This window comes from Streptomyces sp. NPDC034099, assembly GCF_055575415.1.
Genome location: NZ_JBVISR010000001.1, coordinates 170,841 through 227,419 on the forward strand (window position 1 = coordinate 170,841; position 56,579 = coordinate 227,419).

A 56,579-nucleotide genomic window follows, 5' to 3' on the forward strand; every position below is an offset into this window, starting at 1 on the left:
GTTGGTGAACAGCATCCGGTACGCCGTCAGCCAGGCGGTGGGCAGACAGGCGGCCTCCTCGAAGGAGAGCTCCTTGGGCTTGGGGAGGACGTTCCAGGTCGGCACGGCGACCTGCTCGGCGAACGTCCCCGGGTAGCGCTCGGTGAGGATGGAGCGGGGCTCCTTGGGGCCGACCCCGTGGCCGGTCTGGCCGATCACGGAGTGCAGGACGACCTCGTTGCCGTCGGCGTCGATCCCGGCCGCGTCGCAGCCGAGGATCATCGGCAGCCGGTCCTCGGGGAGGCCGACGCCGCGCAGGGACCACAGGTCGTGGTGGTTGAGGGAGGCGGCCCTGACATCGACGACACTCCAGCCGGGCCGGGCCTCGGGAGCCGGAAGCTCTCCCAACTCCAGGCCGGCCAGCGGCTGGTCGCGGTCGATTCGGGCGGCGTAGACAGCGAACATGACCTTGACGATAGGTTCCCCACCGCCCAACCGGAACCACAGCCCCATGTGACACACCCCCTCTTGCGCACCCCCGTAGCTGCGGGCAGTCGTGCCCCGTAGCTGCGGGCAGTCGTGCCGCTGGGGCGATGGGGGTCCCCCCGCTCGTGCGAAGCCGAGAGTGGGGGAGGGTGGGCGCAGCGGCACCCGGCCGGCGCCGGCCCGCGCCCCCACCCCCGCCCAGCACGAGCGCACCCGCACCCGCACCCGCACCCGCACCCGCACCCGCACCCAAGGACAAGCGGCCCCGTCCACCAAGGACGAGGCCGCTCACCACACGCCACACACAGGGCTCACACCGTCACCGGCGCGCGACCCCCTCCGCCCGGGCCGCCGCCGCCACCGCCGCCGTGACGGCCGGCGCGACCCGCTCGTCGAACGGCGACGGAATGACGTAGTCCGCGGCGAGGTCGTCCCCCACCACGGAGGCCAGCGCCTCGGCCGCCGCGAGCTTCATGCCCTCGGTGATCCGCGACGCCCGCACCTGCAGCGCGCCCGCGAAGATGCCCGGGAACGCCAGCACGTTGTTGATCTGGTTCGGGAAGTCCGAGCGCCCCGTCGCGACGACCGCCGCGTACTTGTGGGCGACCTCCGGATGCACCTCGGGGTTCGGGTTGGCCATCGCGAAGACGAAGGCGCCCTCGGCCATCGAGGCCACCGCCGGCTCCGGCACCGTACCGCCGGAGACGCCGATGAAGACGTCGGCACCCGCGAGGGCCGCCTCCAGCGGGCCGGACAGCCCGGCCTTGTTGGTGAAGGAGGCCAGCTCCTGCTTGACCGGGGTCAGGTCGTCCCGGTCGGCCGAGACCACGCCCTTGCGGTCGGCGACCGCGACGTCCCCGATACCGGCCTCCACCAGCATCTTGGCGATGGCGACCCCGGCCGCGCCCGCACCCGAGATCACCGCCCGCAGCTCACCCAGCGTCCGCTTGCTCAGCCGCGCCGCGTTCCGCAGGGCGGCCAGCGTCACGACGGCCGTGCCGTGCTGGTCGTCGTGGAAGACCGGGATGTCCAGGCGCTCCTGGAGCTTGCGCTCGATCTCGAAGCACCGCGGCGCCGAGATGTCCTCCAGGTTGACGCCGCCGAACGAGGGTGCGAGCCGGACCACGGTCTCGACGATCTCGTCGGCGTCCGTGCAGTCCAGGGCGATCGGGACCGCGTCCACTCCGCCGAACTGCTTGAAGAGGATGGCCTTCCCCTCCATCACGGGAAGGGACGCCTCGGGCCCGATGTCGCCGAGTCCCAGCACCGCCGTGCCGTCCGTCACGACCGCGACGACCGACGACTTCCAGGTGTAGTCGTGGACGAGGTCGGGCTGCTCGGCGATCGCGCTGCACACTTTCGCGACGCCGGGCGTGTACGCCAGGGACAGGTCGTCCTTGTCGCGGACCGGCACGGTGGCCTGCACGGCCATCTTGCCGCCGCGGTGCAGCGCGAACGCGGGGTCGAAGGAGTCGAGCGGCTCGGCGCCCTCCCCCTGGTCCGCACCGGCTTCGCTGTCGCTGCGAGGATTGACGATCTCCGCTGCCACTTTGTCTTACCCCTTAAGAGTTCATGGTTTGAGGGTTTGTCCACTCCTGGTGAGGAATGGGCGGGCACCGCACAGGGAGATGGCTGTCTGGGCCACGCGGGCCCCTGCGCGACGGGCGCGCCGCACACGCGCCCTGAGCCCCTGATGAGGGGTGTAAAGAACCTTCTTACCCGACGGACGCCTCCCGCGACGAGTCCGATAAGCGCAAGCTCACATGCCGGACCCCGAACGCCGCATGTCGGTGACATGGCTCATAGCCGAGGTTCCGGACAACCTCCCGGCGCCTCTTGACAGAGCCGCGGACGCCACCCTCGACGACCCCGCCCACCCGCGATCCATGCTCGGATAACGAGAAATTCCGCAGATCTTCCGGCCGGAGGGGCAGATTCCCGTAAAGGTTCGGTCGTGATGTACCGACCTGGTGCGGTTCGGGGGCCGACCCGTTATCCGATTTTGACATGACGGCCCCCCTGAACGGCCGAGTCCGAATGGCAAGATGCCGTAATCGCACGAGGTCGCGGCACTCGAAGGTGTGTGCTCTCGTCGACCCACGGCACCGGCCGGTCCCCGGCCGGCGTCCCGTCCCATCGGCAACTCCCTCATCCGCCGGAGGAACCACCATGACCGCACGCTCCACCCGTCGTACGACCGCCGCGCACTCCCGGCTAGCAGCGGTCGGTGCGATCGCGGTCGCAGGCGCTCTGCTGCTCACCGGATGCGGCGACCAGACCGAGAACAGCGACTCCGGCGGCAGCGACAACCAGTCCGCGAGCGGTGCTCCGCTGGCCGACAAGCTGCCGCAGTCGATCCGCGACAAGGGCACCATCAAGGTCGGCTCCGACATCGCGTACGCCCCGGTCGAGTTCAAGGACGACTCCGGCAAGACCGCCGGTATCGACCCGGACCTCGCGGACGCCCTGGGCAAGCAGCTCGGGGTGAAGTTCGAGTTCGAGAACGGCACCTTCGACACCCTGATCACCGGTCTGCGCTCCAAGCGGTACGACATCGCGATGTCCGCGATGACCGACACCAAGGACCGCCAGGAGGGCATCGACTCCGACACCGGCAAGAAGGTCGGCCAGGGCGTCGACTTCGTCGACTACTTCACCGCCGGTGTCTCGATCTACACCAAGAAGGGCGACGACCAGGGCATCAAGACCTGGTCCGACCTGTGCGGCAAGAAGCTCGTGCTCCAGCGCGGCACGGTCTCCGAGGACCTCGCCAAGGCCGAGAACGAGAAGTGCCCGGCCGGCAAGAAGATCTCCATGGAGGCCTTCGACAACGACCAGCAGGCCCAGACCCGCCTGCGCGCGGGCGGCGCGGACGCCGGCTCCTCCGACTTCCCGGTGGCGGCGTACGCGGTGAAGACCTCGGGCGGCGGCAAGGACTTCGAGCTCGTCGGCGAGCAGGTCGAGGCCGCGCCGTACGGCATCGCGGTCGCCAAGGACAACGCGCGGCTGCGTGACGCCCTGAAGGCGGCGCTGGACGCGGTGATCGCCAACGGCGAGTACAAGAAGATCATGGACAAGTGGGGCGTGGCGGAAGGCGCCGTCACCCAGGCCACCGTCAACGGCGGCAAGTGACCGCGCGGCGGGCACTGAAAGGCAACATCCGTGACTGTTGACATCGACAAGACGCCGGGCGGCCCGTCCGGCACCCCGCCGACCCCGCCGGAGGCCATCAAGGCCATCCCGGTCCGGCACTACGGGCGGTACGTCTCCGCGGTCGTCGCGATCGCGCTGCTGGCCGCGGTCGTCTACGCGTTCTCCCAGGGCAAGATCAACTGGGCTGCGATCCCGGACTACTTCTTCGACGACCGCGTCCTGACCGGCATGGGCAAGACGCTGCTGATCACCGTCCTCGCGATGCTGATCGGCATCGTCGGCGGCATCCTGCTCGCCGTGATGCGGCTCTCGAAGAACCCGGTGACCTCGTCCATCTCGTGGTTCTACATCTGGTTCTTCCGCGGCACGCCGGTCCTGGTGCAGCTCGTCGTCTGGTTCAACCTCGGCCTGGTCTTCGAGTACATCAACCTCGGCCCGTTCTACCGCGACGAGTGGTCGGACTTCATGACGCCGTTCCTGACGGCGCTGCTCGGTCTCGGACTCAACGAGGCCGCGTACATGGCGGAGATCTGCCGGGCCGGTCTGCTCGCGGTCGACGAGGGCCAGACCGAGGCGGCGCACGCGCTCGGCATGAGCCACGCCAAGACGCTGCGCCGGATCGTGGTCCCGCAGGCGATGCGCGTGATCGTGCCGCCGACGGGCAACGAGGTCATCAACATGCTGAAGACGACCTCCCTGGTGTCGGTCGTCCAGTACGCCGAGTTGTTCCGGGTCGCCCAGGACATCGGCCAGACCTCGGGCGCCCCGGCCGAGATGCTGTTCCTGGCGGCGGCCTGGTACCTGCTGCTGACCTCGGTCTTCAGTGTCGGCCAGTACTACCTGGAGCGCTACTACGCCCGCGGCTCCAGCCGCAGTCTGCCGCCCACCCCGCTGCAGAAGATCAGGGCGAACCTGTTCTCCCTGTCGAACCGCTCCAGCACGACGGGAGGTGCGGCATGACCGCCATGGTCAAGGCCGAGGGCGTGCACAAGTCCTTCGGCGCCGTCGAGGTCCTCAAGGGCATCGACCTGGAGGTGAAGCAGGGCGAGGTGTTCTGCCTCATCGGCCCCTCCGGCTCCGGCAAGTCCACCTTCCTCAGGTGTATCAACCACCTCGAGAAGATCAACGCCGGGCGTCTGTACGTCGACGGCGAGCTGGTCGGCTACCGCCAGAAGGGTGACAAGCTCTACGAGCTGAAGGACAGCGAGGTCGCCCTCAAGCGCCGGGACATCGGCATGGTCTTCCAGCGCTTCAACCTGTTCCCGCACATGACGGCCGTGGAGAACGTCATGGAGGCGCCGGTCCAGGTCAAGGGCATGAGCCGGGGCCAGGCCAGGGACCGCGCACGGGCCCTCCTGGAGCGCGTGGGCCTGGCCGACAAGGCCGGCAACTACCCCTCGCAGCTCTCCGGCGGCCAGCAGCAGCGCGTCGCCATCGCACGGGCCCTGGCCATGGACCCGAAGCTGATGCTGTTCGACGAGCCGACCTCGGCGCTCGACCCCGAGCTGGTCGGCGACGTCCTCGACGTCATGCGCGACCTCGCGGAGTCCGGCATGACGATGGTCGTCGTCACCCATGAGATGGGCTTCGCCCGCGAGGTCGGCGACAGCCTGGTCTTCATGGACAACGGCGTGGTGGTCGAGTCGGGCAACCCGCGCGACGTCCTGACCGACCCGCAGCACGAGAGGACGAAGGCGTTCCTGTCCAAGGTCCTCTGAGACCGGGCGAGAGGCCAGGGGCGGTACGGATCTCCGTACCGCCCCTTCGGCGTGTGGTCCTACTTGACCGCCAGCAGCAGGGTGTCCGACGGCGAGCACCACACCGGCCGCGCCTCGCCGAAGCCCTTCTCGCGCAGCACGCGCGCGTGCCAGGCCGCCGAGGGCATCTCGCCGTCGGCGTGCTCGCCGTAGATCTCGAAGCGGCGGGCGGTGGGTTCGGCGAGCGCCGGGTCCTTGGCGGCGAGCTGCCACCACTCGGACCAGTCCAGCGCGCCCTCGCCCTTGGCGGCGTCCATCCGCGTGTGCCGCTGGGCGCGCTCGGCCGCGTTGATCCTGGGCGTCGTGTCGTCGATCATGTGGTCCGCGTTCATGAAGACGCCACCGTCGCGGACCAGCTCCGCGACCCGCCCGTAGAGATCCGCGAGGGGTTCGGCGTGGAACCAGTGCAGGGCCGTCGCGGTCAGCACGGCGTCGTACGAGTCGTACGGCAGCTTCGACGGCCAGTCGGGGTCCTTGAGGTCGGCGGTGACGAAGGAGACCCGCTCGTCGCCCGCGAAGGTGCCCTCGGCGATGGCGAGGAGCGCGGGGTCGAGGTCCACGCCGGTGCTCGTGGCCTGCGGGAACCGGTCGAGCAGCCGGGCCGTGATGGTGCCGGTGCCGCAGGCCAGGTCCAGCACGCGGGGCGTGGGCCCGACGAGCGCCTCGACCATGTCGAGCATGATCCGGAACCGTTCCTCCCGGTCCGGCATGTACCACTCCTGCTGCCGGTCCCAGCTCTGCTGCCAGGCCTGCCAGTCGGCACCCGCCGCGGTGGTCGTGGTGGTCGTGGTCGCCGTGGTGGTGTCCGCGTTCGTCATCGAGCCCCTCCGTGCTGCGTCGCGTAATACCCTGGAAGCACGATCAGCTGTTACCTGACCGCAGGCACGACCCTAGAGCCCCTTCGTAAGGACTACAAGTGGAACTGGCCTATTACTCGGATTACGCCGTACGTCTCGTCAACACCGAGGAACCGTCGCGGGGCCAGGACTCCCTGACCTCGGTGGAGGCCGTCCGTGAGCTCTTCGGCACCAACCAGTCGGCGGCCCGCCGCGCGTCCGACGCCGACGTGACCCGGTTCCGCTCGGTCCGGGGACGGCTGCGCGCGGTCTTCGAGGCGGCCGACGGCGGCGACGAGACCCTCGCCGTGGACCTGCTGAACTCACTGCTCCTGGAGTTCCCGGTGAGCCCGCAGATCTCCGGCCACGACCACCGCGCGGAGGACGGCTCCCCGCTGTGGCACATGCACCTGGCGGACCACCCCTCCAACGCGACCGCCGGTTTCGCCGCCATCGCGGCGATGGGCCTGGCCTTCCACCTCACCGAGTACGGGGTGGACCGGCTGGGCCTGTGCGAGGCGGCCCCCTGCCGCAACGCCTACCTGGACACCTCCACCAACCGCTCCCGGCGCTACTGCTCCGACCGCTGCGCCACCCGCGCCAACGTGGCGGCCTACCGCGCCCGCAAGCGCCTGGAGGCGGACCGGTCGGCCAGCACCGGCCTGACCGCCGACAGTGCCCAGCGGACCACGGCGAGCGGCGAACGCTGACCCGGCCGCGGCGGCCGGTACCGGAACCGGACCCTGCCCAGCACCAGGTCCTGCGGGACCACCCCGTAGTCGGTGCTGTCCCCGCCCGCGAACGCGTTGTCCCCGAGCACCCACCAGCCGGCCCCGCGCCGTTCGGCCGCCCGCTTGACCACGAGCAGGTCCTGCTGGAAGGGGTGCCGCAGTACGACCACGTCACCCGGCCGGACCCGCGCTCCCCAGTGCACGAGCAGCACGTCACCGTGGTGCAGCGTGGGCACCATCGACGGCCCGGTCACCTCGGCCGGCCCGAAGGGCAACGCCCCTCTGGCACGCTCGGTCTCCTGCGACAGTTGCTCCGGCATCACCCGGCACCTCCCCGGTCTTTCCTCCACCAGTCTCAGTCTCACCCCGGACTTTTGTCCTAAGCCCACGGGGGCACTCGCGAAATCGGGCTTCCCAGGGAGTAATGTCCCCCCTGAGAAGACGATCACGAGGAAGGAACGCTTCATGCTTTCCCGCCTGTTTGCCCCCAAGGTCACGGTCAGCGCCCACTGCGACCTGCCCTGCGGCGTGTACGACCCGGCCCAGGCCCGCATCGAGGCGGAGTCGGTGAAGGCCGTCCAGGAGAAGATGGCCGGCAACGACGACCCGCACTTCCAGACGCGAGCCACGGTCATCAAGGAGCAGCGCGCCGAGCTGGCGAAGCACCACGTCTCCGTGCTGTGGAGCGACTACTTCAAGCCCCCGCACTTCGAGAAGTACCCGGAGCTGCACCAGCTGGTCAACGACACCCTGAAGGCCCTGTCGGCCGCCAAGGGTTCGAAGGACCCGGCGACCGGTCAGAAGGCCCTGGACTACATCGCCCAGATCGACAAGATCTTCTGGGAGACCAAGAAGGCCTGACGAACGTCAGCATCCCGGGGCCGGCGATCGGTGCACCATCGCAGGCCGCAGGACAGCCCGAAGGGGCCCGGCCGCCACCATGGCCGGGCCCCTTCGGCGTTGGTCGGGGAGGGCGGCGGCTCAGCGCTTCCGCTGGTACGTCCGCACCACGACGCCGTTGCCGAAGGTCCGCACCGAGTCCGGCACGAACTCGGTGACCTCGAAGCCGGAGGCGAACATGGGCATGCCGGTGCCGAGCACCACCGGGTAGGTCTTGATGACCAGTTCGTCGACCTCGTCGACCAGCTCGCCGGCGACGGCCGAGCCGCCGCACAGGTAGATGTCGAAGGCGCTGTCCTCCGCCTTCAACTCCCTGACCCTGCCGACCAGGTTCGCCGAGATGATCTCGACGTTCGGGTCGGGCGACCCGGTGAGCGTGCGCGAGGCGACGTATTCGCGCAGATGTGCGTACGGGCTGGTGACGCCCTCCTTGAGGGCCAGGTCGTAGCTGGCCCTCCCCTGGACGACCGTGTCGAACCGTTTGTTCGGCAGGTCGTCGATGCCGAGCGGCCGACGGCCGTGGGTCGGCAGTGTCTCCGGGTACTCCGACTTCAGGAACTCGAAGAACTCCTCGTCGACGAACGGGACCATGAACGACGCGTCGCCGTCCGGGCCGCCGATGAAGCCGTCGATCGAGCAGGCGACGAAGTACGTGAGTTTGCGCAAACCGGTCTCCCCTTCACATTGACCACTACGTTCACAGTACTCCAGGCGTAGTAGTGTGGGAAGTGGATTATCGGATTACAGGGTCTGCGGCTCTCGCCACATCGGCCACATACGGGGTCCGTCCGGCAGGTCCAGGGCCCGGCCGGTGAACTCGAAGCCGAGACGCTCGTACAGCACCTTGCCGCGGGCACTGCTCGCCTCGAGGTAGGCGGGCAGCCCCTCGCGGTCGCAGCGGTCGAGGACGCTCTCGATCAGCGCGGTGCCCAGCCCCTCGCCCTGCCGCCCGGGGAGCACGCCGATCATCCACAGGTACTCGTGGGCCCGGCCGGCGGGGTGGATGCCACCCGTCAGCCGGGCTATCAGCTCCACGCGCTCGTTCTCCGGGTCGACGGTCTGGCGGAGCTGTGCGGGACCGCCCTCGGCGTCCTCGGGCTCGTCCGCCGGAACGGGCAGCCACAGCGCGCAGGCGGCACCGTCCTCGGTGAGGTCTATGCGCCCGTCGGCGAAGACCGCGTCGGCGAACGCGGCCATGAGCCGGTGGTGCGTCCGGCGCCGGTACTCCTCTCCGGGGAAGACCCAGCCGCTCACCGGATCGTCCTGGAAAGCCTCGTCCAGCAACCGGACGACCAGATCCCGGTCGTCCTCCCCCGCCGTCCGGATCACCACACCCATGCCTCGCCCCTCCGACTCAACACCGCTTGCCCGTACGGCGGTTGAGCCTAACGGCTGGGCCCGCCCCCCCCAGTGGGAGAGACAGAGAGGCGGGCCCCGCACACCGTGGGGAAGTGCGGGACCCGCCGGACCGGAGCCGTCGGCGGTGCGGCCGTACGTCGGTCAGGTGCCGTACGGCCCTGCACGGGCTCCGGGGCCTTGCGTGGCGAGGCTCAGGTGCTGCGCCGGGTCACGAACTCGGCCAGCGCGAGCAGGCCGCCGGCCGCCTCTGGCTCGGGCACGGCACGGGCCAGCTCCTGCATGGCCCTCGCCATCCGGTCGGCCGCCTGGGCCTGCGCCCAGTCCCGGCCGCCGGCCCGCTCCACGGCCAGGGCGGTGTGCTCCAGGTCCTCCTTGCCCTCGTCGTACGGCGCCGCGTACAGCTCGGCCAGTTCGGCGGCGGCCGGGGTGCCGGAGGTCAGGGCGGCGACGACCGGCAGTGACTTCTTGCGGGTGGCCAGGTCCGCACCGGCCGGCTTGCCGGTGCGGCTCGGGTCGCCCCATATGCCGATGACGTCGTCGATGAGCTGGAAGGCCAGTCCGGCCTCACGGCCGAAGGCGTCCAGCGCCTCTACGTCCTCCGTGGCCGCACCCGCGTACAGCGCGCCGAGGGCGCAGGCGCAGCCCAGCAGGGCCCCCGTCTTGGCCTCGGCCATGGCGAGCGTCTCGTCGAGCGTGACCTCGCCCGGCGGGCGCCGTTCCATGGCCGTGTCCGCGTGCTGGCCCTCGCACAGCTCCATGACGCAGTCGGCGAGCCGGGTGGCCGCCGCCGCGGCCGCCGGGTGCGGGTCCGCGGCGAGCAGCCGCAGGGCGAGCGCCTGGAGGGCGTCCCCGGCGAGGATCGCGTCGGCGTCGCCGAACACGGTCCACGCGGTCGGCCGGTGCCGCCGGGTGGCATCCCGGTCCATCACGTCGTCGTGCAGCAGGGTGAAGTTGTGGACCAGTTCCACCGCCGCGGCGGCCCGGCCGGCCGCCGCGCGGGCCGCCGGCCCGCCGAGCGCGGTCGCCGCGGTGAGGACGAGCGCGGGGCGGATCGCCTTGCCCGCGTTGCCCGCCGCCGGTGTGCCGTCCGCGTGCTGCCAGCCGAAGTGGTAGAGCGCGATCCGGCGCATCGACTCGGGCAGCGATGCGATGGCGGACCGCAGTTCGGGATCGACCGACGCCCGTGACTCGCTCAGGAGTACGGCTGCCTCGTGCCCTTCGGCCACCTCCTGTCCCTGCCCGTCGGACGGCTCCCTCGGCTCCTTCTCGCGCTGCGTGCCGATGGGCGTGTGCCTTTCCGGCGTTTCGCTGGGACGGCGCGTCGCGGTGGCGCCGCGCGAGGTCTCCGTCATGGACTCACCTTCCCCCTGGGCCCGTCCGTACCCCGGGGGTGTACCCGCCCGGGAGGGCGGGGACACGGCGTTCGGGACAGTGGCGTCACCGCCAGCGGCCGATCTCGACGTTCTCCAGGACGCCGAGCGCGTCCGGTACCAGGACGGCGGCCGAGTAGTAGGCCGTGACCAGGTATTTGATGACGGCCTGCTCGTTGATGCCCATGAAACGGACCGACAGACTCGGCTCGATCTCGTCCGGGATGCCGGTGGCCCGCAGACCGATGACACCCTGGTCCTGCTCGCCGGTACGCATCGCGATGATCGACGACGTACGGGCCTCGGTGACCGGAATCTTGTTGCACGGGTAGATGGGCACACCGCGCCAGGTCGGGATGCGGTTCCCGGCGACGTCGATCGTCTCGGGGACGAGACCGCGCTTGTTGAGCTCGCGGCCGATGGCGGCGATGGCACGCGGGTGGGCGAGGAGCAGCTTGGTGCCGCGCCGGCGGCTCAGCAGTTCGTCGAGGTCGTCCGGACCGGGCACGCCGTCGTGCGGCTGGATGCGCTGGTCGTACTCGCAGTTGTGCAGCAGGCCGAACTCACGGTTGTTGATGAGTTCGTGCTCCTGGCGCTCCTTCAGCGCCTCGACCGTCAGCCGGATCTGCTGCTCGGTCTGGTTCATCGGCTGGTTGTACAGGTCGGCCACGCGCGAGTGGATGCGCAGCACGGTCTGGGCGACGCTCAGCTCGTACTCACGGGGCCGGGCCTCGTAGTCGACGAAGGTGTGCGGGATGTCCGGCTCGCCGGTGTGGCCGGCTGCGAGGTCGATCTCCTTCTCGCCGTGCTTGTTGGTGCGCTGCTCCGGGATCGAGCGCCGCTGCTCCAGGTGCTCGCGCAGCGAGTCCGACCGCTCCGCGACCTGCTCCACCTCCTGGCGGGGCAGCACCAGCACCGTGCAGGCGGTGACCGTGCGGGCGGTGAACTCCCAGATGGCGTCCCCGTCGAGGAGCGCCTGGTCGCCGAAGTAGGCGCCGTCGGCGAGGACGCCGAGCACCGCGTCGTCGCCGTAGGGACCGGTGCCGATCTTCTCGATCTTGCCGTGCGCCAGCAGGTAGACCTCGTCGGCCCGGCCGCCGAACGAGGCGATGACCTCGCCGGGACCGAACTCCCGCTGCTCACAGCGCTGCGCGAGTGCCGACAGGACCTCGTCGTCCTCGTACGACCGCAGGGCCGGCAGCTCGCCCAGCTCCGCGGGGACGACCTCGACGCGGTCGCCCGTCTTCACGAACGTCACGCGACCGTCGCCGACGGCGAAGGTCAGACGCCGGTTGACCCGGTACGTGCCGCCCTGGATGTCCACCCAGGGGAGCGAGCGCAGCAGCCAGCGCGAGCTGATCTCCTGCATCTGGGGAACGGACTTGGTGGTGGTGGCCAGGTTCCGCGCGGCCGCCGTGCCGAGGCTCTGCTGCGGCCTGGTCTGCTCGGTGCGGACCTCTTCGCCTACCGACATAAGGAATTGCCCTCCCGGTCATGCCGGACGGCTACGCCCGGCATCGATGTGCATGGACCAGCCTTCCTCACGGAGCGTGCCGGTGCTATTACACGAAAGAGGGGGAATGGATCACGTGCGGCCGGGGCAGATATGGGGGCTTGTCCGGCGTCTCGGCGTGTTGTCCGGCTCCGTCCGGCCCCTGTTGGGCACCCCTGGCCGGGATGAGATTGGCCGAAACGATTCGCACACGGACCGAGCAAGTAATAGGAGGTGCTCCGTTTCGGTACAAGCTCCGTACGAGGCGGCGGCATCGGGCGGCCGTCACGCAGCGTGAAGGAGCCGAGCGTGGCCTCACCCATGTCCGCGAGCAATTTCCTCAAGGCACTGAAGGCGGAGGGCCTCACCGTCGTCGAGGTCGGCGACTGGCGGGACCACAACCGCAACCACAAGGGCCCTTGGGGCCCCGTGCACGGTGTGATGATCCACCACACGGTCACCAGGGGCAGCGGGCGGACGGTGGACATCTGCCGCACGGGCCACGAGAGCCTGCCCGGCCCCCTGTGTCACGGCGTCGTCACCAAGGACGGCAAGGTCCACCTGGTCGGGTACGGCAGGGCCAATCACGCCGGTCTCGGCGACGACGACGTCCTGCGCGCGGTGATCGCGGAAAAGGCGCTGCCGCGGGACAACGAGGCGAACACCGACGGCAACCGGCACTTCTACGGCTTCGAGTGCGAGAACCTGGGCGACGGCGACGACCCCTGGCCGGCGGCGCAGCTGGAGGCCATCGAGCGGGCCGCCGCGGCGGTGTGCCGCCACCACGGCTGGAACGAGCGGTCCGTCATCGGTCACCTGGAGTGGCAGCCGGGGAAGGTGGACCCGCGCGGGTTCACCATGGCGGCGATGCGGGAGCGGATCCGGGACCGGCTGAAATGATCCGGGACCGGCCCGAGCAACCGGAGGTCGATCCGAGCGGCCAGGGCCCGGACGACGTGAGGTGTCCGCCGCGCGGCGGCGCGACAATGACGGGGTGACCGGCACCGACACCCCCGACCTCACCGCCCTGCGGCCCCGTCTGCCCTCGCCCCTGCACGAGGTGGCCGACGGACGGTTCGAGCGGCACGGTGTCCGGTTGCTGCTCAAGCGGGACGATCTGATCCACCCCGAGCTGGTCGGCAACAAATGGCGCAAACTGGCGCCGACTCTCGCCACGGCGGGCGGCCGTGCCGTCGTCACGTTCGGCGGCGCCTACTCCAACCACCTGCGGGCCGCGGCGGCCGCGGGCCGGCTGCTCGGGCTGCCCACGGTGGGCGTGGTCCGCGGTCACGAGCTGGCCGGCCGCCCGCTCAACCCCTCGCTGACCCGGTGCGCCGCCGACGGGATGCGGTTGCACTTCATCGACCGCGCGACGTACCGGCGCAAGTCCGAACCGGAGACCCTGGCGGCCCTCCTGCGCGCGGTGGACGCCGAGGACGCCGTGGTCGTCCCCGAGGGCGGCAGCAACGCGCAGGCCGTACGCGGCTGCCGCGCCCTGGGCGAGGAACTGGGCGACCACGCCGACGTGGCCGCCGTCGCCTGCGGCACCGGCGGCACCCTCGCCGGGCTGGCCGCCGGACTTCCCCGGGGGCGGCGAGCCCTCGGCATACCCGTGCTCAGGGGCGACTTCCTGGCGGGCGACATACGGCGGCTCCAGGAACACGCTTTCGGCGGGCCGCGCGGCGCCTGGAGCCTGGACGACCGCTTCCACCACGGCGGCTACGCCCGCACGACGCCCGGGCTGGACGACTTCGCCGAGGACTTCGAACGCCGCCACGGCCTGCCCGTGGAGCGCGTCTACGTGGCGAAGCTGCTGTACGCCCTGCTCGCCCTCACCGAGGAGGGCGCCTTCCCGCGCGGGACGACCCTGGCCGCGGTCGTCACCGGCCGCCCGTTCCCCTGAGCGGGCCGCCGGCCGCCGCGCCGGGTGGGCACGCTCAGGTGGTCTCCCGGTAGGCCGCCGCCTCCTCCAGGTCCAGCCGGCGCAGCAGTGTCCGGAGCATCTCGTCGTCGATGTAGCGGCCGTCCCGCAGCCGGACGAAGACCTCGCGCTCGGCGCTGATCATCTCCCTGGAGAGCCGCCGGTAGGTGTCGTCGACGGTCTCGCCGGTGACGGGATTGACCTGGCCGAGCCGTTCCCAGACGGCGTTGCGGCGGCGCTCCAGGACCGTGCGCAGGCGGTCGGCGAGCGGGGTCGGCAGGGCGTTGCGCTCGTCGGCCAGGAGCTCGTCCAGGCGCCGCTCCGCGGCCCGCGAGGCCTGCGCCTGGGCGTTGGCCTCCGCCAGCGTCTCGGCCTGCACGTCGTGCGCCGGGAACCTCAGCAGCCGGATCAGCGGCGGCAGGCTGACGCCCTGGACGACCAGCGTGCCGATGACGGTCGTGAAGGTGAGGAACAGGACGAGGTTGCGCTCGGGGAAGGGCTCGCCGCCGTGCACGGTGAGCGGGATGGAGAAGGCGATGGCCAGGGAGACCACACCCCGCATCCCGGCCCAGCCGATCACGAACGGCCCCTTCCAGGAGAGGTCGCCCTCGCGCGCGCGTACCCGTGCCGACAGCCGGGGCAGGTAGGTCGCCGGGTACACCCACACGAACCTCGCCACGGCGACCACCAGGAACACGGCGAGGGCGTACCAGGCGGCGTCGATCCCCTCGTACTCGCCCAAGCCCTTGAGGACGACGGGCAGCTGGAGTCCGATGAGGGCGAACACGGCCGACTCCAGGACGAATGCGACCATCTTCCACACCGCCTCCTCCTGGAGCCGGGTGGCGAAATCGACCTCCCACGCGCGGTGCCCGAGGTAGAGCGCGACGACGACCACCGCGAGCACCCCCGAGGCGTGCACCTGCTCGGCCACCGCGTAGGCGACGAACGGGATCAGCAGGGAGAGCGCGTTCTGCAGCAGCGCCTCCTTCAGGTGGGTGCGCAGCCAGTGCAGCGGCACCATCAGGACCAGTCCGACGCCGACGCCGCCCACCGCCGCGATCAGGAACTCGCCGATCCCGCCGGCCCAGGTCGCGCCCTCGCCGACGGCCGCCGCGAGCGCCACCTTGAAGGCGGTGATGGCGGTGGCGTCGTTCACCAGGGACTCGCCCTGGAGGATCGTGGTGATCCGGGAGGGCAGCCCCACGCGGCGGGCGACCGCCGTGGCCGCGACCGCGTCCGGGGGCGCCACCACCGCGCCGAGCACCAGGGCCGCGGTCAGCGGCAGGCCCGGCACGATGACGTAGGCGGCGCAGCCGACGACGAAGGTGGCGAACAGCACGTAGCCGACGGACAGCAGGGCCACGGGCCGGGCCTGCGCCCGCAGGTCCAGGTACGAACTGTCGGTGGCCGCCGTGTGGAGCAGCGGGGGCAGCAGCAGGGGCAGGACGATGTGCGGGTCGAGGGTGTAGTCGGGCACGCCGGGCAGGTAGCTCACCGCCAGGCCCGCCGCGACCAGCAGCAGCGGCGCCGGCACCGGCACGCGCCGTCCCGCCGCGGCGATCACTGTGCTGCCCGCCACCAGCAACAGCAGCGGCATCACGTCCATGGTCCTCGCCCGCCCTCGTTCTCCGCGCGGTCATCCGCACGCCCGTCGTAACCTGGCAATCATGAAACAGTGCACGCACGCCGACGCGCTGCCGCACCCGGAACCCGAGCCGTGCGGCGAGACCTGTCCGGAGTGCCTGGCCGAGGGCACGGACCCGGTACAGCTGAGGCTGTGTCTCATCTGCGGCCATGTCGGCTGCTGCGACTCCTCGCCCAGGCAGCACGCGACGGCGCATTACAAGGAGACCGGTCACCCGGTGATGCGGACCTTCGAGCCCGGGGAGAGCTGGCGCTGGTGCTTCGTCGATCACGTCCTCGTGTGACCTCTGCCCGGGACGGTTCGACCGTCTGACGTCTGGGTACGTCAACCCGGCGCGCGCTCTTCCGATTTGAGCCCGCCCACCCCCTAGCCACTGTGCGTGTTCGCGTGTTTACTATGAGTGACAGCATGGGGTTGGGGTCTCGGGGACAGGAAACTTCGGAGCGCGATAACGTCACCGCTGAACCACGTATCGCGTTATCCCGAGGGGCGTCCCTCGGCCCTGTAACGCTTGTACCACCTTGGAGGTGAGGGTGTCCCAGATCGCAGGCGAGCCCGCGACCCAGGACTTCGTCGAAGTCCGGCTGCCGGCCGCGGGTGCCTACCTGTCGGTGCTGCGTACGGCGACGGCCGGCCTCGCAGCTCGTTTGGACTTCACCCTCGACGAGATCGAGGACCTGCGCATCGCAGTCGACGAGGCCTGCGCGATCCTGCTTCAGCAGGCCGTGCCCGGCTCGGTGCTCAGTTGTGTCTTCCGCCTCGTCGACGACTCACTCGAAGTCACCGTCTCGGCGCCGACCACGGACGGCCACGCCCCCTCGCGGGACACCTTCGCCTGGACGGTGCTCTCCGCCCTCGCGGGCAAGGTCTCCTCCGCCGTGGACGAGGACAAAACCGTTTCGATCAGCCTCTACAAACAGCGCGGCGCGGGACCCGGGCCGACGTGAGGGACGGGGACGGGCCGGTGCGGGACGAAGAGCGCGGTACACGGGAGCTGCCGGCCGAGGGCACACGTTCTCCGAACGAGGCGCGACGCACGGCGGACGGCATCGACGGCATCCCCGAGCAGGCCCGGCCGCATCCGGAGGACGAGACCTCGCCCGAGGCCGTCGTTCCGGGCGACGGGCAGCGGACCGGGGAGACCCCGGTCCGGCCCGTCCGAGCGGAGGCGAGGGCTCGGGAAAGGGCGACGGGCGGGACGATGAGCGAGCACGAGCGACACTCCGAGGGCCACGCGCCGGGCGCACGGGGCGCACAGGGCACCCGGCACGACTCGCAGGACCGCAGCGGTGCGCGCCTCCTGTTCGCCGAGCTGCGCACGCTGACGAAGGACAGCGCGGAGTACGCGGAGCTGCGCAATCGGCTGGTCCGCATGCATCTGCCGCTGGTCGAGCACCTCGCGCGCCGCTTCCGCAACCGCGGTGAGCCCCTGGACGACCTCACCCAGGTCGCCACCATCGGGCTGATCAAGTCGGTGGACCGCTTCGACCCGGACCGCGGGGTGGAGTTCTCCACCTACGCGACCCCGACGGTCGTCGGCGAGATCAAGCGGCACTTCCGGGACAAGGGCTGGGCGGTGCGCGTCCCGCGCCGCCTCCAGGAGCTGCGGCTGGCCCTGACGACGGCCACGGCTGAGCTCTCCCAGCTGCACGGCCGCTCCCCCACGGTCCACGAGCTGGCCGAGAAGCTGTCGATCTCGGAGGAGGAGGTCCTGGAGGGCCTGGAGTCGGCCAACGCGTACTCCACGCTGTCCCTGGACGTCCCGGACACCGACGACGAGTCCCCGGCGGTCGCCGACACCCTCGGCGCCGAGGACGAGGCCCTCGAAGGGGTCGAGTACCGGGAGTCGCTCAAACCGCTCCTCGAAGACCTGCCCCCGCGCGAGAAGCGCATCCTGCTCCTGCGCTTCTTCGGCAACATGACCCAGTCCCAGATCGCGCAAGAGGTCGGGATCTCGCAGATGCACGTCTCCCGGCTGCTGGCCCGCACGCTGGCACAGCTGCGGGAGAAGCTGCTGGTCGAGGAGTAGCCGCCGGGCCGGGTACCGCCCGGGCGCCGTCGTCGGGCGCCCGGAGCTACTTCCCGGCGCCGCCCGGTCCCCGGATGCCCAGGGCCTGGGTGGTGGTGGGGTTGACGAGCAGCACCAGCCCGGCGACGGCCACCACTCCGAGCACGATGCCCGCCGGGACGGCCAGGCTGTCGGCCCGCACCATGTTGTAGGCGACGGGCAGCGCCATGATCTGCGTGATCACGGCGGGCCCCCGGCTCCAGCCCTTCCGGCCGATCAGTCCACGGGCGGCTAGCAGCGGCAGCAGGGCAAGGACGATCAGGGTGACGCCGCCGGTGACGGCCGCGGTCCGGTCGTCGGGGTGCCCGGTGAGGCCCTCCACGAGCATCCAGGCGCCGCCGACGACGAGCGCCAGCCCCTCCAGCGCGGCGACGGCGGCCGCGGCGGTCAGCCGGCCGGGGCGGGGGCCGGCCTCTTCGGCGGCCGCGGAGGTGGGGGCGGGGGTCTGCTCACTGCTCACCCCTGAAGGGTAGCCCTCGGCCTGTGCGCGCCCGCCCGGGTGTCGGGCGTATCACGCGCACGGGGTGCGGTGGGGATCTTCACCTCGGTCTGGGCCGAGTACCACCCAGTAGGTACCCTGCACACCATGCGTGCACTTCTCGTGGTCAATCCGGCGGCAACCACCACGAGTGCGCGCACGCGCGACGTGCTGATCCACGCGCTGGCGAGCGAGATGAAACTGGAAGCGGTCACCACCGAGTACCGCGGCCACGCCCGCGACCTCGGCCGGCAGGCGGCACAGAGCGACGACGTCGACCTGGTGGTGGCCCTCGGCGGCGACGGCACGGTGAACGAGGTCGTCAACGGCCTGCTGCACGCGGGACCCGACCCCGAGCACCTGCCCGGCCTCGCGGTGGTCCCCGGCGGTTCCACCAACGTCTTCGCCCGCGCCCTCGGCCTGCCCAACCACGCGGTGGAGGCCACCGGGGCGCTGCTGGACGCCCTGCGCCAAGGCAGCGAGCGCACCGTCGGTCTGGGCCTGGCGTCGGGTACGCCGGGCTCGGAGGACGAGGCGGTCCCGGCCCGCTGGTTCACCTTCAACGCCGGTCTGGGGTTCGACGCCGGCGTGGTCGGCCGCGTCGAGCAGCACCGCGAGCGCGGCAAGAAGTCGACGCACGCCCTCTACGTCCGCCAGGTGGTGCGCCAGCTCATCGGCGAGCCGCACCGCCGCAGCGGGACGATCACCCTGGAGCGGGCGGGCGAGGACCCGGTCACCGATCTGGTGCTCTCCATAGTTTCGAACACCTGCCCGTGGACGTTCCTCGGCAACCGCCCGATCTACGCCTCCCCCGAGGCGTCGTTCGACACCGCGCTCGACGTCTTCGGCCTCAGCCGGCTGTCGACGGCCTCGGTTGCCCGGTATGGCACCCAGTTGCTCACTTCGTCCCCCGAGCGCGGGCCGCGCGGTCGGCACGCGGTCGCCCTGCACGATCTGACCGACTTCACCTTGCATTCGAAGGTGCCCCTGCCCCTCCAGATGGACGGTGACCACCTGGGGTTGCGAACCAGCGTGACGTTCACAGGCGTACGCCGTGCACTGCGTGTGATTGTGTGAGCAGAAGGGGCGAAAGTCCTTTCACTCGAACGTTTAGACCAGGGTCCACCCCATGGAAGTACGGCTGTGACCTAGTCGACACCGAAGAATCAAAAAAAACTTTCCGGAAGGGGTTGTATCCGCCGCCGAGGTTTGCGAGTCTCTTCTTGGCGATCGGGACAGCCCGCAGGACCGGCATCCACAGATCACCGGAACCCCTCTTCAAACCACAGGACCACGCCAGGGAACCTGGCGCTAGGCCCTTCCCTTGTTGAGGGATTCGTGAAAGCGTTCACATTCACAAGCATCCCAGCATGTAATACCAAGGAGAGGTAGCAGCCATGGACTGGCGTCACCGCGCCGTTTGCCGCGAGGAAGACCCCGAGCTCTTCTTCCCCATCGGCAACACCGGTCCCGCGCTGCTGCAGATCGAGGAAGCCAAGGCCGTCTGCCGTCGCTGCCCCGTCATGGAGCAGTGCCTGCAGTGGGCGCTCGAGTCCGGCCAGGACTCCGGCGTCTGGGGTGGTCTCAGCGAGGACGAGCGCCGCGCAATGAAGCGCCGTGCCGCCCGCAACCGGGCTCGTCAGGCCTCCGCCTGACAACCCACCCCTACTGACAGCCTCAGCTTGGCGGCGCGTACAGCGAGTACGCATCCCCCGCTCCCGAGCCGCAGCGCGCAGTACCCCCGATGCGCATCGGACGATGTATCGCACGAGCACTGGCCTCGGACCTTCACCGGTCCGGGGCTTTTTGCTGTGCCCGCGCCCCTACGCCCCGTGCTGCTTCCGCGGCCTACTTCTCCGCGGGCACCGGGATGTCGAGGATCACCCGGGTGCCGCGCTCCGAGGCGGGGACCATGTCGAAGGTGCCGCCCAGCTCGCCCTCCACCAGGGTGCGGACGATCTGCAGGCCCAGATTGCCGGAGCGGTGCGGGTCGAAGTCCTCGGGCAGGCCGACGCCGTCGTCCTGGACGGTGACCAGCAGCCGGGCCTCCTTCGTCGTACCGCCGCGCACCGCGGAGACCTCGACCGTGCCGGTGTCGCCGTCCCGGAAGCCGTGTTCCAGGGCGTTCTGCAGCACCTCGGTCAGGACCATGGACAGCGGGGTGGCGACCTCGGCGTCGAGGATGCCGAAGCGTCCGGTGCGCCGGCCGGTGACCTTGCCCGGTGAGATCTCCGCCACCATCGCGAGCACGCGGTCGGCGATCTCGTCGAACTCCACGCGCTCGTCCAGGTTCTGGGAGAGCGTCTCGTGCACGATCGCGATCGAGCCCACCCGGCGGACGGCCTCCTCCAGCGCCTCGCGGCCCCGGTCGGACTCGATGCGCCGGGCCTGGAGGCGCAACAGGGCCGCCACGGTCTGGAGGTTGTTCTTCACCCGGTGGTGGATCTCCCGGATGGTGGCGTCCTTGGTGATCAACTCGCGTTCACGTCGGCGCAGTTCCGTCACGTCCCGCAGGAGCACCAGCGAACCGATGCGGGTGCCCTGGGGCTTGAGCGGGATGGCGCGGAACTGGATCACCCCGTCGTGCGCCTCGATCTCGAACTCGCGCGGCGCCCAGCCGCTGGCGACCTTGGCGAGCGCCTCGTCCACCGGGCCGCGGGAGGGGGCGAGTTCGGCGGTGGTGCGGCCCAGGTGCTGGCCCACCAGGTCGGCGGCCAGGCCCATGCGGTGGTAGGCCGACAGGGCGTTCGGCGAGGCGTACTGGACGATGCCGTCGCCGTCGACCCGGACCAGGCCGTCGCCGACGCGGGGCGAGGCGTCCATGTCGACCTGCTGGTTCTCGAACGGGAAGGCGCCGGCCGCGATCATCTGGGCGAGGTCCGAGGCGCTCTGCAGGTAGGTCAGCTCCAGGCGGCTCGGGGTGCGCACGGTGAGCAGGTTGGTGTTGCGGGCGATGACCCCGAGAACGCGGCCCTGGCGGCGTACCGGGATGGACTCGACGCGGACCGGGACCTCCTCGCGCCATTCGGGGTCGCCCTCGCGCACGATGCGGCCCTCGTCCAGGGCGGCGTCCAGCATGGGGCGCCGACCGCGCGGGACGAGGTGGCCGACCATGTCGTCCTGGTAGGAGGTGGGACCCGTGTTGGGCCGCATCTGGGCGACGGAGACGTAGCGCGTGCCGTCCCGGGTGGGGACCCACAGGACCAGGTCGGCGAAGGAGAGGTCGGAGAGAAGCTGCCACTCCGAGACCAGCAGATGGAGCCACTCGAGGTCGCTGTCGTCGAGCGCGGTGTGCTGGCGTACGAGTTCGTTCATGGAGGGCACGGGCTGAGCGTACCTGGCGGTACGGACAGTGATCGAAACCAGCCACTCCGCACGGCTCCCCGCCCCCCGGACGCGGCCCGGCAGACTCCCGGAAACACCCGCGGGCCGCGGCGCCTGAGAGGGACCCTCAACCCTCCCGGCACCGCAGCCCGGAGCAACATCGGCCGTGGGGTGTGCGGTCCCGGTCGGCCGAAGGATGAGGAGCCGGGGCAGTCAGGGCAGAGAGCTCCGGTTCCTCGGTCCGTCCTCCTGTGCGGGGAGGACGGAAGCCTGACGATCACCTTGCGCGAGTGACACGGTCGGTGCCTCGCTGTCCATTGTGGACTAGACCACTAACCGTGTCCATGCGGTGGACGTTGTTTGTTGTTGGTGACTTCCGCCGCCCGCACCACCGTCCGGGCAGCCGCCAGAAGCCTAACCCTGATGGCTCAACCTCGGGGCCAGACCGCCAGGGCAATTTCCGCGAGTGCCTCCAGCTCCGCCCGGCTCGCGCCGTCGCGCGCCTGCTGGGACATGCCCTGGATCATCGCGCCGGTGTACCGGGCGAGGGCGGCGGCGTCGGTGTCCGGCGGCAGTACGCCCTCGTCCACGTCGGCGTCGATCCGGCGCTCGATGGCGGCGATGTTGGCGTTGCGCCGCTCCCGCAGGGACTCCTCGACCTCGGCGGTCGAGCAGTTGGCGGCCGCGTGGATGACGAGGCAGCCGTGCGGCCGGCCGGGGGCCGTGTACTCGGCGGCGGCCTCGCGCAGCATCCTCTCTATACCCGCGCGCGCGGTCGGCTCCTCGGCGAGGGCACGGTCGCCGAAGGAGCCGTACCGCAGGCCGTACTCCTGGACGACCTCCTCGAAGAGCGAGCGCTTGTCGCCGAAGGCGGCGTAGAGACTCGGGGCGCCGATGTCCATGACCCGTGTCAGGTCGGAGACGGACGTGGCCTCGTAGCCGTGCTCCCAGAACGCCAGCAGCGCGGCCTCCAGCGCCGTCGCCCGGTCGAAGGAGCGCGGCCGGCCGCGGGTCCTGGCCGCACCGCTCCGAGCAGGCGACCCGGACCGTTCACTCTTCTCACCGCTCACCATGGGGTGCATTTTATAGCGCTCACTAGAAAAAGTCCGCCCGGCACCTGTACGGTCATTTCTGTAGCGACCACTAGTAAATGCGAAGGGGGCGACGGAATGGGCGTGCTGACGGGCAGGACGGCACTCGTCACAGGGGCGAGCAGGGGCATCGGGCGGGGCATCGCGGAGCGGCTGGGCCGCGACGGCGCGCGGGTCGGGGTGCACTACGGGCGGAGCGAGGCGGCGGCGAGGGAGACGGTCGCCGCGATCGAGGCCGCGGGCGGCTCGGCGTTCACGGTCAGGGCCGACCTGGCCGCTCCGGGTGCAGCCGAGGCGCTGTGGGAGCAGTTCGACAGACACGCCGACGGCCTGGACGTCCTGGTGAACAACGCGGGGATCGGCAACACGCGCCCCATCGGGGAGATAGGGGAGGCGGAGTACGACGCGGTCTTCACCGTCAACGTGAAGGCGCCGTTCTTCATCCTCAAGCACGGCATGCACCGGCTGCGCGACGGCGGCCGGGTCGTCAACATCTCGTCGGGCCTGGCGCGTACGGCCGTGATGCCCGACAACATGGCGTACGCGATGACCAAGGGCGCGCTGGACGTGTTCTCGCGCGACCTCTCCAAGGTGCTCGGCGCCCGCGGCATCACGGTGAACTCGGTGGCGCCCGGCATCATCGACACGGACAACACGGCCGAGCTGCTGCACGGGAGCCCGGACGGCTGGGGGCGGGCCGCCGCGCTCTCCGCACTCGGCGGGGTGGGGTCGACCGCCGAGGTGGCCGACGTCGTCGCGTTCCTCGCCTCGCACGGGGGCCGATGGGTCACGGGGAGCTGGGTGGACGCCACGGGAGGTTCACTGACCTGACACCCCCGCCGGCGCACACGCCGTCACACCACCACTCGCCTGACCGTTTCAGCGAGACCGCGCGGGCCTGCTCTGTTAGATTGGTCTAAACCACATAGCCAGTCCCGGGCCCCGGGTGAGTCCTCTCTTCGAAACGGCAGGCCAGCGTGGAAGTTGTCATCGTTCCCGATGCCAAGGCGGGCGGCGAACTCATAGCCGAAGCCATGGCACAGCTGCTCCGGCGCAAGCCCGACGCCCTGCTCGGGGTGGCCACCGGCTCGACGCCGCTGCCCGTGTACGAGGCGCTGGCGGCCAAGGTGCGCTCGGGTGCCGTGGACACCGCGCGGGCGCGGATCGCCCAGCTCGACGAGTACGTGGGGCTGGCCGCGGAGCACCCGGAGTCGTACCGCTCGGTGCTGCGGCGCGAGGTGCTCGAACCGCTGGGCATCGGCATGGACGCGTTCATGGGCCCCGACGGGACGGCCGCGGACGTGCAGGCGGCGTGCGAGGCCTACGACCGGGCGCTCGGCGGCGCCGGCGGGGTCGACCTCCAGCTGCTGGGCATCGGCACCGACGGGCACATCGGTTTCAACGAGCCGTGCTCCTCGCTCGCCTCGCGGACGCGGATCAAGACCCTGACCGAGCAGACCCGGGTCGACAACGCGCGCTTCTTCGACGGCGACATCGAGCAGGTGCCGCACCACGTGATCACCCAGGGCATCGGCACCATCCTGGAGGCCCGGCACGTGGTACTGCTCGCCACCGGTGAGGGCAAGGCCGACGCGGTCGCCGCGAGCGTCGAGGGCCCGGTCGCGGCCGTGTGCCCGGCCTCCGCGCTGCAGTTGCACCCGCACGCCACGGTCGTCGTCGACGAGGCCGCCGCGTCCAAGCTGAAGCTCGCCGACTACTTCCGGCACACCTACGCCCACAAGCCGGACTGGCAGGGCATCTGACGTTTCCCCCCGGCTCTCCCCGTCCCGCGCGCGGAGCCTCACGGGACGGTCACTCACGTGCGAAGGCGCCGGTTCCCCACGGGGACCCGGCGCCTTCGTGTGTCAGGGCCGGGCCCGCCGCGCCCATGCCCGTGCCCGTGCCGTGCCGCCGCGCCGACACTCACACCGAAGGCGCCGGTCCCGTCACGGGTCCGGCGCCTTCGGTGTGAGGGCGGGGGTTGGTCAGACGCCCGCGAGGGCCTCCGCCGCCGCTCGGCCGCAGACGCGGGCCGCGCCGTGGGTGGCGAGGTGGACGGCGCCGCGGGGCTCCGCACGCGGGACGCCCATCTCGACGACGACCGTGTCGGGGCGGGCCGCCAGCAGGACGTCGAGGGCCGCCGCCATCCACGGGTGGCGGTGCTCGTCCCGGACGACGGCGACGATGCGGCGGGGGCCCGCCGCGGCCAGCGCCTCGCGGCCGGCGTCGGCCCCGTTGAAGCTGCCGGTCTCGGTGCCCGGCAGCAGGCGGCACAGCTCGGCGGCCACGCCCCAGGGCGTCTCGTCGCCGACCGCGATGTTCGCCACCGGGGTGAGCGCGGCGACGTACGGCGGCTCGGTGAGGGGGGCGAAGTCCCCGGTGACGCGCAGCGCGCGGCGGGCCGCGCGCAGGCCCACGTCGCCGTCGGCGGCGTCCGAAGCCCCGTCGGCCGGACGGTTCGCCGCGGCCCAGCGGGACAGGGACCGGACGCGTTCCGCCGCGTCGGCCAGCCGCTCCTCGGGCAGTTCACCCGCGCGGACGGCCTCGGCCAGCGCGTCGCTCAGCCGCCGTACGGTGCCCTCGTCGTGCAGGCCGCCGCCCACGCAGATCGCGTCGGCACCGGCGGCGACGGCCAGGACGGTGCCGCGCTCGATGCCGTACGTGCCCGCGATGGCCTTCATCTCGATGCCGTCGGTGACGATGAGCCCGTCGTAGCCCAGTTCGCCCCGGAGCAGGTCGGTCAGGATGCGCCGGGACAACGTTGCCGGAAGCTCCGGGTCCAGGGCCGGGACCAGGATGTGGGCGCTCATCACCGCGCGGCTGCCGGCCGCGATGGCGGCGCGGAAGGGGACCAGGTCGCGTTCGGCCAGCACGTCGGCGCCCACGTCGATGCGCGGCATGGCGTGGTGGGAGTCGATGCCCGTGTCGCCGTGGCCCGGGAAGTGCTTGGCGGAGGTGGCCACGCCCGCGGACTGCATCCCGGTGATGTAGGCGGCGGTGTGCCGGGCGACCAGATCGGTGTCGGAGCCGAAGGCCCGCACGCCGATCACCGGGTTGTCCGGGTTGGAGTTCACGTCGGCGGACGGCGCCCAGTTGAAGTTGACGCCCGCGGCGGCGAGCCGGCGGCCCAGTTCCGCGGCCACCGCGCGGGTGAGCCCGACGTCGTCCACCGCGCCGAGGGCGTGGTTGCCGGGGAAGGAGGAGCCGGTGCGCACCTCGAGCCGGGTGACGTCGCCGCCCTCCTCGTCGATCGCGACCAGCAGGTCCTCGCGCTCGGCGCGCAGCTGCGCGGTCAGGGCCGCCACCTGCTCCGGCGAGGTGACGTTGCGCCCGAACAGGGCGACGGACGCCAGCCCTTCGCCGATGCGGCGCAGCAGCCAGTCGGGGGCGGTGGTGCCGGCGAAGCCGGGCTGGAGGACGGTGAGCGCGTCGCGCGTGAGGGTGTCGGTGGCCCTCGCGAGGGTCGTCATCGGTGGTGCTATCCCTTCACGGCGCCGGCGGTCAGGCCGCTGACGGCCTTGCGCTGGAGGTAGACGAAGAGGATCAGGATCGGGATGGCGAACAGGGAGGAGGCGGCCATGGTCGCACCCCAGTTGTCGCCGAAGACGGTCTGGAAGCTGGTCAGCCACAGCGGCAGGGTCTGGGACTCCGCCTCCTTGTTGACGACCAGGACGAGGGGGAGCTCGTTCCAGGCGGTGATGAAGCCGAACATCGAGGTGGACATCAGGCCCGGGGCGAGCAGCGGCAGGATGACGCGGCGGAAGGCCTGGACCCGGGTGCAGCCGTCGACCATCGCGGACTCCTCCAGCTCCTTCGGCACGGCGGCGACGAAGCCGCGCAGCGTCAGGATGGTGAAGGGCAGGATCATCATCATGTAGAAGAGCGTGAGCGGCACCAGGCTGTTCAGCATCGAGGCGTCGCGCACGATCATGTAGATCGCGATGACCATGACTTCCCAGGGCGCCATCTGGGCGAGCATGAAGCCGACGATGAAGCCGCGCCGCCCCTTGAACCGCATCCGCGCCAGGGCGAAGGACCCGGCCAGCGCGATGATCAGCGAGAAGACGACCGCGCAGACGGTGACGATGAGCGAGTTGCTGACGTACGTCCAGAAGTGGTCGGCTTCCGTCGCGGTCTTGAAGTGCTCGAAGGTGACGTCGGTCGGGAACCAGACCGGGTCCTCCGAGATGATGTCCGCGGTCGGCTTGAAGGCCGTGGCGAACATCCAGTAGACGGGGAAGACGAGGCCGATGAACAGGACGACGGCCGTGACGTTGGGCCACACGCGGCCGAAGAGCGAGCGCTTCACAGCTCGTCCTCCTCTTGCTTGAGCACGATCCTGAGGTAGTACGCGGTCAGGCCGAGCAGGATCAGGATGGTCAGCACCGCGATCGCCGCACCCATGCCGTAGTGCTGGTTGCCGACGCCCTCGATGTAGGCGTAGACGGGCAGGATCTCGGTGAGACGGTCCGGTCCGCCGCCGTTGAACGTGTAGACCTGCACGAACGCCTTGAAGATCCAGATGACCTCCAGGAACGTCGTCGCGTAGAGGAACGGGCGCAGGAACGGCAGGGTGACCGAGGTGAAGCTGCGCCACGCGCCGGCCCCGTCGAGGGCGGCCGCCTCGTACAGCTCGTCGGAGATGGTGGTGGTCGCCGCGTAGAGGTTGATCGCGACGAACGGGACGGACATCCACACGATCAGCACGGTGACGACGAAGAAGGTCGAGAACTGGCTGCCGGTCCAGCTGAAGTCGGCCATGGAGTGCCAGCCGAGCTTGTCGAGCACCCAGTTGACGACGCCGAAGCGCTGGGCAAAGAGCCACTGGTAGACGGTGGTCGCGGCGACCACCGGCATGGCCCACGCCAGTACCAGGCCGATCATCAGCACGAACCGCATCGCCCTGCCGAGGCGGGCGAGCAGCAGGCCGATCAGACCGCCCACCACCATGGTGAGGACGACGTTGACCGCCGTGAAGATGATCGAGCGGAGGGTGACGCGCCAGAAGTCCTCGCCGGTGAGGACCTCCTTGTAGTTGTCGAAGCCGGTCCACTCGGTGACGTGCTGGATCAGCTGCGCCATGTTGAGGTTCTGGAAGGACAGCAGGCCGTCCTTCAGCAGCGGCCAGCCGAGCAGCAGCACGGTGGCCGCGGCGGCGGGCAGCAGCAGCAGATACGGGGCCAGCGCGCCGACCCGCGACGCGGCTCTCGCTCTCGGCCCGCCGCTTCCCCCACCGTCCGCCTTGCGGACGTCCGACGGGCCTGAGGGCGGCCGTTCGGTCTGCACGGTCATGCTCGGGGTCTCTCTCTTCTCGACCTGTTCACCTCGACGCCGGGGCGGGGGCCGTCGTGTGCCGGCCCCCGCCCCGGCTCACCCGGTGCTACTGCTGCTGCGCCAGGCGCTTGTTGAACTCGCCCTCGACCTGCTTGGCGGCCTCGGCCGGGGACTTCCCCTTCATGACGGCCGTCAGGTACGTCTTGATCGGGTTCGGGTCGTTCTCGACCGCGGCCCACTCCGGGATCAGCGGGGTGGTGTCACCGGTCCCGGCGGCGGGTGCGGCGGCCTCGGCGGCGGCGTTGCCCTTCAGGTTGCTCTGCAGCGCCTCCTTGTTCGGGATGACGCCGTTGGCCTTGGCCAGCCCGCCCTCGAACTTGTCGGAGAGCGCGAGCTTCAGGAACTCCTTGGCGAGGTCCTGCTTCTTGCTGCCCGCGGCGACGGCCAGGTTGGAGCCGCCGAGGAAGACACCCTCGGGCTTGTCCGCCGTGGGGCCCGGGATGGTGAAGTAGCCGAGGTCCTTCTCGATCGCCGGGTTGGTGGCGATCGCCGTGGCGCCCTCCCAGCCCATGCCGATGAAGGCGCCGGTCTTGCCCTTGGCGAAGATCTCACCCTGCTGCGGGGTGGCCTCGTCCTTGTCCTTGGGTGCCTTGGACAGGGCCTGGAACTTCTTGTAGGTCTCGGTGGCTGCGGCGACCTTCGGGTCGGAGAGGTTGGAGACGTACTTGTCGCCGTCCTTCTTGACCAGTTCGCCGCCCTCGCCGATGACCAGGCCCACGAAGTGGTACCAGTTCTGGCCGGGCAGGTAGATCGGCTCGGCGTCGGTCTTCTCGCCGATGGTCTTGAGGTCGTTGTAGAAGTCGTCGCGGGTCTTGGGCAGTTCCTTGATGCCCGCGTCCGCCCAGATCTTCTTGTTGTAGACGACGACGCGGTTGACCACGAACCACGGGGCCGCGTACTGCTTGCCGTCGAAGACGGCGGACTTGTTGAGGGACTCGGACCAGTCGGTGCCGATCTCGCCCTTGAGGTCGCTCAGGTCGGCGAGGCCGCCGGTCTTGGCGTAGGCCGGGGTCTGGGTGTTGCCGATCTCGAAGACGTCGGGGGGGTTCTCCTCGGAGAGGGCGGTGGTCAGCTTCTGCTGGATGCCGTTCCACTTCTGGATCTCGAACTTGACCTTGGCCTTGGTCTTCGCCTCGAACTCCTTGGCGAGGTCCGCCTGCCAGTCGTCCGGGGAGGAGCCGTCCATCACCCAGACGGTGAGCGTCTCGCCGGCGTAACCGTCGGCCCCGGCCTTCTTGCCGTCGTCGTCGCTGTCGCCCCCGCATGCGGCGATGGAGACCATCATGCCCGCGATACCGATCGCGGCTATAAGCTTGCGCTTCACGCCAACCCTCCTCAGGGATGCCACACAACCCCCCTGCCTCCCCGCGGTTGCTCGTCGACGCGGACCGCCCATGGGGCCGGGACCTGGACCAATGGTGTAGACCAGTACGGGGAGCTTGGCCCAGACCAATAGGACTGTCAAGGGTGTTCAAACTCCGTCCCGTCGTCCGTGATGGGACCGAGATATGCAGGGACCTTTCATTGCGCAAGCGACAGATCGGGCGGACCGGGACCGGGTGTACCACCCCCCACCGAATGAGGTGCGGAGACGACTCCGAACGCGCGTACCAGCGACGTCCGACTCGCCTGTGGACTAGACCAAGGGTGTTCCCGCGGGTATACAGAAGGGATCACGGAGCGTGCGGGGGCCATCCCGGCACGAAGCCGTGCCACGATGTGAGCCGTGGCCGACAGGGATAGCGGTCGCTTCGGCACCCGGAGCCGGGAAGGCAGAGCATGAGCACCGACGTCAGCAGTGCGGAGAACGAGGGTGGGGCGACCGTCCGTACCGCGCGCGTGCCCAAGTACTACCGTCTGAAGAAGCATCTGCTCGACATGACCCGGACCCAGACACCGGGCACACCGGTCCCGCCGGAGCGCACCCTCGCCGCCGAGTTCGACACCTCGCGCACCACGGTGCGCCAGGCCCTGCAGGAGCTGGTCGTCGAGGGCCGCCTGGAGCGCATCCAGGGCAAGGGCACCTTCGTGGCCAAGCCCAAGGTGTCGCAGGCGCTGCAACTCACCTCGTACACCGAGGACATGCGGGCCCAGGGGCTCGAACCCACCTCGCAGCTGCTGGACATCGGCTACATCACCGCCGACGACCGGCTCGCCGGACTGCTGGACATCACGGCCGGCGGCCGGGTGCTGCGCATCGAGCGGCTGCGCATGGCCAACGGCGAGCCGATGGCGATCGAGACCACCCACCTCAGCGCCAAGCGCTTCCCCGCCCTGCGCCGCTCCCTGGTGAAGTACACGTCCCTCTACACCGCGCTCGCCGAGGTGTACGACGTCCATCTCGCCGAGGCCGAGGAGACCATCGAGACCTCCCTGGCCACCCCGCGCGAGGCCAGCCTGCTCGGCACCGACGTGGGCCTGCCCATGCTGATGCTCTCCCGGCACTCGCAGGACCGCACCGGTCAGCCGGTGGAGTGGGTGCGTTCGGTGTACCGGGGCGACCGCTACAAGTTCGTGGCCCGCCTCAAGCGGCCCCAGGACTAGGACATACCCGGCATACCCCCTCGCGCGCGGGCGCGAAGTTGCGGTTGAGGACCGATATACGGACGAGGTCTTCCGCTGTCTTGACACCGTCACCTACATTTCGTGCGCACTGCACGAGGTGATCAGCGAGGGGACGGAGCCGCGCATGCCAGAAGACACAGAGGCGAGCAGAGAGCCGGTGGTGACGCCGGTGCGCGTGGTCATCGGGCTCTGTCTCGTCGCACCGTTCGTCGCCATGCTGTGGGTCGGTTCGTACGCGAAGACGGATCCGACCTTCATCGGCATCCCGTTCTTCTACTGGTACCAGATGGCCTGGGTGCTGATCTCCACCCTGCTGACGGTGACCGCGTACAAGCTGTGGCAGCGCGACCAGCGCGGACGCGCCACCCACTCCCCCGCCGCCTCCGCCCCCTCCACCCCGAAGGGTGGTGAGTCGCGATGAACGACGGCGTGAACGGCGTCGCACTCGCCGTCTTCATCTTCTTCTTCGTCCTCGTCACCGCCATGGGCTTCCTGGCCGCCCGCTGGCGCCGGGCCGAGAACGAGCACAGCCTCGACGAGTGGGGCCTCGGCGGCCGCTCGTTCGGCACCTGGGTCACCTGGTTCCTGCTGGGCGGCGACCTGTACACGGCGTACACCTTCGTGGCCGTCCCGGCGGCGATCTACGCGGCGGGCGCGTCCGGCTTCTTCGCGGTGCCGTACACGATCCTGGTCTACCCGCTGATCTTCACCTTCCTGCCCCGCCTGTGGTCGGTCTCGCACAAGCACGGCTACGTGACGACCTCGGACTTCGTGCGCGGCCGGTTCGGCTCCAAGGGCCTGTCGCTGGCGGTGGCCGTCACCGGCATCCTGGCGACCATGCCGTACATCGCGCTCCAGCTGGTCGGCATCCAGGCCGTCCTCGACGTGATGGGCGTCGGCGGCGGCGAGGACACCAACTGGTTCGTCAAGGACCTGCCGCTGCTGATCGCCTTCGGCGTGCTGGCGGCGTACACCTACTCGTCGGGACTGCGCGCGCCCGCGCTGATCGCGTTCGTGAAGGACACGCTGATCTACATCGTCATCGCGGTGGCGATCATCTACATCCCGATCAAGCTGGGCGGGTTCGACGACATCTTCGCGTCGGCGAGCGACAAGTTCACCGAGACGGGGGCGGGCGGAGTGGTACCGAACGCGGGGGGCCAGTGGACGTACGCGACCCTGGCGCTCGGTTCGGCGCTCGCGCTGTTCATGTACCCGCACTCGATCACCGCCACGCTGTCCTCGCGCAGCCGTGAGGTGATCCGCCGCAACACCACGATCCTGCCGCTGTACTCGCTGATGCTGGGCCTGCTCGCGCTCCTCGGCTTCATGGCGATCGCGGCCGGGGTCAAGGTGAAGAACGGCCAGCTGGCGATCCCGCAGCTGTTCGAGAACATGTTCCCGGACTGGTTCGCGGGCGTGGCCTTCGCGGCGATCGGCATCGGCGCCCTGGTTCCGGCGGCGATCATGTCGATCGCGGCCGCGAATCTCTTCACCCGCAACATCTACAAGGACTTCATCAAGCCCGACGCCACCCCGGCACAGGAGACGAAGGTCTCCAAGCTGGTGTCGCTGCTGGTGAAGGTGGGCGCGCTGATCTTCGTCCTGGGCATGGACAAGACCGTCGCGATCAACTTCCAGCTGCTGGGCGGCATCTGGATCCTGCAGACCTTCCCGGCCCTGGTCGGCGGCCTGTTCACCCGCTGGTTCCACCGCTGGGCGCTGCTCGGCGGCTGGGCGGTCGGCATGGTCTACGGCACGGTCGCCGCCTACGGTGTGGCCTCGCCGACGCAGAAGCACTTCGGCGGCTCCTCCGACGAGATCCCCGGCATCGGCGAGATCGGCTACATCGGTCTCACCGCCTTCGTGCTGAACGTCCTGGTCACCGTGGTCCTGACCTTCGTCCTGAGGGCGGTCAAGGCGCCCGACGGCGTCGACGAGACCAAGCCGAGCGACTACACGGCGGACGCCGGCGACCCCGGCCTCCAGGTGGAACTGCCGCCGGCCACGGCGGGCAGCTCGCACTAGCGGCAGACTTCAGCGGGCCGTCGGAGAAATCCGGCGGCCCGTTGTCGTACCCGTCGGGCACACTCGGCGTCATGGACTTCGTGATCCGACGGGCGACGGCCGAGGAGTACGACACCCTCGGCGAAATCACCGCGCAGGCCTACCTGCGCGACGGCCTCCTCGACTTCGGGGAGAGCGACTCCTACCTGGACGAGCTGCGCGACGTGGCCAAGCGGGCGGCGGCCGCCGAGGTGCTGGTCGCCGCGGCGGAGGGGCGGGTGCTCGGCGGCGTCACCTTCGTGCCGTCCGGCGGCCCCATGGCGGACATCGCGCGTCCCGGCGAGGCCGAGATACGCATGCTCGCCGTCGCCCGCGAGGCACGCGGCCGCGGGGCCGGCGAGGCCCTCGTGCGGGCCTGCGTCGACCGCGCCCGGTCCGTGGCGGGCTGCACGGGTGTCGTGCTGTCGACCCAGCGCGCCATGCACACCGCCCACCGCCTCTACGAACGGCTGGGCTTCGTCCGCACCCCCGCCCGCGACTGGAACCCCTTGCCGGAGCTGGACGGCATCATGCTGCTCACCTACGAACTGACGCTCTGACGCTCTGACGCTCTGACGCTCTGACGCCGACCCTAGACGCCCCCTGACACTCCATCCGGACACAACATCTGGGGGTACTGGCGGAGCCCGGCACAAGATGTATGCTCGTGCTCGCTGTCGCCGCAGGGGAATCCGGTGCGAATCCGGAACTGTCCCGCAACGGTGTACTTGCGTGCATCCGTACGTCTTCGCACGTGCGCGCACGCCTGTCCAGTCCGAGGACCTGCCGACAGTGCGCCCGGCCGTCCCGGTCCGGGTGCCATGACGTCCGGGCCTCGTGGAGTGGGCCGGTGGACGCGACGCCGTGCGCGCTCGTGAGCCCCCCTGCCCTCCGCCAGGCCCCGTGCCGAGCGAGGGAGTGCTCCACGTGACCATCGCGCCAGCCGATCCGGCTTCAGCGAACCCGGTGACGGCGACCGGGGAACCCGACGGACCCGGTGCCGCCCTGCTGCGGACCCTGACCGGGCTGACCGCCGACCTCCCCGGAGCCGACCCCGGCCGGGTGGCCGCCGCCGCGCTGCGGGGCCGGTCCGCCCATGCCGACGAGGCCGAGCTGCGCGAGCTGGCCACGGAGGCGGCCGCCGGTCTGATCTCCGAGGACCCGGTCTACTCCCGGCTGGCCGCCCGGCTGCTGACCATCGGCATCCGCGCCGAGGCCGCCTCCCAGGGCGTCGTCACCTTCACCGACTCGGTCGCCACCGGCCACCGCGAGGGCCTGATCGCCGACCGCACCGCCGCGTTCGTCCGGCTGCACGCGGCCCGCCTCGACGCGCTGGTCGATCCGGACGCCGACGACCGCTTCGGCTACTTCGGGCTGCGCACCCTGTACAGCCGCTACCTGCTCCGCCACCCGATCACCCGCAAGGCCGTCGAGACGCCCCAGCACTTCCTGCTGCGGGTCGCCTCCGGACTCGCCGAGGACGACACCACGCGGGCCGTGGACGAGGTCGCTGCCCTGTACGGCCTGATGAGCCGCCTGGACTACCTGCCCTCCTCCCCCACCCTCTTCAACTCCGGCACCCGGCACGCCCAGATGTCGTCCTGCTACCTCCTGGACTCCCCCAGGGACGAGCTGGACTCCCTCTACGACCGCCTCCACCAGGTCGCCCGCCTCTCCAAGCACGCCGGGGGCATCGGCATCGCCTACTCCCGCGTCCGCGCCCGGGGTTCGCTGATCCGCGGCACCAACGGGCACTCCAACGGCATCGTCCCGTTCCTGAAGACGCTGGACGCCTCGGTCGCCGCCGTGAACCAGGGCGGCCGCCGCAAGGGTGCCGCGGCGGTCTACCTGGAGACCTGGCACGCGGACGTCGAGGAGTTCCTGGAGCTGCGGGACAACACCGGCGAGGACGCCCGCCGCACGCACAACCTGAACCTCGCGCACTGGGTGCCGGACGAGTTCATGCGCCGGGTGGCCGCCGACGGGACCTGGTCGCTGTTCTCCCCCGCCGACGTGCCGGAGCTGACCGACCTGTGGGGGGAGGAGTTCGACGCGGCCTACCGCAGGGCGGAGCAGGCGGGGCTCGCCCGCAAGTCGCTGCCCGCGCGTGAGCTGTACGGCCGCATGATGCGCACCCTCGCGCAGACCGGCAACGGCTGGATGACCTTCAAAGACACCGCCAACCGCACCGCGAACCAGACCGCGACTCCCGGCCACGTCGTCCACTCCTCCAACCTGTGCACGGAGATCCTGGAGGTCACCGACGACGGGGAGACGGCGGTCTGCAACCTGGGCTCGGTCAACCTCGGCGCGTTCGCCGACCCCGCGAGCGGCGAGATGGACTGGGAGCGCCTCGACGCCACCGTCCGCACCGCCGTCACCTTCCTGGACCGGGTCGTCGACATCAACTTCTACCCGACCGAGCAGGCGGCCCGCTCCAACGCCCGCTGGCGCCCGGTCGGTCTCGGCGCGATGGGCCTCCAGGACGTCTTCTTCCAGCTCCGCCTGCCCTTCGACTCCCCCGAGGCGAAGGCCCTGTCCACCCGCATCGCCGAGCGGATCATGCTCGCCGCGTACGAGGCCTCCGCCGACCTCGCCGAGCGGAGCGGCCCCGCCCCGGCCTGGGAGAAGACCCGTACGGCCCAGGGGGTGCTGCACCCGGACCACTACGACGTGGCGCCCGCCTGGCCGGAGCGCTGGGCCGCGCTGCGGGAGCGCATGGCGACCACCGGTCTGCGCAACTCCCTGCTCCTGGCCATCGCGCCGACCGCGACCATCGCCTCCATCGCCGGTGTCTACGAGTGCATCGAGCCGCAGGTGTCCAACCTCTTCAAGCGCGAGACGCTGTCCGGTGAGTTCCTCCAGGTCAACTCCTACCTGGTGGACGACCTCAAGCGGCTCGGCGTGTGGGACGCCCGCACCCGTGAGGCGCTGCGCGAGGCGAACGGGTCGGTGCAGGGCTTCTCCTGGGTCCCCGAGGACGTGCGCGCGCTGTACCGCACCGCCTGGGAGATCCCGCAACGCGCCCTGATCGACATGGCCGCCGCCCGTACCCCGTACCTCGACCAGGCCCAGTCGCTGAACCTGTTCCTGGAGACGCCGACCATCGGGAAGCTCTCCTCGATGTACGCCTACGCCTGGAGGCAGGGCCTGAAGACCACGTACTACCTGCGCTCGCGCCCGGCGACCCGGATCGCCCGCGCCGCGGCCCGAGCCGCCGCCGTCCCCGTGCAGGCGGCCCCGGACCCCGAAGCGGTCGCCTGCTCCCTGGAGAACCCCGAGTCCTGCGAGGCATGCCAGTAATGAACGAGAACACCAAGAACCTGCTCGACCCGGGCTTCGAGCTGACCCTGCGCCCCATGCGGTACCCGGACTTCTACGAGCGCTACCGGGACGCCATCAAGAACACCTGGCACGTCGAGGAGGTCGACCTCCACTCGGACGTGGCCGACCTCGCGAAGCTCAGCCCCATGGAGCAGCACCTGATCGGCCGGCTGGTGGCCTTCTTCGCCACCGGTGACTCGATCGTCGCGAACAACCTGGTGCTGACCCTCTACAAGCACATCAACTCCCCCGAGGCGCGGCTGTACCTGTCCCGCCAGCTCTTCGAGGAGGCCGTCCACGTCCAGTTCTACCTGACGCTCCTCGACACCTATCTGCCCGACCCGGAGGACCGCGCCGCCGCCTTCGCGGCCGTGGAGAACATCCCGTCCATCCGGGAGAAGGCCGAGTTCTGCTTCCGGTGGATGGACTCGGTCGAGTCGATCGACCGCCTGGAGACCAAGGCCGACCGCCGCCGTTTCCTGCTCAACCTGATCTGCTTCGCGGCGTGCATCGAGGGCCTGTTCTTCTACGGCGCCTTCGCCTACGTCTACTGGTTCCGCAGCCGGGGCCTGCTGCACGGCCTCGCCACCGGCACCAACTGGGTGTTCCGGGACGAGACGATGCACATGTCCTTCGCGTTCGACGTCGTCGACACCGTGCGCAAGGAGGAGCCGGAGCTGTTCGACGACGAGCTCCGGCAGCAGGTCACCGACATGCTGCGGGAGGCCGTCGAGGCCGAGCTGCAGTTCGCGCGCGACCTGTGCGGTGACGGCCTCCCGGGCATGAACACCGACTCGATGCGGCAGTACCTGGAGTGCGTGGCCGACCAGCGCCTGACGCGCCTCGGCTTCGCCCCGGTGTACGGCTCCGAGAACCCCTTCTCCTTCATGGAGCTGCAGGGTGTTCAGGAGTTGACCAACTTCTTCGAGCGGCGTCCCTCGGCGTACCAGGTGGCGGTGGAGGGCACCGTCGACCTGTCCGAGGACTTCTGAGTCGTCCGAGGCGTCTGCCGAGTCTCCTCTTCCCGGGCCCGGCCCTCCTGGGCCTCCCTGATCTGGCGGTCGATGCGCCGGTCGCGCACGATGCCGATCACCGAGGGGAGGATCATGAGGACGAGGAGTCCGAAGGTCGCGAGCATTCCGACGAGGCCTTCTATCTGGTTTCCGGTCATGACACCACTGTCGCGCCGGAGACTCCTTACCGTCAGTGGCAGGACTGCCGTAAGGCCTCGATTTCCTGCCACTGACGAGGCACACTGGCGGCATGTTGCGGAACGTGGCCGCCGTCCTGCTGGACGGTGCGCATCCCTTCGAACTCGGCGTGATCTGCGAGGTCTTCGGCATCGACCGGAGCGACGAGGGTCTGCCGGGGTACGACTTCGCGGTGGTCTCGGCGGAGGGCCCCACGCTGGGCACCCACGTCGGCGGGCTGACCGTCTCGACGCCGTTCGGTCTGGAGCGGCTGGAGGAGGCCGACCTGATCGCGGTGCCTGCGGGCAGCGACTTCGTCCGCCGGGAGTATCCGCCCGAACTGCTGGACGCCCTGCGCAGGGCGACGGACCGGGGCACACGCGTACTGAGCGTGTGCTCCGGCGTCTTCGTCCTGGGCGCCGCCGGCCTGCTGGACGGGCGGCGGTGCGCGGTGCACTGGCACCACGCGGCCGAGCTGTCCCGGCAGTACCCGCGGGCCGAGGTCGCGCCGGACGTGCTCTACGTCGACGAGGACCCGGTGATCACCTCCGCCGGGACCGCCGCCGGCATCGACGCCTGCCTGCACATCGTGCGCAAGGAGCAGGGGCCGGAGGTCGCCAACCGGATCGCCCGGCGCATGGTGGTGCCGCCGCACCGGGACGGCGGGCAGGCGCAGTACATCGAACGGCCGCTGCCCCGCTCCTCCTGCGACACCGTCGGCGAGGTGCTGGCCTGGATGGAACAGCACCTCGACGAGGAGGTCACCGTCGAGCAGCTGGCGGCCCGGGCGCACATGTCCCCGCGCACCTTCGCCCGCCGCTTCCAGCAGGAGACGGGGACGACCCCCTACCGCTGGATCCTGCGCCAGCGCGTGCTGCTGGCGCAGCGTCTCCTCGAGGCGACGGACGAGACGATGGACACGATCGCCTGGCGCGCCGGTTTCGGCACGGCGGCGGCCCTGAGGCACCAGTTCACCAGGGCCCTGGGCACCACCCCGCACGCCTACCGGCGCACGTTCCGGGGCCCGGAGGCCGCCGCCTGATCCGTCCCGGACGGGTCACCGGGCCACGGGCCTGACCAGCAGGTCGTGCGGGCGCAGCGTGATGCCGACCCGGACCGCGTCGTTGGAGCCCGCCACCTGTTCGAAGCGGTACTTGGTGGCGAGCGCGGCCGTGATCAGCGTGAGCTGCGCCATCGAGAAGTGGTCACTGGGGCACTTCCGCTTGCCCGCACTGAACGGCTTCATGGCGTATTTCGGCACATTCTTCGCGCGTTCCGGGAGCCACCGGTCGGGGTCGAACTCCAGGTTGTCCTCGTACGACTTCGGATCGCGTTGGATTGCGTACGGACTGTAGATGATGTCCGCACCGGCCGGAATGCGATAGCCACCGAGTTCGCTCTCGGCCACCGCGCGCCGCGTCAATACCCATACGGCGGGGCGCAAACGCATGGCCTCCACGATGACATTGCCGGTGTGCGTGAGACTGCGGACGTCCTCGAATGCCACGGGCCGCCCGCCGGTGACCGCTTCGACTTCGTCGCGTATGCGGTCGGCATGTTCCGGATGGTCGGCAAGTGCCTGGAGCAACCACATGATCGTGGACGCGATGGTTTCACTGCCGGGAGTGAGTATCGCGACCACCTGGTCGTGGATCTCCTGTTCCCCGATCGGGTCGCCATTGTCGTCCTTCGCCTCCAGCAATGCCGTGAGCAAATCGTCCGGCTTTTGACCGGATGCGCGGCGCTCGGCGATGATCTCGTCGACCAGGAGGTGCAGATCGGCCAACGCGGAGTTGAATTGACGGTTGGCCGGAAGCGGCAGCCGGTACAGCGGTCCGAGCGGGACCACCATGCGCCGGTACATGCCCCGGAAGACGGTGGCGAGCGCGACGCACAGCCGCTCGGCCCGCTCGTCCATGTACTGCCCGCGCAGCAGGCAGCGGGCCGCGACGCGCACGGCGACCCGGAAGGACTCCGAGGTGGCGTCCACGGTCCGGCCCGGCTGCCAGCGCTCGGTGAGCGCGTGCGCCTCCTCCTCCATGATCGGCCCGTAGGCGGGGATGGCGTCGAGCCGGAACGCCGGCTGGATGGTGCGCCGCTGGCGCCGGTGGAGCGGGCCGTTGGCGGTCGCCACGCCCTCCTTGCCGAGCAGGCCCTCCAGCGACTCCCACAGCGGACCGGCTATGTGGTAGTCGGGATTCAGGGCGAGGGCGCCGGTCAGCTCCGGGTTCGTGACCGCGTAGACGGTCTTCGGGCCGAGCTTGATGCGCACGATGTCGCCGTGGTCGCGCAGCTGGGACATGAAGGCCAGCGGGTCGCGGGCCAGCCGCCAGCCGTGGCCGAGCAGCGGTACGCCGCCGCCCGCGACGGGCGGCTCGCGCAGCTCCGGTGCCCCCGGTGCGCGAGTTTCGGGGTGGACGGACTCGACGGTCATTTCTCACCTGCCGCTTCGTTGTTGACGTACGGGGGCGTGGACCGGTCGTCCCAGCTGTCGACCATGTACCGGCCGGACTCGTGGTGGAACCAGTAGACGGAACTGAACCAGTTCCGCATATTGCCGACGTTGGCCCGCACGGCTCCGCTCAGTTCCTTTCCGCGTACGGTTCCGTCGGCGAGTTCGTCGGCGAACCGTAAGGCGTCCTGCTCCACGTCGAGGAATTCGGTGATGCATTCCTCGACACGTCGCCGGACTTCTTCGATGGCTTCTTCCAGCGTGAGTGAATGGTGGGTGATGAGACTGATTCCGAGATTGTGGACCTCGTCGCCCGCTATTTCCTTGGGCAGCGAGCAGAGGTCGTTGTACCAGGCGGCGAATTCCTGACTCAGCAGTGCCGCCCGGCGATATGCCGGGTGTTTCCGTACCGCGTCGGGGAGTTCGCAGCCCGAACTCGGCTCCAGCAGGTCGGTCCAGATCCAGTGCGCGAAGGTGAGCCGGCGCAGTTCGAGGTACTCCTGCACGCCGGGCACGATTCCGCGCGTGCGGTTGTGGAATTCCCGGTCGTACGCCTCGATCACCGCGTGGAAGTGCCGGGCGAACCGGGCGTTCCAGGTGGCCGGCAGGAAGGCGTAGAGCCTCCGCACACTGTCGGCGAACCCGGCCACCAGCGTGTCCTCGTGGTGCAGGTGGTCCCCGGGTGAGTCGAGTGCCGTGTGCAGCCGGCCGCGCAGTCGCCGCCAGGCGCCGGGACGGCCGTGGACGATGTCACGGTCGTGCCGGTCGTCCCAGACGAAGAACCACGCGCTGTAGTCCGCTATCGCCTGCATGACCTCGTCGGGGGCGCCCAGGTAGTAGCCCGCCATGAGGTCCGTGTAGCACAGGCCGTCGGCATATTCCTCGACCTTGTCCGCGGGCATGAGCCGCTTTTCGAGCAGCCAGGTGCGGGTGGTCTCCTGGAGCCTGGGCCAATACGGGTGCAGTTGCCGGGGAAATGCCGCCTCGATCACCGGGAGACGGAGCGATGGCGGTACTGCGATCGCGGTCGGTGTCGCTGTGGTGCCGTGTGGGAAAGCATGCACGAACAAACCCCTCTCAGCCGCCGGTGGCGCACCCCTCTCGCTGAGCGGGGCGTGCGCCGTTGCGTATCCCCGCGGTTCCCATTCAGCACCACAACTGACCGTTCTGGGAACGGATTTGCTTCATTCACTACGCCTCGATGCCGGGATTCTCCTGTTGTGTGGCGGCTTTCCACTGACGCACACAGACGAACGGCGCCCGCTCGGGGGAAGACCCGAACAGGCGCCGTGCGCGAGGGAGATGTGTGACCCGTGAGGCGGTGTCAGTCGTTCGCGACCACGGGGTAGCGCGGCTCGTTCTCGGCCATCTGCCGCAGCGCGTCCTTGCGCTCGCGCTTGGAGAGCCGGTCGATGTACAGGTACCCGTACAGGTGGTCCGTCTCGTGCTGCAAACACCGGGCGAAGTACCCGGTGCCGCGCACCTTGACGGGGTTGCCCTTCTCGTCCTGCCCGGTCACCTCGGCGTAGTCGGGGCGGGCGAGCGGCGCGTAGGCGGTCGGCACGGACAGGCAGCCCTCGTTGCTGTCGTCCAGGCGGCGGCGGTCGGCCGGCAGCTCGACCAGCTCGGGGTTGCAGACCACGCCGACGTGGCGGACGCCCTCGTCGTCGGGGCAGTCGTAGACGAAGACCTTCTTGGAGACGCCGATCTGGTTGGCGGCAAGGCCCACGCCCTCGGCGGTGCGCTGGCTGGCGAACATGTCCGCCACCAGCTGCTGGAACTCCTCGCCGAAGTCGGTGACGTCCTCGCACTCCCTGTGCAGCACCGGGTTGCCGACCACCGTGATCGGGCGCGAGGTGCCGCGCCCGCGCCAGTCCGCCTCACGCTCCTCGCAGTCCTGGGTGTCGACGACGAAACCCTCGTCGTCCACGGGAAGCACGCCCGGGTGCTGCTGATCGGTGTCCTGCTGGGCCATGACCGCCGTATGCCTTCCTCGTACAACCAAAGGTGATGCTGACGCTGCTGGAGTGTCCTGGCAAAGACTACGGGGCCGCTCAGCAGACCTCTTCCAGGTCCCGCCAGTCACGGGAGTCCGGGCTGTCCGCGACCCACCCGTCCAGCAACCCCTTCACCAGCCCCGCCGGCGCCGCCACCCCGCACTCGCGCTCCGGCACCCACAGCTGCCCGTCGGTGCGGTGCCCCAGCGGCCCGGGGTGCCCGGGTTCGCTGTGGTCGTGCGGGTCCAGGTGCTCACCCTCGCCCTCGTCGGACGGCATCCGGGACTCCGAGCACATCCGGCACAGCAGCCGCACGGAGGACGACCAGTCCTCGGCGGCGAACCCGGCGTCGGCGGCCAGCTGCTCCAGGGCGTCGCGGTCGGCCTCGGTGGCCGCCTCCAGGAGGACCACCCAGGTGGGCACGGGCGAGGGCGCCCACAGCTCGATCTCGTCGAAGACGGGGTAGGAGTGCCCGGCGCTGGTCGTCCGCTCCCCGTGCGGCACGCCGTCGTGCAGGACGACCTCGCCCCAGCGCCGGCCCGAGGACGGCAGCGGGATGGACAGCACCTCGACGCGGGCGGGGTCGAGCCGCCGCCCCCACACCACCTCGGCCTCGCCCTCCGGGGAGAGCCGTACGGCCGCGCTGCCGAGGTCCATGCCGAGCGGCTCACCGGCGTCCGTGGCGTCCCCCGGGGTGCGCAGCCCGTACGCCTGCCAGGCCCGCCGGGCCAGCGGCCAGTCCTGCAGGGCGGTCGCGGCGATGCCGACGTTCCACCAGTCGGGGGCGCCGGTGTCCCGGTCGAGCAGCGCTACGGCGCGCAGGCCGGCCGCCCTGGCCTGCTCCCAGTCGTGCCGGAACTTGTGCAGCAGCGCCAGGTTGAACCAGGACTCCGACAGCCAGGGCTCCAGGTCGGCCGCCCGGGTCAGCAGCGCCCCCGCGTCCTCGTAGCGACCGTCGCCGATCAGCGTGAACGCGCGGTCGGTGGCCTGCCGCCAAGAGGCGGAGGGCCGGTGCCGTGCCTTGCCGAAGATCCTCACGATTCCCGCCTGCCAGTTCCGTTCAGTGGGCTGGCTGTGCCTTTCGCGCCCCCGGACACCCTCTCCCGGGCATCAAACCACGTACGGCTGTAGAGGCGCTCATTACCCATGGGTTACCCAGCCGCGGGCTCGGTAAGGCTGCTCCGGGCAAGGACCCGGGCCAGTGCTTCCACCACCTCGGGAGCGTAGTCGCCGGCGGTGGCCAGGCGCAGCTCCTCCAGCACCGTCAGGACGCCGCCCGGGCCCGCGTCCCGCGCCTTCTCCTCGTAGGCGTTCACGACCCGCACGATCCGCGCGGCGACCGGCTGCTCGTGGCAGGGGTCGGCCTGCCGCTCCACCACCACGGCGACCGCCGCGTCGACGCCGGTCTGGCGGACGACGGCCCCGCCGAGCAGCGCGATCCGCCGCTGTTCGGTGACGGGCAGGTCGGCGGTGGCTCCGGCCGGGACCGGGTCGACCAGGCTCAGCTGTCCGATGTCGTGCATCAGGGCCGCGTACTCCAGCACGGTCAGCTCGGCCCCGGACAGCCCCAGGTCCCGCCCGACGGCCACGCCCAGTCCGGCGACGCGGCGGGCGTGCCCGGCCGGGGTGTACCCGGCGATCTCGGTGGCGCGGGCCAGGGAGGCGATGGTCTGCCGATAGGTGGCCCGGACGGCCGCGTACCGGCGGTAGGAGAGCTGGGCGAGCAGCAGGGGCACGCAGAAGACGGGGAGCGCCCACAGACCCGCGACGCTCACCGCGAGCGCCATCACCGCGCCGGTCGCGCACACCGCGGACGTGATCCCGACCATGCCGCGCAGTTCCTCGCGCAGCAGCGGTCCGAAGGGCCACCCGGTGCGCGCGTGCACGGGTGCCGCGGCGAGCACGGCGTCGCACAGCGTGGTCAGGGCGAGCAGCGCGAGCAGCAGCAGCGCGTCGGCGGGACCGCTCCAGTCGTCGAAGGCGCCCTGGTGGGACAGCGGGCGGAAGCAGACGGCGGCGAAGCCGACGGTGAGCCCCCGCCGCGCCAGATGGTCGAGGACGGGCCCGCGGCCGCGGGCGACGTAGGGGACGCTGCCGAGCAGCGAGGCGGCGAGCACGACGGTGACGGTCTGGGCCACACCGTGCTGCGCGGGCTGCCCGGCGACGTCTCCCAGCAGCGCGTACGCCAGCGCGCCCGCGGCCCCGAGCGGGGCGGCCTCCCGGGCCTCGGTCCCGGTCCGCCGGGTCAGCTCACCGAGGACGACGAGCCCGCCGAAGGCCAGCGCGACGGGCCGCTGCACGGGTCCCGACCCCAGCACCGAGGCGAGACAGCCGAGCGCGAGGAGCCCGGCACAGCCGGGTACGAGGAGAACGGCTGCCGGCGGCGGGTACTGGGCCGGCGGCTGCAACGGCGTCACGGTGCTCCCCTGCCGACGCTGTCCCGCGCGCCCTCGCCCCGGCCCGGTGCCGGTCCGGCGGGGAGGCCGGACGGGCCGTCCGCCGTCACCGACGGGCGCCAGCCGTGGCGGCCGAGGGCGCGGACCAGCGCCCGTACCATCCGCGGGTCGAACTGTCCGCCGGCACACCGCTGGAGCTCCTCCAGGGCCGCCGCGACCGGGCGGGCCCTGCTGTAGGAGCGCGTGGAGGTCATCGCGTCGAAGGCGTCGGCGACGGCCACCACGCGGGCCGACTCGGGGATCCGGTCGCCGGCCAGTCCGTAGGGGTAGCCGCTGCCGTCCAGCCGTTCGTGGTGGTGGAGGACCGCGGCGCGGGCCTCTCCCAGGAAACGGATGCCGCGCACCATCTCGTGCCCGTACTCGGGGTGCAGTTCGATCACCCGGCGCTCCTCGGGCGTCAGCGGCCCGTCCTTGCGCAGCAGCCGGGTGGGCACGCCGAGCTTGCCCACGTCGTGCAGGATCCCGGCGAAGCGCAGGGTCTCGACGCGCTCGTCGTCCATGCCCAGCTCGCGGGCGATCATCATGGAGGCCTGGCCGACGCGTTCACTGTGGCCGCGCGTGTAGCCGTCCTTGATGTCGACGGCCTGCACCAGGGCGCGGATGGTCGCCTGGTGCGCGGCCCGCTCGCGGTGGTACTGGGCGAAGGCCCACCACGCCACGCACATCGGCAGCAGGACGAGCAGTGCGGCGACCGGACCGTACGGGCTGCGCCACAGGACGGCCATCATCAGCCCGGCGAGCCCGTGCGCGGCGATCGGCGCGAGCGACCGGGAGAGCAGCCCCCGCCACGCCCGGCTCGGCGGCACGTGGTCGGCGAGGGTGAGGATGCCGCCGTCCAGCACCGCGAGCACCAGGCAGAAGGCGAGTACGGCGGCCCCGGCCGGCACCAGGGCGTACGGGAAGGCGGGCTCGACGACCGCGTCCCGGCCGCCGAGCCGCCAGTGGACGCAGGCGGCGGCCCACACGGCGAGAGTCAGCTGGGCGGCCCGCCAGACGCGCCGCAGGCCGAACGGCCGCCGGGGCACCGGGGACAGCAGGGCCCCGGGCAGTGCCACGAGTGCCGCGGCGGGCGGCGGCAGCAGGAAGGCACCGGCGAGCAGGACGGGATAGCAGGTCCCGACGAAGCGGGACCGCGCGACGAGTTCGGAGCCCGCGTACAGTCCGGCGAGCAGCAGCACCGCCCACCAGGGCGCCTGCACCGATGGAAGCGGGCGCAGGCACAGCAGGGCGGCGAGGGCGACGACGGTCACGTAGACACGTGCCCGCGCCGGTACCGCGTCCATGAGCCCCTCCCCTGGCCACGTCTGTCAGGCTCCGGAGCCTAGGACGGCGGCGGGAGGCCGCGGGCAGATAACCCGCGGATTAGCACGTACGAGTGACTCGGGCCGGCTCAGGACTCCTGTGGGGCCGACGACGGCGCGGCCGTGACGTCGTGCTCGGGCACGGACTGCCCGGACCGGATCAGGTCCAGTCGGCCCATGACCTTGGCGCGCAGGTCACCCGGCACGTCGTCCTGTCCGCAGCACCGCTTGACCAGCTTCTTCACCGCCTGCTCCAGCCCGTACTTCTCCAGGCAGGGCGAGCACTCCTCGAAGTGGTGCTCGAACTTCACGCAGTCCGAGTCCGGCATCTCTTTGTCGAGAAACTCGTAGAGATGATCGAGGATTTCGCTGCACTCCGTCTCGTGCGGCTCTCCGCAGCTCATGACCCCGAGCCTTTCGCTTCGTTCGACTCTCCGGCGCCGGCGGGGACCAGGCCGCGGTCGCGGGCGTAGTCCTCCAGCATGCCGCGCAGCTGACGGCGTCCACGGTGCAGCCGGGACATCACCGTACCGATGGGTGTCCCCATGATGTCTGCGATCTCCTTGTAGGCAAAGCCCTCGACGTCCGCCAGATACACGGCGATACGGAATTCCTCGGGGATCGCCTGGAGCGCCTGCTTCACGTCCGAGTCGGGCAGGTGGTCGAGCGCCTGCGACTCCGCGGAGCGCAGACCCGTCGACATGTGCGACTCGGCACGCGCGAGCTGCCAGTCCTCGATCTCCTCGGCCGCGCTGCGCTGGGGTTCGCGCTGCTTCTTGCGGTACGAGTTGATGAAGGTGTTGGTGAGGATGCGGTACAGCCACGCCTTGAGGTTGGTGCCCTCGCGGAACTGGTGGAAGGACGCGTACGCCTTGGCGTAGGTCTCCTGCACCAGGTCCTCGGCGTCGGCCGGGTTACGTGTCATGCGCAGCGCGGCCGAGTACATCTGGTCGAGGAACTCCAGCGCGTCCCGCTCGAAGCGCGCGCTGCGCTCCGCGGTCGACTCCGCGCTCGTACCCCGGCCCTCGGGCTGCTCCGCCTGGCCGTGTTCGGTCCCTGCGTCGGTCCCAGTGACCGGACCCACCTCCTCCAGCGATGTCGTGAAACCGAGACCGGTCTCACTCGAATCGGAGGATAGACGACGATCCGGTCCGCCCGCCGCCCGAATAGGGGCGGTCTTCGCCGCGTGCAGCACAGTCCAGTCGAGGTCGGACCGGCTGCTCCGGCTCGGGCAGAAGGCTGAACCCATGCGGCGGACTTCCTCTCCTACGGCGTCGGTGCTGATTCTCAGCAACGTACGCACGGCACAACAGTGGCCGCCCGCCGGTCATTCCCGGGCGTTTCAGCCGAGTGAGCCGGTCCACTTCAGGACGCCGTCGGTGATCAGCTCCAGCGCCTCCTCCTGGCCGATCTCCGCCCGTTTGGGCACGGCGAAGCCGTGGTCGCCGTACGGCACCTCGATCAGGTCGTAGGTCCCCGCGGGCATCTCGGGGAACTCCCGCGGCCTGCCGAAGGGGTCGTTGCCGCCCTGGACGACGAGGGTGGGCACCCCGGCCACGAGGAGCTCGTCGGCGCGGGACTTCTCCGGCCGGCCCGGCGGGTGCAGCGGGAAGCTGAGGGCGAGGACCGCGCGGGCGCCCAGTTCGCCGGCGGTGCGGCAGGCGACGCGGGCACCGGCGCTGCGGCCGCCCGAGATCACCGGCAGGCCCGGCGCGGCGAGCGCGGGCCACACGCCACGCCAGCCGGTGTCCAGGGTCTTCGGCGCGGGCGCCAGCTTCTTGCCGGCCACCCGCCAGGGCTGCTCGACGAGGGCGACGCTCACCCCGTGGGCGGGCAGTGCGGCCGCCAGCGCCTTCAGGTCGCGCGCCTCGATGCCGCCGCCGGCGCCGTGGCTCACGGCGAGGACGAGCCGGGGCCGCTTCGCCCGGTGCCAGGTGATGCGGGCGGGGCCCGCCTCGGTGTCGACGGTCTCGGTGGGTTCGCTGGTTCCACTGGTGTCGCTGGTCACGTCAGAAGAGTGTGCCCTCTTCCGGCGCCTCCAGCTCCTTGAGCAGCTCCGGCCCGTTGTTGCGGACGTTGCTCACGGCCGTGGAGACGGGGAAGGCCCGCATCAGCCCGGCGGGCGGCGGCGCCAGCAGGGAGGTCAGCTCGTCGGGGTCGGTGCGCGCCGGGTCCAGCCAGTCGTCCCAGCGGTCCGGCGTCAGCATCAGCGGCATCCGGGGGTGGATGTCGGCCAGGGCGCGCGGGCCGTCGGCCGGGGCGACCGCGAGCGGCGTGGTCTCGGCCTCGGTGGTGATCACCGAGCACGTCACCCACCAGGCCCGCGGGTGGTCGTCGGGGAGCGTCTTGTCCCGCCAGAACTCGTAGAGCCCTGCCATGGCGAACACGGAGCCGTCGGCGGGGGTCACGAAGTACGGCTGCTTGCGGGGCCGCTTCCTGCGCCCCTCGACCTCCAGGTCGCGCTCCTGCGTGCCGGTGACCCACTCGTAGTAGCCGTCGGCGGGCAGGATGCAGCGCCGGGTGCTGAAGGCGCGGCGGTAGGAGGGCTTCTCGTGGACGGTCTCCGCGCGGGCGTTGATCATCCGGGCGCCGCCCTCGGGCGTCTTGGACCAGGAGGGGACGAGGCCCCACTTCAGCTTCCGCAGCTGGCGAACCGGCTTCGGGTCCTCGACGTCTTTCAGGGGACGGTCCAGGACGGCGTAGACCTCCTTGGTGGGGGCCACGTTGTAGTCGGGTTCCAAGCCCTCCTTGGGCTCCCACTTCTCGATCTCGAAGATTCCCGCGAGATCCTCGGGTCGACGACTCGCCGCATACCGTCCGCACATATGGAGAACCCCTTTGACCTGCGGAAATATCTGTTCAGTCAGCACCAAGTCAGCACGGTGCCGGCCAGCGTCACATCCATCCCCTTGACCGCCCGGCCAGTGGCGTCCGGCGAAAGGTGCCGTGTCCGCCCCCTGATGCTCTTGTGCCCCGGCCACCGGGACATGTGCAAGAGTGACAGACCGCTACCGAGCGCGGGCGAGGCGAACCAAGTCGCAGGTAGTGTCCGCGACCGGTCATAACCCAGGGTCTTCATAACCTTACGGAACACAGACGAGTAGTCCGAGGGGGTGACCAGGGTTCCAGCGATCGTCTGAAGGAGGGGCACCGCCCGGACCGGTGCCACAGCGGACCACGTGCTCGCCCACGGCCTCGGCCGGGTCCGTCGCCAACGGAATGTCCCGCCTGTGCCCCTTCGGCGCGCCCTTCACTCAGCCATGGAGAGACCATCCGCCTCCCGCCCCATCCGAGGGGCGACGGGTGGCACAGCGCCGCCGGCCGAACGGGATCTTCGGAGCGAGCGCTCGCTTCTCGCAGGCAGATCTTCGATCCGGAAGCAGGCTGAGAAACTGAATGGAGGAGGGGCGTGAGAGGGGCGCCGAGCACCTAGGTTGCCTGCACCCGGCCCTTGCCCGGATTACATGATTCGGGCATCACCGGCAGACAAACCTGCCGCAGCCTGGGTTACAGATACCCCAGGCCAGCAGGCTGCGCGGGTTCCGGCGCCGCGATCCGCTCATTCGGACATCACGGCCAGTGGAGGATCCGGGCAGCAGCCCGGATCCCAGGGCCGTACGATGCAGGCGCAGGGACCCGCTGATTTGGGTATACCTCTTCTTCTTACAGGCAGTCCACATCGGAGGGTGACAGGCGTATGGCGGCGAACGCCGATCACCTGAAAGCTCTTGTGCGGGCGCACTCCGAAGCCAACGACGACCTCTTCTACAGCGTCGCTCTACAAGTTGCGGCGAAGTCCGCCCGCCAGGGGCAGGGAAAGTTCGCCGTAGAGCTGCGCGAGCTGGTCGAGGCCGCCCAGCAGAGGCAGGGGAAGCCGGCCACCCAGCAGCGTGCCGCTACTCCGGTGGTGCAGCCCCGCGGTGAGCTGACCAGTCTCCTAACGGCAGGCTATCCGGACACCCAGCTCGACGACATGACTCTGGACGCCGGACTGCGCGCCTCGCTGGATCGTGTGCTGCACGAACAGCGGCAGCGTGCACGGCTCGAGCGTTTCGGCTTTACCCCGGTGCACCGCATTCTGCTGTCCGGGCCTCCCGGAACGGGCAAAAGCATGACGGCAGCGGCGCTGGCGGGAGAGCTGAAACTGCCCCTGTTCACCATTCGTCTGGACGGTCTGATCAGCCGGTTCATGGGCGAGACCGCCGCCAAGCTGCGTCTGGTCTTCGACGCCGTGGCCCAGACCCGTGCGGTCTACCTGTTCGATGAATTCGACGCTCTGGGAGCCGAACGGGCAGCAGGCAACGACGTCGGCGAAGCCCGCAGGATCCTCAACTCATTCCTGCTGTTCCTCGATGAGGCGCCCTCTGAGAGTCTCGTGGTCGCCGGCACCAACCACCACCAGCTTCTGGACCAGGCTCTGTTCCGCCGCTTCGACATGATCGCCACCTACGGCTTTCCCACCGGGGAGGAAGCTGTACAGGTGCTGCAGCGACGTCTAGCCGGAATGGACACAAGCACACTACGGTGGGGCCTCGTGACAGAGCGTGCATCGGGCCTGAGTCACGCCGAGCTGGTCAAAGCGGCGGAAGCAGCGGCCAAACGAGCCATCCTGGCTGACCGGGACATGGTGAACGAGCAACTGCTGCTGGAAGCCCTGAGCGAGCGGCACGCCACCCACCATGCCTGAGCCCAACTCTCCCGCACAGCTCAGTCCGCACCTGATCGTGCCCTGGGAGGCCACCACCCTCACGCCGCGCTCCGAGGCCGCCGGCGGGAGCGGTCCGGACCTGGTTCAGCACACGGACCGGCAGAGGCATGCCGACGCTTTGGTAGACGGGCTGGAGACGGCCCGCCGTGAGGCAACCCAGCTCATACAACAGGTTCCCGAAGACCGTCAGCCTGACGGTTTCGCGGTGCGCATCGAGGCGGCTCGCGACCATCCTCTGAGCCTAGAGCGCCTGGACGCATCTGGCCTGACACTAATGAGTAGCCACCCGCAGACCGAGAACACTCAGCAGGACGCCCTGGTCTGGATCCCCTTCGACAAAGTCACCTCGTTCACCCAGCGGATCACCGATTTCACGGACAACACCCCCGGCGGTAACCCAAAACAGGCCCTGTTGGTGGCCAATATGAAACAGGTGCAACGGGCTCTGCTGGAGCACCTCTGGCAGGAGCGGCAGGATCTGCCGCCACTGGACGAGGAGCGATGGTGGGAGTTGTGGTTCGATCCGCTGATCTCGCCGACGGCGGTTGCCACCTTGCGTTCCCTGGCCGAAGATCGTCGCTGGCAAGTCAGTGAACGGGCAATCCATGTCGGGGAACGCCTGGTGGCTCACGTCGCGACGACCGCTAGCGAGCTGGCGTTCCTGTTGGCCACGAACGCCTGCCCTGCTGAGATCCGCAGTCCTACCTTCGCCGAGGGCCTCTACACCGTCGACCGCGAATTCCGCGTGGACCTGGTCAAGGATCTCGCCACGCGCATCGAGCCGGCCGCACCGGAAGCCCCGGCGGTATGCATCCTGGACACAGGAATAGCCCAGGAGCATGCCCTGCTGAAGCCCGCGCTGCACGAGCGCGCCTACAGTGTGCTCCCCGGCAGCACGCCGGCCGACCGGATCGGGCACGGCACGCAGATGGCTGGGCTTGCCCTATTCGGGGACTTCGCCGCAGCCCTTGAATCACAAGGTCCCGTCGTACTCGGTCACGGCCTTGAGTCCGTGAAGATCCTCAACGATGTTCACACACCCGATGTGTCCCCGCGGACCTGTGCGGAGACCACTGCGAACGCGGTCGCGACCGCTGAGATCGGCAACGGAGGCCCCGCACCCTCGGGACGGGTCTTCTCGATGGCTGTCACCCGGGAGTCCGGGGAAGGGGAGAACGGCGTAGACGGCACAGCGACCCTGTGGTCGGCCACGCTGGACGCCCTGGCGGCAGGCACGGACGTCGCCGTCCGGGACGACCGGATCGAACTGGTCGGAGCGCCCGATCCTGAAGCCTCACGCCTGATCATCGTCAGTGCTGGCAACATACGCGGCGCTGTCCCCCACCAGATGCGTCGCGACGACGGCACGCTCGATCCGCTGCTCCTCTCCGACCTGTCGCGCATCGAGGAACCCGCCCAGGCACACAACGTACTCACCGTCGGGGCGTGCACGCATATGGACGCCGTCCCCGATTCCGCCCTGTTCAGCGGATTCCGTCCGCTGGCGGCTCCCGGTGCCCTGTCCCCCTTCAGCCGGACATCGGTGGCGCTGACCAACGGCTCCATCACCAAGCCCGACATCGTTCTGGAGGGCGGCAACATGCTCGTCGCCCCTGACGACAGCATCCTGGACCCACACGATCTAGTGAGCGTGGCAACTACCCACCACGACCCGGCGCGTCAGCTGACCTGGACGAACGCCACGAGCGCTGCCACGGCCCAGGCGGCTGCGCTCGCCGCCACGGCGATGAGTACCTACCCCGGGCTGCGGCCGGAGACTGTTCGCGCCCTTCTCGTGCACGAAGCCCAGTGGACCCCGGCCATGGTCGAACAGGGCCTGTTCAAGAAGACCGGCGCCCCCAAACTCGCCAAGGGCGACGTGATGCGACAGGTGATCCGCCGGTACGGGTGGGGCATGCCCACTGCCGAGCGCATCCGCAGCAGCGCCTCGAACGCCGTCACCATGATCATCCAGAACACTCTGGTGCCGTACAAGGTCAAGGGCGGGCAGGCTCGTCTGGCCGAACTCAAACTGCACGAGCTGCCCTGGCCCCTGGAACAATTGCGCGATCTGGCCGAGACCACCGTCGACCTGCGCGTGACGCTCGCCTACATGATCGAGCCCAATCCCGGCCGACGCGGCATGCTCGGCCGCTACAGCTACGCCTCACACGGCCTTCGCTTCGCCATCAAGGGCTCCGCCGAATCCAGCGACTCCTTCCAGAGGCGACTGGCCGAACAGGCCGAACACGAAGGCGACGGCCTTGGCAACCCCAGGGCATTCGAGTCCAACAGCAGGTGGCTGGTGGGCCCCCGGGCCCGCAACCTCGGCTCGCTGCACGCCGACATCTGGCGCGGGTCCGCGATCGAACTCGCCGACTGCGGCACGCTCGCCGTCTACCCCGTCGGAGGCTGGTGGAAGGCGAACAGGCGCAACGACCGCATGGGCCTGCCCGTCAGCTACGCCCTTCTGATCTCCCTGCGCACACCGGAAGTCTCCACCGACCTGTATACGCCCATCGCCACTCGACTCGGTGTGCCGATCGGAGTGGCTCCACACGCCCAGACTGAAATCGTGGACGGGATCCCCATTCAGATGGAATTCGGCTGGTAGCTTCCCGGGCGAGTTCGGTCGAGGCCGAGCTTGACCCGACCGCGCCCACTGACCTGCGACAGCGATGATTGATCCATTGCCACCGAAGTTTGACCACCGGTAGGCTCCTGCCTGCGAAGTTTGACTGGTGGAGCTGCTGATGGTCAGGGGGCATCGCGGGGGCGCCAGCGCTTGCGTACGGCGATGCCGCGTTATCGGCCTTTGAACTGGACTTTTACGACGCGGGTAAGCGTCGACGGGAGCCGTTAGGACGGGCCTGGGGCACACGGTTCGAGGCAGACGACCCGACCCGTACGTTCAACTGGGCCAAGGACACCGAAGGTTTCGCCGGCTGGTACTACTCGGTGACCGCAGGTGGCCACGTGGGCTACGAGTCGTGGCTGGAGCGGGACCGGCTGATCCTGGTGGACCGGGATCCGGAGATCATCGGGATCGCGTCGCAGCCGTTCTGGCTGCACTGGCGCGAGGGGAAGCGCCTGCGCCGCCACGCTCCGGACTACTTCGTACGGCTCGCGGACGGCCGTGCCCGAGTGGTCGATGTTCGCGCCGGTGATCGGATGGACAAGGCGACCGCGGAGCTGTTCGCCGGGACCCAAGTGGCCTGCCGGGCGGTGGGCTGGGAGTTCTCCCACGTCGGCGTCCCCGACCCGGTAGCCATGGCGAATGTCCGGTGGCTGTCGCGCGCTATCGCAGGCGCCGGTGCGGCCGCCGCACCGATCTCGCCGAGCGGCTGCTGGACATCTTCGCGGAGCCGACTGCGTTATTGGCAGAGGCAGTTGGAGGCGGTGACCGCTTGCTGGTGCTGCCCATGCTGTTCCACCTGATGTGGTCGGGGATCCTAGCCGCGCATCTGGAGGGCGGACTGCTCCAGGCCGAGAGCCCGGTCTGGGCGGAAAGGCGGCAGAGGTGAGTAGTTGCGACGGCCGGCGGGGATCGCGGTCGGCTCGACCTCGACCTGGTGGCGCAGGTCACCGGACAGAGCGTCACCAACCTGCGACGGGCCTTCCCCGATGCCCCGGGACGCGTTGGCTCCGACCCGGCTCGGACCTGCGTCTTCTCCACGGCACTCGACCGCCAGCTCACAGACTCCCCGACCAGGCTCAACCTCGTCACGCTCCTGTTCGACGCCTACCAGGATGGCACCCACCGGCACCAGCTCAGCACCCGCTACAAACTCGACCGGCGCATCGCACTCCAGCACCAGCACCAGCACCCAGGCGGACCCATGCGCCACACCCACAACCTGATCACGCTTCTGGCCGCCCTCGACCCCGTCGACCTGCACGACATGCTCGCCCCATTGATGCCAGCACCGCCCCCGTGATCACGGTCAAATTTCGGCAGCAAAACATCAAGAACGATCACCACTGCAAGTTAGCGTCGACAGTTTCTGTCGACGACTTGTGTTGGGCGAATTCCGTCTGCCACCGTCCACCTGACAGTTCCTCAAGTTAGGAGTGATGCTGCAGTGGCAGAAATCAAACGACCCGCGCTGATCGAGGTGCAGCGTGGGCGGGCCATGGTGTCGACCACGTTCACGCCAGCCCAACTGCACGACGCAACAGACGTCGACGCCTACGACCCGGAGCGGGGCAACGACCCCGAGAACGGCTATCAACGCCGGGGATCAGCTACTCGCATGGCACAAGCGGCCTCCTTCTACGGCGAGGGCGAAGAGAAGCGCCAAGGCCGGGTCTTTGAAGACCGGCACGGCTTGATGCCCAACCCGATCATCGCCAACATCAGGCCAGCTGATGACGGAGATCCCACAGATGACTTGGGGCTCGGTCTGCCCGCAGGTGTGATCATCAAGTTCTCCTCCGACGAAGACCGCCAAGGGGTGCGCGCCGCGATCGAAGGCGGTGGCAGCGTCACGGCGGCCGGAACGATCACGCTTGATGATGCGACCATCACGTGGATCGTTGATGGGCAGCACCGGAGCGGCGCAATCCGGATGCTCAGCGAGCGGAACAGGCTCAGCGACGACTTCCCGGTGCCGGTCAAGCTCATGCTGGGGTTTGACCGCAACGAGGAGATCAAGCAGTTCTACTACATCAACCGGGAGGCGAAGAGCGTTCCCACCGATCTGACTGCCGACCTGCTCCAGCGGATGGCCCGGCAGGACAGTCACGAGGCCGAGTACCTCAGCGAGCGCAAAGGCAAGGGCAGCCTCCTCGCGGGCGCCGCCATCTACGACGCGATGGTGAGCAAGGGCAGCCCTTGGCTCACGCGCATCCGCAAGCCGAACGAGAAGATTTCGAAGGACACTTCGATCGCTGTGTCCCAGTTCATCGGCAGCCTGAAGCCGCTGCAGAACGCGCAGATGCCGCGCGAACTCAGTCCGCAGGAGTGGGCACTGATCATCGATGCATTCTGGGAAGCCGTCGCCCGGATGCTGCCTACCCCGTTCGACCCGACCGAGCAGCCCGGTGACTGGGTGCTACTCAAGACTACGGGCGTGACCACGATGCATCGCGTGCTCGCTGACTGCCTGCCGATTGTGATCCAACGTGGCGCTCGGCTGTCTGACGCGCAGCAGTACGAACTGTTGCTGGCCGATCTGCCCACACTCGCTGGGATCGTCATCAACCCGGATACCGGTGAGGAACACCAGGTTGATGGAGCCGAGTTTTGGCGATCTGCCTCAAGCGCCTCGCAGTACACCGGCCGCTACGGTACTGATCGCCTCGTCGGCATGATCCGTGGTCTCATCGCTAAGACGAACAGCGCCATCACCGTCTAGCCGAGACGAACGGTCCACACAATGAGGGCGGTCGAAGCCATTACAGCTGGCTTCGACCGCCCTTTCACTCTACGCGCGGCCAGCTGGCAGCCGGTCAAACTTCAGTAGCAAACCGTCAAACTTCACTGTCACACGTCACCCACGTGGGGCTTCCCTGTCGGCAGCCAAGCGACGCGCAAGCCGTCCAAGCTCTTGGCCCGGGTGAAATCCGCAGCGCAGGAAGCCCACGAACCCTGCTGAGCCGCGTCTCTACCGTCGCGCGAGCCTCGCAAGGAATGTGTCTACGAACTTCTCGACTTCAGCTTTCGAGTGCACATCGCGGACGTCGAGGCGGCTGACCCACTCAACCCCAGCGTTGATCATCAGGCTGTCCCGGCTGCTATCACTTGACGCTCTGCCTGGCTTTCCGTGATGAGGGCCATCCACCTCGATGACCCCCGCACGCCCTCTATAAGTGACCAAGAAGTCTGGCTCTCGTGTAGACCCGAGCAGCCGCATCCTGCCCAGGGGCATGATGCCGATCGTTTCGCTGTCCGACAGAGTGGCCTGCCGTTCCTTCAGCACTTGGTAGACCCTGTGCTCCCACTCATTGGTGAAGTGCAGGTCATCCTCGATCGGGTGCTGATCCTCGGGCTCAAGGCGGACCCTCCGAGCCTGGTTCGTCGGCATGGGCCCGTTAGCCGTGCGGAGTTTCTTCCGCCAGTCCGTGCTAGGAACCGGGACAACCGGACTGACCTCGATCGAATCAATGCGCATGCTGGCCCGCCTGGGCACGACGGCGTGCATCCCACCCTCGATGCGGCTCAGCACCGCTTCCGTGAACTGATCAACCAGGTTCGGTTCCACCGTGAAGTACACCATGTACTCGTCCGGTTCGTACTCGTTCGAGTTCCAGAGAGTCAGATCGACCGCAAGCACGTCAGTGGCGGCAATCGCAGCCTCGGTATCGCCCTGCTGATAAAGCAGAGTGGCAGCAGCGGCCAACCACTGCTCCCCCACTTGGTCGATCGGGTTCTTCTCCATGATGTCGGCCAGCGACAGCGCTTCACCCATACAGAGCATTCTGACAGCCACCACTGACAACACCGCTGCTCTCCGGGCCCGTTGGAACGATAGATCGAATCGGGTCGGAGGTGCCAGCTACACTCTGTCGCGACACAAACACGGGAATGCGGTCCACAGGCCGGTCGAGCTACCGGCAGGAGCTGCGTTCAGGTTCCTCGGCGGACTGATGACAGCCTGGCGCATCGCAGCCA

54 protein-coding genes and 1 riboswitch (1 of these 55 only partly in view) are annotated in these 56,579 nt (G+C 69.8%); of the genes, 26 read left to right on the forward strand and 28 right to left on the reverse strand.

Features of this window, described 5'->3' with window-relative positions; genetic code table 11:
* Both ACZ56V_RS00760 and ACZ56V_RS00765 read right to left on the reverse strand, forming a co-directional pair.
* On the reverse strand, positions 1–444 hold the beginning of the coding sequence (locus tag ACZ56V_RS00760) for a zinc-binding dehydrogenase (protein WP_468938161.1). The gene continues 522 nt to the left of window position 1, outside the view; the window shows 444 of its 966 coding nt (coding positions 1–444); its start codon is at positions 442–444; its stop codon lies off the left edge, out of view.
* A 340-nt stretch (positions 445–784) separates the two neighbouring features.
* Positions 785–2,014, reverse strand: coding sequence for an NAD(P)-dependent malic enzyme (locus ACZ56V_RS00765; protein WP_467381679.1), 1,230 nt, complete (start codon positions 2,012–2,014; stop codon positions 785–787).
* 620 nt (positions 2,015–2,634) lie between these two features.
* Here ACZ56V_RS00765 and ACZ56V_RS00770 point away from each other — a divergent pair.
* The 3 genes from ACZ56V_RS00770 to ACZ56V_RS00780 are packed head-to-tail and all read left to right on the forward strand — an operon-like array spanning position 2,635 to position 5,336.
* Positions 2,635–3,597, forward strand: coding sequence for an ABC transporter substrate-binding protein (locus tag ACZ56V_RS00770; RefSeq protein WP_468938163.1), 963 nt, complete (start codon positions 2,635–2,637; stop codon positions 3,595–3,597).
* Positions 3,598–3,627: 30 nt separating this feature from the next.
* Positions 3,628–4,578 carry an amino acid ABC transporter permease gene (locus tag ACZ56V_RS00775; protein WP_398913039.1) on the forward strand — a complete coding sequence of 317 codons (951 nt, stop codon included), beginning with the start codon at positions 3,628–3,630 and terminating at the stop codon, positions 4,576–4,578.
* Complete coding sequence (locus ACZ56V_RS00780; RefSeq protein ID WP_356360390.1) at positions 4,575–5,336, forward strand: amino acid ABC transporter ATP-binding protein; 762 nt, start codon at positions 4,575–4,577, stop codon at positions 5,334–5,336. The genes ACZ56V_RS00775 and ACZ56V_RS00780 overlap by 4 nt, the downstream gene beginning before the upstream one ends.
* Positions 5,337–5,395: 59 nt before the next feature.
* Here the strand turns inward: ACZ56V_RS00780 and ACZ56V_RS00785 are convergent, their stop codons facing one another.
* Positions 5,396–6,193: a class I SAM-dependent methyltransferase gene (locus ACZ56V_RS00785; protein ID WP_468938167.1), complete on the reverse strand. Its 798-nt coding sequence runs from the start codon at positions 6,191–6,193 to the stop codon at positions 5,396–5,398.
* Positions 6,194–6,291: 98 nt separating this feature from the next.
* Here ACZ56V_RS00785 and ACZ56V_RS00790 point away from each other — a divergent pair, with 98 nt between their 5' ends.
* Complete coding sequence (locus ACZ56V_RS00790; RefSeq protein ID WP_468938170.1) at positions 6,292–6,921, forward strand: CGNR zinc finger domain-containing protein; 630 nt, start codon at positions 6,292–6,294, stop codon at positions 6,919–6,921.
* Here the strand turns inward: ACZ56V_RS00790 and sodX are convergent.
* Complete coding sequence (gene sodX / locus ACZ56V_RS00795; RefSeq protein ID WP_052840747.1) at positions 6,825–7,262, reverse strand: nickel-type superoxide dismutase maturation protease; 438 nt, start codon at positions 7,260–7,262, stop codon at positions 6,825–6,827. The genes ACZ56V_RS00790 and sodX overlap by 97 nt on opposite strands.
* Before the next feature lie 145 nt (positions 7,263–7,407).
* On the opposite strand from sodX, the gene sodN reads away from it, so the two are divergent.
* Complete coding sequence (sodN, locus tag ACZ56V_RS00800) at positions 7,408–7,803, forward strand: superoxide dismutase, Ni (RefSeq protein WP_003973716.1); 396 nt, start codon at positions 7,408–7,410, stop codon at positions 7,801–7,803.
* Between the two features lie 120 nt (positions 7,804–7,923).
* Here the strand turns inward: sodN and ACZ56V_RS00805 are convergent, their stop codons facing one another.
* From ACZ56V_RS00805 to ACZ56V_RS00820, 4 genes are all read right to left on the reverse strand, one after another.
* Positions 7,924–8,508, reverse strand: a complete 585-nt coding sequence (locus tag ACZ56V_RS00805) for a dihydrofolate reductase family protein (protein ID WP_398913048.1) — start codon at positions 8,506–8,508, stop codon at positions 7,924–7,926.
* 75 nt (positions 8,509–8,583) lie between these two features.
* Entirely contained in the window at positions 8,584–9,180 is a 597-nt protein-coding gene (locus tag ACZ56V_RS00810; protein ID WP_398913050.1) for a GNAT family N-acetyltransferase, read from the reverse strand.
* A 212-nt stretch (positions 9,181–9,392) separates the two neighbouring features.
* Entirely contained in the window at positions 9,393–10,553 is a 1,161-nt protein-coding gene (locus tag ACZ56V_RS00815) for a family 2 encapsulin nanocompartment cargo protein polyprenyl transferase (protein ID WP_468938174.1), read from the reverse strand.
* 85 nt (positions 10,554–10,638) lie between these two features.
* Positions 10,639–12,045: a family 2B encapsulin nanocompartment shell protein gene (locus ACZ56V_RS00820; protein ID WP_398913053.1), complete on the reverse strand. Its 1,407-nt coding sequence runs from the start codon at positions 12,043–12,045 to the stop codon at positions 10,639–10,641.
* 339 nt (positions 12,046–12,384) lie between these two features.
* Between ACZ56V_RS00820 and ACZ56V_RS00825 the strand changes: the two genes are divergently transcribed.
* Positions 12,385–12,963, forward strand: coding sequence for an N-acetylmuramoyl-L-alanine amidase (locus ACZ56V_RS00825; protein ID WP_468939331.1), 579 nt, complete (start codon positions 12,385–12,387; stop codon positions 12,961–12,963).
* Positions 12,964–13,057: 94 nt separating this feature from the next.
* On the forward strand, positions 13,058–13,966 hold the full coding sequence (locus ACZ56V_RS00830; RefSeq protein WP_398913055.1) for a 1-aminocyclopropane-1-carboxylate deaminase/D-cysteine desulfhydrase: 909 nt from the start codon (positions 13,058–13,060) through the stop codon (positions 13,964–13,966).
* A gap of 34 nt (positions 13,967–14,000) precedes the next feature.
* Here the strand turns inward: ACZ56V_RS00830 and ACZ56V_RS00835 are convergent, their stop codons facing one another.
* The gene (locus ACZ56V_RS00835; protein WP_468938177.1) at positions 14,001–15,593 is read right to left on the reverse strand and encodes a Na+/H+ antiporter; all 1,593 of its coding nucleotides are present in this window, start codon (positions 15,591–15,593) and stop codon (positions 14,001–14,003) included.
* Between the two features lie 61 nt (positions 15,594–15,654).
* Here ACZ56V_RS00835 and ACZ56V_RS00840 point away from each other — a divergent pair, with 61 nt between their 5' ends.
* The 3 genes from ACZ56V_RS00840 (at position 15,655) to ACZ56V_RS00850 (ending at position 17,661) form a co-directional block, all read left to right on the forward strand.
* Positions 15,655–15,915: a UBP-type zinc finger domain-containing protein gene (locus ACZ56V_RS00840; protein ID WP_104633712.1), complete on the forward strand. Its 261-nt coding sequence runs from the start codon at positions 15,655–15,657 to the stop codon at positions 15,913–15,915.
* Between the two features lie 250 nt (positions 15,916–16,165).
* Positions 16,166–16,579, forward strand: coding sequence for an ATP-binding protein (locus ACZ56V_RS00845; protein ID WP_003973726.1), 414 nt, complete (start codon positions 16,166–16,168; stop codon positions 16,577–16,579).
* 17 nt (positions 16,580–16,596) lie between these two features.
* Positions 16,597–17,661 (forward strand): RNA polymerase sigma factor SigF, encoded by a 1,065-nt coding sequence (locus tag ACZ56V_RS00850; protein WP_468938181.1) that lies wholly within the window; start codon positions 16,597–16,599, stop codon positions 17,659–17,661.
* Between the two features lie 46 nt (positions 17,662–17,707).
* On the opposite strand, the gene ACZ56V_RS00855 is transcribed toward ACZ56V_RS00850, so the two are convergent.
* Positions 17,708–18,160: a hypothetical protein gene (locus ACZ56V_RS00855; protein WP_356360370.1), complete on the reverse strand. Its 453-nt coding sequence runs from the start codon at positions 18,158–18,160 to the stop codon at positions 17,708–17,710.
* A gap of 126 nt (positions 18,161–18,286) precedes the next feature.
* Here ACZ56V_RS00855 and ACZ56V_RS00860 point away from each other — a divergent pair, with 126 nt between their 5' ends.
* Positions 18,287–19,255 carry a diacylglycerol/lipid kinase family protein gene (locus ACZ56V_RS00860; protein ID WP_356360368.1) on the forward strand — a complete coding sequence of 323 codons (969 nt, stop codon included), beginning with the start codon at positions 18,287–18,289 and terminating at the stop codon, positions 19,253–19,255.
* A 320-nt stretch (positions 19,256–19,575) separates the two neighbouring features.
* Entirely contained in the window at positions 19,576–19,833 is a 258-nt protein-coding gene (locus tag ACZ56V_RS00865; protein WP_003973730.1) for a WhiB family transcriptional regulator, read from the forward strand.
* A 193-nt stretch (positions 19,834–20,026) separates the two neighbouring features.
* Here ACZ56V_RS00865 and ACZ56V_RS00870 read toward each other — a convergent pair whose 3' ends face one another.
* Positions 20,027–21,502 (reverse strand): sensor histidine kinase, encoded by a 1,476-nt coding sequence (locus tag ACZ56V_RS00870; protein ID WP_468938186.1) that lies wholly within the window; start codon positions 21,500–21,502, stop codon positions 20,027–20,029.
* A gap of 428 nt (positions 21,503–21,930) precedes the next feature.
* The gene (locus tag ACZ56V_RS00875; RefSeq protein ID WP_398913063.1) at positions 21,931–22,575 is read right to left on the reverse strand and encodes a TetR/AcrR family transcriptional regulator; all 645 of its coding nucleotides are present in this window, start codon (positions 22,573–22,575) and stop codon (positions 21,931–21,933) included.
* Between the two features lie 96 nt (positions 22,576–22,671).
* Between ACZ56V_RS00875 and ACZ56V_RS00880 the strand changes: the two genes are divergently transcribed.
* Both ACZ56V_RS00880 and nagB read left to right on the forward strand, forming a co-directional pair.
* Positions 22,672–23,424 (forward strand): SDR family oxidoreductase, encoded by a 753-nt coding sequence (locus ACZ56V_RS00880; RefSeq protein ID WP_398913065.1) that lies wholly within the window; start codon positions 22,672–22,674, stop codon positions 23,422–23,424.
* Between the two features lie 146 nt (positions 23,425–23,570).
* Entirely contained in the window at positions 23,571–24,356 is a 786-nt protein-coding gene (gene nagB, locus ACZ56V_RS00885; protein WP_398913067.1) for a glucosamine-6-phosphate deaminase, read from the forward strand.
* Between the two features lie 222 nt (positions 24,357–24,578).
* Here nagB and ACZ56V_RS00890 read toward each other — a convergent pair whose 3' ends face one another.
* The 4 genes from ACZ56V_RS00890 to dasA all read right to left on the reverse strand — a co-directional run bounded on the left by ACZ56V_RS00890 (position 24,579) and on the right by dasA (position 29,251).
* The gene (locus ACZ56V_RS00890; protein WP_467381694.1) at positions 24,579–26,063 is read right to left on the reverse strand and encodes a glycoside hydrolase family 3 protein; all 1,485 of its coding nucleotides are present in this window, start codon (positions 26,061–26,063) and stop codon (positions 24,579–24,581) included.
* Positions 26,064–26,071: 8 nt separating this feature from the next.
* Complete coding sequence (locus tag ACZ56V_RS00895) at positions 26,072–26,902, reverse strand: carbohydrate ABC transporter permease (protein ID WP_356360356.1); 831 nt, start codon at positions 26,900–26,902, stop codon at positions 26,072–26,074.
* Positions 26,899–27,885, reverse strand: a complete 987-nt coding sequence (locus tag ACZ56V_RS00900) for a carbohydrate ABC transporter permease (RefSeq protein ID WP_468938192.1) — start codon at positions 27,883–27,885, stop codon at positions 26,899–26,901. Before ACZ56V_RS00900 ends, ACZ56V_RS00895 begins: the two co-directional genes overlap by 4 nt.
* A gap of 88 nt (positions 27,886–27,973) precedes the next feature.
* Positions 27,974–29,251, reverse strand: a complete 1,278-nt coding sequence (gene dasA, locus ACZ56V_RS00905) for a N,N'-diacetylchitobiose ABC transporter substrate-binding protein DasA (protein WP_356360352.1) — start codon at positions 29,249–29,251, stop codon at positions 27,974–27,976.
* A 455-nt stretch (positions 29,252–29,706) separates the two neighbouring features.
* On the opposite strand from dasA, the gene ACZ56V_RS00910 reads away from it, so the two are divergent.
* The 6 genes from ACZ56V_RS00910 (at position 29,707) to ACZ56V_RS00935 (ending at position 36,854) form a co-directional block, all read left to right on the forward strand.
* Positions 29,707–30,471 carry a GntR family transcriptional regulator gene (locus ACZ56V_RS00910; RefSeq protein ID WP_468938195.1) on the forward strand — a complete coding sequence of 255 codons (765 nt, stop codon included), beginning with the start codon at positions 29,707–29,709 and terminating at the stop codon, positions 30,469–30,471.
* Between the two features lie 145 nt (positions 30,472–30,616).
* Positions 30,617–30,913 (forward strand): DUF3311 domain-containing protein, encoded by a 297-nt coding sequence (locus ACZ56V_RS00915; RefSeq protein WP_398913076.1) that lies wholly within the window; start codon positions 30,617–30,619, stop codon positions 30,911–30,913.
* A complete protein-coding gene (gene mctP / locus ACZ56V_RS00920; RefSeq protein ID WP_468938199.1) occupies positions 30,910–32,520 on the forward strand; it encodes a monocarboxylate uptake permease MctP in 1,611 nt (536 codons plus the stop codon). The genes ACZ56V_RS00915 and mctP overlap by 4 nt, the downstream gene beginning before the upstream one ends.
* A 71-nt stretch (positions 32,521–32,591) precedes the next feature.
* Positions 32,592–33,098, forward strand: a complete 507-nt coding sequence (locus ACZ56V_RS00925; protein ID WP_356360346.1) for a GNAT family N-acetyltransferase — start codon at positions 32,592–32,594, stop codon at positions 33,096–33,098.
* A gap of 101 nt (positions 33,099–33,199) precedes the next feature.
* Positions 33,200–33,343: riboswitch (cobalamin riboswitch) on the forward strand.
* A 122-nt stretch (positions 33,344–33,465) separates the two neighbouring features.
* On the forward strand, positions 33,466–35,841 hold the full coding sequence (locus ACZ56V_RS00930) for a ribonucleoside-diphosphate reductase subunit alpha (protein ID WP_468938203.1): 2,376 nt from the start codon (positions 33,466–33,468) through the stop codon (positions 35,839–35,841).
* Positions 35,841–36,854: a ribonucleotide-diphosphate reductase subunit beta gene (locus ACZ56V_RS00935; RefSeq protein WP_467381699.1), complete on the forward strand. Its 1,014-nt coding sequence runs from the start codon at positions 35,841–35,843 to the stop codon at positions 36,852–36,854. The genes ACZ56V_RS00930 and ACZ56V_RS00935 overlap by 1 nt, the downstream gene beginning before the upstream one ends.
* Here the strand turns inward: ACZ56V_RS00935 and ACZ56V_RS00940 are convergent.
* Entirely contained in the window at positions 36,767–37,033 is a 267-nt protein-coding gene (locus ACZ56V_RS00940; RefSeq protein ID WP_398913084.1) for a hypothetical protein, read from the reverse strand. The two genes, ACZ56V_RS00935 and ACZ56V_RS00940, sit on opposite strands and share 88 nt — an antisense overlap.
* A gap of 92 nt (positions 37,034–37,125) precedes the next feature.
* Between ACZ56V_RS00940 and ACZ56V_RS00945 the strand changes: the two genes are divergently transcribed.
* Entirely contained in the window at positions 37,126–38,094 is a 969-nt protein-coding gene (locus tag ACZ56V_RS00945) for a GlxA family transcriptional regulator (RefSeq protein WP_467381701.1), read from the forward strand.
* Between the two features lie 15 nt (positions 38,095–38,109).
* Here the strand turns inward: ACZ56V_RS00945 and ACZ56V_RS00950 are convergent, their stop codons facing one another.
* The 10 genes from ACZ56V_RS00950 to ACZ56V_RS00995 form a co-directional block, all read right to left on the reverse strand.
* Positions 38,110–39,486 (reverse strand): bifunctional albaflavenone monooxygenase/terpene synthase, encoded by a 1,377-nt coding sequence (locus tag ACZ56V_RS00950; RefSeq protein WP_467381703.1) that lies wholly within the window; start codon positions 39,484–39,486, stop codon positions 38,110–38,112.
* The gene (gene cyc1, locus ACZ56V_RS00955) at positions 39,483–40,568 is read right to left on the reverse strand and encodes an epi-isozizaene synthase (protein ID WP_467381705.1); all 1,086 of its coding nucleotides are present in this window, start codon (positions 40,566–40,568) and stop codon (positions 39,483–39,485) included. The genes ACZ56V_RS00950 and cyc1 overlap by 4 nt, the downstream gene beginning before the upstream one ends.
* Before the next feature lie 260 nt (positions 40,569–40,828).
* Positions 40,829–41,479 (reverse strand): peptide deformylase, encoded by a 651-nt coding sequence (gene def, locus ACZ56V_RS00960; protein WP_398913092.1) that lies wholly within the window; start codon positions 41,477–41,479, stop codon positions 40,829–40,831.
* 79 nt (positions 41,480–41,558) lie between these two features.
* Positions 41,559–42,539 (reverse strand): tetratricopeptide repeat protein, encoded by a 981-nt coding sequence (locus ACZ56V_RS00965; RefSeq protein ID WP_059300660.1) that lies wholly within the window; start codon positions 42,537–42,539, stop codon positions 41,559–41,561.
* A gap of 113 nt (positions 42,540–42,652) precedes the next feature.
* On the reverse strand, positions 42,653–43,918 hold the full coding sequence (locus ACZ56V_RS00970) for an HD-GYP domain-containing protein (protein WP_468938211.1): 1,266 nt from the start codon (positions 43,916–43,918) through the stop codon (positions 42,653–42,655).
* Entirely contained in the window at positions 43,915–45,240 is a 1,326-nt protein-coding gene (locus ACZ56V_RS00975) for an HD-GYP domain-containing protein (RefSeq protein ID WP_467381710.1), read from the reverse strand. The genes ACZ56V_RS00970 and ACZ56V_RS00975 overlap by 4 nt, the downstream gene beginning before the upstream one ends.
* A gap of 107 nt (positions 45,241–45,347) precedes the next feature.
* Positions 45,348–45,662, reverse strand: coding sequence for a mycothiol system anti-sigma-R factor (rsrA, locus tag ACZ56V_RS00980; RefSeq protein ID WP_104633733.1), 315 nt, complete (start codon positions 45,660–45,662; stop codon positions 45,348–45,350).
* Positions 45,659–46,342: an RNA polymerase sigma factor SigR gene (gene sigR / locus ACZ56V_RS00985; protein ID WP_234955406.1), complete on the reverse strand. Its 684-nt coding sequence runs from the start codon at positions 46,340–46,342 to the stop codon at positions 45,659–45,661. Before sigR ends, rsrA begins: the two co-directional genes overlap by 4 nt.
* A 258-nt stretch (positions 46,343–46,600) precedes the next feature.
* Entirely contained in the window at positions 46,601–47,266 is a 666-nt protein-coding gene (locus ACZ56V_RS00990) for an alpha/beta hydrolase family protein (protein ID WP_468938214.1), read from the reverse strand.
* A 1-nt stretch (position 47,267) separates the two neighbouring features.
* On the reverse strand, positions 47,268–48,083 hold the full coding sequence (locus ACZ56V_RS00995) for an SOS response-associated peptidase (RefSeq protein ID WP_398913101.1): 816 nt from the start codon (positions 48,081–48,083) through the stop codon (positions 47,268–47,270).
* 872 nt (positions 48,084–48,955) lie between these two features.
* Here ACZ56V_RS00995 and ACZ56V_RS01000 point away from each other — a divergent pair.
* From ACZ56V_RS01000 to ACZ56V_RS01020, 5 genes are all read left to right on the forward strand, one after another.
* Entirely contained in the window at positions 48,956–49,945 is a 990-nt protein-coding gene (locus ACZ56V_RS01000; protein WP_358696775.1) for an AAA family ATPase, read from the forward strand.
* A complete protein-coding gene (locus ACZ56V_RS01005) occupies positions 49,938–52,580 on the forward strand; it encodes a S8 family peptidase (RefSeq protein WP_468938219.1) in 2,643 nt (880 codons plus the stop codon). Before ACZ56V_RS01000 ends, ACZ56V_RS01005 begins: the two co-directional genes overlap by 8 nt.
* A 206-nt stretch (positions 52,581–52,786) precedes the next feature.
* A complete protein-coding gene (locus ACZ56V_RS01010; RefSeq protein WP_468939334.1) occupies positions 52,787–53,404 on the forward strand; it encodes a TnsA-like heteromeric transposase endonuclease subunit in 618 nt (205 codons plus the stop codon).
* 134 nt (positions 53,405–53,538) lie between these two features.
* Complete coding sequence (locus ACZ56V_RS01015; protein ID WP_468938222.1) at positions 53,539–53,904, forward strand: hypothetical protein; 366 nt, start codon at positions 53,539–53,541, stop codon at positions 53,902–53,904.
* Between the two features lie 144 nt (positions 53,905–54,048).
* Positions 54,049–55,323 (forward strand): DGQHR domain-containing protein, encoded by a 1,275-nt coding sequence (locus ACZ56V_RS01020; RefSeq protein ID WP_468938225.1) that lies wholly within the window; start codon positions 54,049–54,051, stop codon positions 55,321–55,323.
* Positions 55,324–55,572: 249 nt separating this feature from the next.
* Here ACZ56V_RS01020 and ACZ56V_RS01025 read toward each other — a convergent pair whose 3' ends face one another.
* Positions 55,573–56,376 carry a hypothetical protein gene (locus ACZ56V_RS01025; RefSeq protein WP_468938228.1) on the reverse strand — a complete coding sequence of 268 codons (804 nt, stop codon included), beginning with the start codon at positions 56,374–56,376 and terminating at the stop codon, positions 55,573–55,575.
* Between the last annotated feature and the right edge of the window lie 203 nt (positions 56,377–56,579).

Coding starts and splice junctions, on each gene's coding strand:
- ACZ56V_RS00770 (WP_468938163.1), top strand. CDS start 2,635: ATGACCGCACGCTCCACCCGTCGTACGACCGCCGCGCACTCCCGGCTA.
- ACZ56V_RS00780 (WP_356360390.1), top strand. CDS start 4,575: ATGACCGCCATGGTCAAGGCCGAGGGCGTGCACAAGTCCTTCGGCGCC.
- ACZ56V_RS00785 (WP_468938167.1), bottom strand. CDS start 6,193: ATGACGAACGCGGACACCACCACGGCGACCACGACCACCACGACCACC.
- sodX (WP_052840747.1), bottom strand. CDS start 7,262: ATGCCGGAGCAACTGTCGCAGGAGACCGAGCGTGCCAGAGGGGCGTTG.
- sodN (WP_003973716.1), top strand. CDS start 7,408: ATGCTTTCCCGCCTGTTTGCCCCCAAGGTCACGGTCAGCGCCCACTGC.
- ACZ56V_RS00810 (WP_398913050.1), bottom strand. CDS start 9,180: ATGGGTGTGGTGATCCGGACGGCGGGGGAGGACGACCGGGATCTGGTC.
- ACZ56V_RS00815 (WP_468938174.1), bottom strand. CDS start 10,553: ATGACGGAGACCTCGCGCGGCGCCACCGCGACGCGCCGTCCCAGCGAA.
- ACZ56V_RS00820 (WP_398913053.1), bottom strand. CDS start 12,045: ATGTCGGTAGGCGAAGAGGTCCGCACCGAGCAGACCAGGCCGCAGCAG.
- ACZ56V_RS00825 (WP_468939331.1), top strand. CDS start 12,385: ATGTCCGCGAGCAATTTCCTCAAGGCACTGAAGGCGGAGGGCCTCACC.
- ACZ56V_RS00835 (WP_468938177.1), bottom strand. CDS start 15,593: ATGGACGTGATGCCGCTGCTGTTGCTGGTGGCGGGCAGCACAGTGATC.
- ACZ56V_RS00840 (WP_104633712.1), top strand. CDS start 15,655: ATGAAACAGTGCACGCACGCCGACGCGCTGCCGCACCCGGAACCCGAG.
- ACZ56V_RS00860 (WP_356360368.1), top strand. CDS start 18,287: ATGCGTGCACTTCTCGTGGTCAATCCGGCGGCAACCACCACGAGTGCG.
- ACZ56V_RS00865 (WP_003973730.1), top strand. CDS start 19,576: ATGGACTGGCGTCACCGCGCCGTTTGCCGCGAGGAAGACCCCGAGCTC.
- ACZ56V_RS00875 (WP_398913063.1), bottom strand. CDS start 22,575: ATGGTGAGCGGTGAGAAGAGTGAACGGTCCGGGTCGCCTGCTCGGAGC.
- ACZ56V_RS00880 (WP_398913065.1), top strand. CDS start 22,672: ATGGGCGTGCTGACGGGCAGGACGGCACTCGTCACAGGGGCGAGCAGG.
- ACZ56V_RS00890 (WP_467381694.1), bottom strand. CDS start 26,063: ATGACGACCCTCGCGAGGGCCACCGACACCCTCACGCGCGACGCGCTC.
- ACZ56V_RS00900 (WP_468938192.1), bottom strand. CDS start 27,885: ATGACCGTGCAGACCGAACGGCCGCCCTCAGGCCCGTCGGACGTCCGC.
- ACZ56V_RS00910 (WP_468938195.1), top strand. CDS start 29,707: ATGAGCACCGACGTCAGCAGTGCGGAGAACGAGGGTGGGGCGACCGTC.
- ACZ56V_RS00915 (WP_398913076.1), top strand. CDS start 30,617: ATGCCAGAAGACACAGAGGCGAGCAGAGAGCCGGTGGTGACGCCGGTG.
- mctP (WP_468938199.1), top strand. CDS start 30,910: ATGAACGACGGCGTGAACGGCGTCGCACTCGCCGTCTTCATCTTCTTC.
- ACZ56V_RS00925 (WP_356360346.1), top strand. CDS start 32,592: ATGGACTTCGTGATCCGACGGGCGACGGCCGAGGAGTACGACACCCTC.
- ACZ56V_RS00935 (WP_467381699.1), top strand. CDS start 35,841: ATGAACGAGAACACCAAGAACCTGCTCGACCCGGGCTTCGAGCTGACC.
- ACZ56V_RS00940 (WP_398913084.1), bottom strand. CDS start 37,033: ATGACCGGAAACCAGATAGAAGGCCTCGTCGGAATGCTCGCGACCTTC.
- ACZ56V_RS00945 (WP_467381701.1), top strand. CDS start 37,126: ATGTTGCGGAACGTGGCCGCCGTCCTGCTGGACGGTGCGCATCCCTTC.
- ACZ56V_RS00950 (WP_467381703.1), bottom strand. CDS start 39,486: ATGACCGTCGAGTCCGTCCACCCCGAAACTCGCGCACCGGGGGCACCG.
- def (WP_398913092.1), bottom strand. CDS start 41,479: ATGGCCCAGCAGGACACCGATCAGCAGCACCCGGGCGTGCTTCCCGTG.
- ACZ56V_RS00975 (WP_467381710.1), bottom strand. CDS start 45,240: ATGGACGCGGTACCGGCGCGGGCACGTGTCTACGTGACCGTCGTCGCC.
- rsrA (WP_104633733.1), bottom strand. CDS start 45,662: ATGAGCTGCGGAGAGCCGCACGAGACGGAGTGCAGCGAAATCCTCGAT.
- ACZ56V_RS00995 (WP_398913101.1), bottom strand. CDS start 48,083: ATGTGCGGACGGTATGCGGCGAGTCGTCGACCCGAGGATCTCGCGGGA.
- ACZ56V_RS01000 (WP_358696775.1), top strand. CDS start 48,956: ATGGCGGCGAACGCCGATCACCTGAAAGCTCTTGTGCGGGCGCACTCC.
- ACZ56V_RS01005 (WP_468938219.1), top strand. CDS start 49,938: ATGCCTGAGCCCAACTCTCCCGCACAGCTCAGTCCGCACCTGATCGTG.
- ACZ56V_RS01025 (WP_468938228.1), bottom strand. CDS start 56,376: ATGGGTGAAGCGCTGTCGCTGGCCGACATCATGGAGAAGAACCCGATC.